Annotated in this window: 63 protein-coding genes, 7 tRNA genes and 1 riboswitch (1 of these 71 running past the window's edge); of the genes, 16 read left to right on the top strand and 54 right to left on the bottom strand. The window is 40.8% G+C overall.

Annotated features, from left to right (window positions below):
* Window positions 1-169, bottom strand: the beginning of a protein-coding gene (locus C9414_RS17590; protein WP_106025664.1) for a LysR family transcriptional regulator. It extends 713 nt beyond the left edge of the window; 169 of the gene's 882 nt are visible here — the first part of the coding sequence; it begins with the start codon at window positions 167-169; its stop codon lies off the left edge, out of view.
* 393 nt (window positions 170-562) lie between these two features.
* Here C9414_RS17590 and C9414_RS17585 point away from each other — a divergent pair, with 393 nt between their 5' ends.
* Together C9414_RS17585 and C9414_RS17580 are read left to right on the top strand one after the other, a co-directional pair.
* Window positions 563-1,618 (top strand): ornithine cyclodeaminase family protein, encoded by a 1,056-nt coding sequence (locus C9414_RS17585; RefSeq protein WP_107164186.1) that lies wholly within the window; start codon window positions 563-565, stop codon window positions 1,616-1,618.
* 101 nt (window positions 1,619-1,719) lie between these two features.
* Entirely contained in the window at window positions 1,720-2,853 is a 1,134-nt protein-coding gene (locus tag C9414_RS17580; RefSeq protein ID WP_107164185.1) for an aminotransferase, read from the top strand.
* Window positions 2,854-3,143: 290 nt separating this feature from the next.
* On the opposite strand, the gene C9414_RS17575 is transcribed toward C9414_RS17580, so the two are convergent.
* Both C9414_RS17575 and C9414_RS17570 read right to left on the bottom strand, forming a co-directional pair.
* Complete coding sequence (locus C9414_RS17575) at window positions 3,144-4,583, bottom strand: DHA2 family efflux MFS transporter permease subunit (RefSeq protein WP_047202478.1); 1,440 nt, start codon at window positions 4,581-4,583, stop codon at window positions 3,144-3,146.
* Between the two features lie 79 nt (window positions 4,584-4,662).
* Window positions 4,663-5,259, bottom strand: a complete 597-nt coding sequence (locus C9414_RS17570; RefSeq protein ID WP_224930346.1) for a TetR/AcrR family transcriptional regulator — start codon at window positions 5,257-5,259, stop codon at window positions 4,663-4,665.
* A gap of 247 nt (window positions 5,260-5,506) precedes the next feature.
* Between C9414_RS17570 and bglS the strand changes: the two genes are divergently transcribed.
* On the top strand, window positions 5,507-6,235 hold the full coding sequence (gene bglS / locus C9414_RS17565) for a beta-glucanase (protein ID WP_107164184.1): 729 nt from the start codon (window positions 5,507-5,509) through the stop codon (window positions 6,233-6,235).
* Between the two features lie 43 nt (window positions 6,236-6,278).
* Here the strand turns inward: bglS and C9414_RS17560 are convergent, their stop codons facing one another.
* Window positions 6,279-6,680 (bottom strand): MerR family transcriptional regulator, encoded by a 402-nt coding sequence (locus tag C9414_RS17560; protein ID WP_047202480.1) that lies wholly within the window; start codon window positions 6,678-6,680, stop codon window positions 6,279-6,281.
* A 208-nt stretch (window positions 6,681-6,888) separates the two neighbouring features.
* Here C9414_RS17560 and C9414_RS17555 point away from each other — a divergent pair, with 208 nt between their 5' ends.
* Together C9414_RS17555 and C9414_RS17550 are read left to right on the top strand one after the other, a co-directional pair.
* Window positions 6,889-7,938, top strand: coding sequence for an NAD(P)-dependent alcohol dehydrogenase (locus C9414_RS17555; RefSeq protein WP_107164183.1), 1,050 nt, complete (start codon window positions 6,889-6,891; stop codon window positions 7,936-7,938).
* Between the two features lie 228 nt (window positions 7,939-8,166).
* The gene (locus tag C9414_RS17550; protein ID WP_107164182.1) at window positions 8,167-8,628 is read left to right on the top strand and encodes a CarD family transcriptional regulator; all 462 of its coding nucleotides are present in this window, start codon (window positions 8,167-8,169) and stop codon (window positions 8,626-8,628) included.
* A 270-nt stretch (window positions 8,629-8,898) separates the two neighbouring features.
* On the opposite strand, the gene cspC is transcribed toward C9414_RS17550, so the two are convergent.
* Both cspC and C9414_RS17540 read right to left on the bottom strand, forming a co-directional pair.
* Window positions 8,899-9,102: a cold shock protein CspC gene (gene cspC, locus C9414_RS17545; RefSeq protein ID WP_008346765.1), complete on the bottom strand. Its 204-nt coding sequence runs from the start codon at window positions 9,100-9,102 to the stop codon at window positions 8,899-8,901.
* Between the two features lie 239 nt (window positions 9,103-9,341).
* Window positions 9,342-9,848: a GrpB family protein gene (locus C9414_RS17540; protein WP_107164181.1), complete on the bottom strand. Its 507-nt coding sequence runs from the start codon at window positions 9,846-9,848 to the stop codon at window positions 9,342-9,344.
* A 214-nt stretch (window positions 9,849-10,062) separates the two neighbouring features.
* Here C9414_RS17540 and C9414_RS17535 point away from each other — a divergent pair, with 214 nt between their 5' ends.
* Together C9414_RS17535 and C9414_RS17530 are read left to right on the top strand one after the other, a co-directional pair.
* Window positions 10,063-10,626, top strand: a complete 564-nt coding sequence (locus C9414_RS17535; RefSeq protein ID WP_107164180.1) for a GNAT family N-acetyltransferase — start codon at window positions 10,063-10,065, stop codon at window positions 10,624-10,626.
* Between the two features lie 560 nt (window positions 10,627-11,186).
* A complete protein-coding gene (locus tag C9414_RS17530) occupies window positions 11,187-12,011 on the top strand; it encodes a hypothetical protein (protein WP_107164179.1) in 825 nt (274 codons plus the stop codon).
* Window positions 12,012-12,179: 168 nt separating this feature from the next.
* Here the strand turns inward: C9414_RS17530 and C9414_RS17525 are convergent.
* From C9414_RS17525 to C9414_RS17465, 13 genes are all read right to left on the bottom strand, one after another.
* Window positions 12,180-12,263 (bottom strand) — tRNA-Leu (locus tag C9414_RS17525).
* Window positions 12,264-12,311: 48 nt separating this feature from the next.
* A tRNA-Leu gene (locus C9414_RS17520) sits at window positions 12,312-12,394 on the bottom strand.
* Between the two features lie 7 nt (window positions 12,395-12,401).
* Window positions 12,402-12,477 (bottom strand) — tRNA-Lys (locus C9414_RS17515).
* A gap of 31 nt (window positions 12,478-12,508) precedes the next feature.
* Window positions 12,509-12,583: transfer RNA gene (locus C9414_RS17510), tRNA-Gln, on the bottom strand.
* Window positions 12,584-12,603: 20 nt separating this feature from the next.
* Window positions 12,604-12,675, bottom strand: a tRNA-Glu gene (locus C9414_RS17505).
* A 9-nt stretch (window positions 12,676-12,684) separates the two neighbouring features.
* Window positions 12,685-12,775, bottom strand: a tRNA-Ser gene (locus C9414_RS17500).
* Between the two features lie 4 nt (window positions 12,776-12,779).
* Window positions 12,780-12,854: transfer RNA gene (locus C9414_RS17495), tRNA-Asn, on the bottom strand.
* Between the two features lie 223 nt (window positions 12,855-13,077).
* Window positions 13,078-14,925, bottom strand: coding sequence for a sigma-54-dependent Fis family transcriptional regulator (locus C9414_RS17490; RefSeq protein ID WP_107164178.1), 1,848 nt, complete (start codon window positions 14,923-14,925; stop codon window positions 13,078-13,080).
* A 105-nt stretch (window positions 14,926-15,030) separates the two neighbouring features.
* Window positions 15,031-16,410 (bottom strand): dihydrolipoyl dehydrogenase, encoded by a 1,380-nt coding sequence (gene lpdA, locus C9414_RS17485; protein WP_107164205.1) that lies wholly within the window; start codon window positions 16,408-16,410, stop codon window positions 15,031-15,033.
* 18 nt (window positions 16,411-16,428) lie between these two features.
* Window positions 16,429-17,568: a dihydrolipoamide acetyltransferase family protein gene (locus tag C9414_RS17480; protein ID WP_106025671.1), complete on the bottom strand. Its 1,140-nt coding sequence runs from the start codon at window positions 17,566-17,568 to the stop codon at window positions 16,429-16,431.
* A gap of 17 nt (window positions 17,569-17,585) precedes the next feature.
* On the bottom strand, window positions 17,586-18,623 hold the full coding sequence (locus tag C9414_RS17475) for an alpha-ketoacid dehydrogenase subunit beta (RefSeq protein ID WP_008346887.1): 1,038 nt from the start codon (window positions 18,621-18,623) through the stop codon (window positions 17,586-17,588).
* 20 nt (window positions 18,624-18,643) lie between these two features.
* Complete coding sequence (locus tag C9414_RS17470) at window positions 18,644-19,621, bottom strand: thiamine pyrophosphate-dependent dehydrogenase E1 component subunit alpha (RefSeq protein ID WP_107164177.1); 978 nt, start codon at window positions 19,619-19,621, stop codon at window positions 18,644-18,646.
* A 200-nt stretch (window positions 19,622-19,821) separates the two neighbouring features.
* Window positions 19,822-20,295: a SprT family protein gene (locus C9414_RS17465; protein ID WP_039176723.1), complete on the bottom strand. Its 474-nt coding sequence runs from the start codon at window positions 20,293-20,295 to the stop codon at window positions 19,822-19,824.
* Window positions 20,296-20,394: 99 nt separating this feature from the next.
* Here C9414_RS17465 and cmpA point away from each other — a divergent pair, with 99 nt between their 5' ends.
* On the top strand, window positions 20,395-20,529 hold the full coding sequence (gene cmpA, locus C9414_RS17460) for a cortex morphogenetic protein CmpA (RefSeq protein ID WP_008346893.1): 135 nt from the start codon (window positions 20,395-20,397) through the stop codon (window positions 20,527-20,529).
* A 19-nt stretch (window positions 20,530-20,548) separates the two neighbouring features.
* Here the strand turns inward: cmpA and C9414_RS17455 are convergent, their stop codons facing one another.
* From C9414_RS17455 to acpS, 14 genes are all read right to left on the bottom strand, one after another.
* Window positions 20,549-22,708 (bottom strand): Tex family protein, encoded by a 2,160-nt coding sequence (locus C9414_RS17455; protein ID WP_107164176.1) that lies wholly within the window; start codon window positions 22,706-22,708, stop codon window positions 20,549-20,551.
* 76 nt (window positions 22,709-22,784) lie between these two features.
* Window positions 22,785-23,384 (bottom strand): PP2C family serine/threonine-protein phosphatase, encoded by a 600-nt coding sequence (locus tag C9414_RS17450; protein ID WP_039176718.1) that lies wholly within the window; start codon window positions 23,382-23,384, stop codon window positions 22,785-22,787.
* Entirely contained in the window at window positions 23,384-24,172 is a 789-nt protein-coding gene (gene sigB / locus C9414_RS17445; RefSeq protein WP_024427378.1) for an RNA polymerase sigma factor SigB, read from the bottom strand. Before sigB ends, C9414_RS17450 begins: the two co-directional genes overlap by 1 nt.
* Window positions 24,138-24,626: an anti-sigma B factor RsbW gene (rsbW, locus tag C9414_RS17440; RefSeq protein WP_003214356.1), complete on the bottom strand. Its 489-nt coding sequence runs from the start codon at window positions 24,624-24,626 to the stop codon at window positions 24,138-24,140. Before rsbW ends, sigB begins: the two co-directional genes overlap by 35 nt.
* Window positions 24,623-24,952, bottom strand: coding sequence for an anti-sigma factor antagonist (locus C9414_RS17435; RefSeq protein WP_017358393.1), 330 nt, complete (start codon window positions 24,950-24,952; stop codon window positions 24,623-24,625). The genes rsbW and C9414_RS17435 overlap by 4 nt, the downstream gene beginning before the upstream one ends.
* Window positions 24,953-25,011: 59 nt before the next feature.
* A complete protein-coding gene (locus C9414_RS17430) occupies window positions 25,012-26,019 on the bottom strand; it encodes a PP2C family protein-serine/threonine phosphatase (protein ID WP_047202007.1) in 1,008 nt (335 codons plus the stop codon).
* Between the two features lie 10 nt (window positions 26,020-26,029).
* Window positions 26,030-26,431 carry an anti-sigma regulatory factor gene (locus C9414_RS17425; RefSeq protein WP_024425390.1) on the bottom strand — a complete coding sequence of 134 codons (402 nt, stop codon included), beginning with the start codon at window positions 26,429-26,431 and terminating at the stop codon, window positions 26,030-26,032.
* A gap of 2 nt (window positions 26,432-26,433) precedes the next feature.
* Window positions 26,434-26,802: an RsbT antagonist protein RsbS gene (gene rsbS / locus C9414_RS17420; protein WP_003214235.1), complete on the bottom strand. Its 369-nt coding sequence runs from the start codon at window positions 26,800-26,802 to the stop codon at window positions 26,434-26,436.
* Window positions 26,803-26,806: 4 nt separating this feature from the next.
* Entirely contained in the window at window positions 26,807-27,637 is an 831-nt protein-coding gene (locus C9414_RS17415) for an RsbT co-antagonist protein RsbRA (RefSeq protein WP_107164175.1), read from the bottom strand.
* 116 nt (window positions 27,638-27,753) lie between these two features.
* Entirely contained in the window at window positions 27,754-28,104 is a 351-nt protein-coding gene (gene ndoA / locus C9414_RS17410; RefSeq protein ID WP_024425388.1) for a type II toxin-antitoxin system endoribonuclease NdoA, read from the bottom strand.
* 4 nt (window positions 28,105-28,108) lie between these two features.
* Window positions 28,109-28,390, bottom strand: coding sequence for a hypothetical protein (locus C9414_RS17405; protein WP_003214273.1), 282 nt, complete (start codon window positions 28,388-28,390; stop codon window positions 28,109-28,111).
* 294 nt (window positions 28,391-28,684) lie between these two features.
* The gene (gene alr, locus C9414_RS17400; protein ID WP_107164174.1) at window positions 28,685-29,866 is read right to left on the bottom strand and encodes an alanine racemase; all 1,182 of its coding nucleotides are present in this window, start codon (window positions 29,864-29,866) and stop codon (window positions 28,685-28,687) included.
* A gap of 140 nt (window positions 29,867-30,006) precedes the next feature.
* Window positions 30,007-31,023, bottom strand: a complete 1,017-nt coding sequence (locus C9414_RS17395) for an outer membrane lipoprotein-sorting protein (protein ID WP_087975235.1) — start codon at window positions 31,021-31,023, stop codon at window positions 30,007-30,009.
* A gap of 160 nt (window positions 31,024-31,183) precedes the next feature.
* Window positions 31,184-31,549: a holo-ACP synthase gene (acpS, locus tag C9414_RS17390; RefSeq protein ID WP_047202005.1), complete on the bottom strand. Its 366-nt coding sequence runs from the start codon at window positions 31,547-31,549 to the stop codon at window positions 31,184-31,186.
* Between the two features lie 95 nt (window positions 31,550-31,644).
* On the opposite strand from acpS, the gene C9414_RS17385 reads away from it, so the two are divergent.
* Window positions 31,645-32,250, top strand: a complete 606-nt coding sequence (locus C9414_RS17385; RefSeq protein ID WP_041089200.1) for a rhomboid family intramembrane serine protease — start codon at window positions 31,645-31,647, stop codon at window positions 32,248-32,250.
* A 54-nt stretch (window positions 32,251-32,304) separates the two neighbouring features.
* Here the strand turns inward: C9414_RS17385 and C9414_RS17380 are convergent, their stop codons facing one another.
* The 7 genes from C9414_RS17380 to C9414_RS17350 all read right to left on the bottom strand — a co-directional run bounded on the left by C9414_RS17380 (window position 32,305) and on the right by C9414_RS17350 (window position 39,754).
* The gene (locus C9414_RS17380) at window positions 32,305-33,801 is read right to left on the bottom strand and encodes a PH domain-containing protein (RefSeq protein WP_107164173.1); all 1,497 of its coding nucleotides are present in this window, start codon (window positions 33,799-33,801) and stop codon (window positions 32,305-32,307) included.
* Window positions 33,791-34,270 (bottom strand): PH domain-containing protein, encoded by a 480-nt coding sequence (locus C9414_RS17375; protein WP_024425383.1) that lies wholly within the window; start codon window positions 34,268-34,270, stop codon window positions 33,791-33,793. Before C9414_RS17375 ends, C9414_RS17380 begins: the two co-directional genes overlap by 11 nt.
* A gap of 114 nt (window positions 34,271-34,384) precedes the next feature.
* Entirely contained in the window at window positions 34,385-35,884 is a 1,500-nt protein-coding gene (cshA, locus tag C9414_RS17370; protein ID WP_249117798.1) for a degradosome RNA helicase CshA, read from the bottom strand.
* Between the two features lie 165 nt (window positions 35,885-36,049).
* Entirely contained in the window at window positions 36,050-36,388 is a 339-nt protein-coding gene (locus tag C9414_RS17365; protein ID WP_107164171.1) for an avidin-fold protein, read from the bottom strand.
* Window positions 36,389-36,515: 127 nt separating this feature from the next.
* The gene (locus C9414_RS17360; RefSeq protein ID WP_099662927.1) at window positions 36,516-37,208 is read right to left on the bottom strand and encodes an alpha/beta hydrolase; all 693 of its coding nucleotides are present in this window, start codon (window positions 37,206-37,208) and stop codon (window positions 36,516-36,518) included.
* Between the two features lie 18 nt (window positions 37,209-37,226).
* Window positions 37,227-38,591: a UDP-N-acetylmuramoyl-tripeptide--D-alanyl-D-alanine ligase gene (locus C9414_RS17355; protein ID WP_107164170.1), complete on the bottom strand. Its 1,365-nt coding sequence runs from the start codon at window positions 38,589-38,591 to the stop codon at window positions 37,227-37,229.
* 80 nt (window positions 38,592-38,671) lie between these two features.
* Entirely contained in the window at window positions 38,672-39,754 is a 1,083-nt protein-coding gene (locus tag C9414_RS17350) for a D-alanine--D-alanine ligase (RefSeq protein ID WP_107164169.1), read from the bottom strand.
* Window positions 39,755-39,938: 184 nt separating this feature from the next.
* Between C9414_RS17350 and C9414_RS17345 the strand changes: the two genes are divergently transcribed.
* Window positions 39,939-40,259, top strand: coding sequence for a thioredoxin family protein (locus tag C9414_RS17345; RefSeq protein ID WP_012008983.1), 321 nt, complete (start codon window positions 39,939-39,941; stop codon window positions 40,257-40,259).
* Between the two features lie 308 nt (window positions 40,260-40,567).
* Entirely contained in the window at window positions 40,568-40,717 is a 150-nt protein-coding gene (gene fbpB / locus C9414_RS17335) for a Fur-regulated basic protein FbpB (protein WP_065215285.1), read from the top strand.
* A 97-nt stretch (window positions 40,718-40,814) separates the two neighbouring features.
* Here fbpB and C9414_RS17330 read toward each other — a convergent pair whose 3' ends face one another.
* The 8 genes from C9414_RS17330 to C9414_RS17295 all read right to left on the bottom strand — a co-directional run bounded on the left by C9414_RS17330 (window position 40,815) and on the right by C9414_RS17295 (window position 49,496).
* A complete protein-coding gene (locus C9414_RS17330; protein WP_008359528.1) occupies window positions 40,815-41,150 on the bottom strand; it encodes a hypothetical protein in 336 nt (111 codons plus the stop codon).
* A gap of 117 nt (window positions 41,151-41,267) precedes the next feature.
* On the bottom strand, window positions 41,268-42,035 hold the full coding sequence (locus tag C9414_RS17325; RefSeq protein ID WP_107164167.1) for an ABC transporter permease: 768 nt from the start codon (window positions 42,033-42,035) through the stop codon (window positions 41,268-41,270).
* Window positions 42,013-42,939 carry an ABC transporter ATP-binding protein gene (locus tag C9414_RS17320; RefSeq protein ID WP_107164166.1) on the bottom strand — a complete coding sequence of 309 codons (927 nt, stop codon included), beginning with the start codon at window positions 42,937-42,939 and terminating at the stop codon, window positions 42,013-42,015. The genes C9414_RS17325 and C9414_RS17320 overlap by 23 nt, the downstream gene beginning before the upstream one ends.
* Before the next feature lie 127 nt (window positions 42,940-43,066).
* A complete protein-coding gene (locus C9414_RS17315; RefSeq protein ID WP_047201995.1) occupies window positions 43,067-44,308 on the bottom strand; it encodes a dicarboxylate/amino acid:cation symporter in 1,242 nt (413 codons plus the stop codon).
* 76 nt (window positions 44,309-44,384) lie between these two features.
* Window positions 44,385-44,518, bottom strand: a riboswitch (cyclic di-AMP (ydaO/yuaA leader).
* Between the two features lie 63 nt (window positions 44,519-44,581).
* Window positions 44,582-45,604, bottom strand: a complete 1,023-nt coding sequence (locus C9414_RS17310) for an AI-2E family transporter (protein ID WP_039176691.1) — start codon at window positions 45,602-45,604, stop codon at window positions 44,582-44,584.
* A 199-nt stretch (window positions 45,605-45,803) separates the two neighbouring features.
* Window positions 45,804-47,072, bottom strand: a complete 1,269-nt coding sequence (gene dctP / locus C9414_RS17305; protein ID WP_039176689.1) for a C4-dicarboxylate transporter DctP — start codon at window positions 47,070-47,072, stop codon at window positions 45,804-45,806.
* 124 nt (window positions 47,073-47,196) lie between these two features.
* Window positions 47,197-47,880: a response regulator gene (locus C9414_RS17300; protein ID WP_107164165.1), complete on the bottom strand. Its 684-nt coding sequence runs from the start codon at window positions 47,878-47,880 to the stop codon at window positions 47,197-47,199.
* Window positions 47,877-49,496, bottom strand: coding sequence for an ATP-binding protein (locus C9414_RS17295; protein ID WP_483295694.1), 1,620 nt, complete (start codon window positions 49,494-49,496; stop codon window positions 47,877-47,879). The genes C9414_RS17300 and C9414_RS17295 overlap by 4 nt, the downstream gene beginning before the upstream one ends.
* Before the next feature lie 67 nt (window positions 49,497-49,563).
* Here C9414_RS17295 and C9414_RS17290 point away from each other — a divergent pair, with 67 nt between their 5' ends.
* Window positions 49,564-50,661, top strand: coding sequence for a TRAP transporter substrate-binding protein (locus tag C9414_RS17290; RefSeq protein WP_107164163.1), 1,098 nt, complete (start codon window positions 49,564-49,566; stop codon window positions 50,659-50,661).
* Window positions 50,662-50,687: 26 nt separating this feature from the next.
* Here the strand turns inward: C9414_RS17290 and C9414_RS17285 are convergent, their stop codons facing one another.
* The gene (locus C9414_RS17285; protein ID WP_041089179.1) at window positions 50,688-51,518 is read right to left on the bottom strand and encodes an EcsC family protein; all 831 of its coding nucleotides are present in this window, start codon (window positions 51,516-51,518) and stop codon (window positions 50,688-50,690) included.
* Between the two features lie 156 nt (window positions 51,519-51,674).
* Here C9414_RS17285 and C9414_RS17280 point away from each other — a divergent pair, with 156 nt between their 5' ends.
* The 4 genes from C9414_RS17280 (at window position 51,675) to C9414_RS17265 (ending at window position 54,439) form a co-directional block, all read left to right on the top strand.
* Complete coding sequence (locus C9414_RS17280) at window positions 51,675-51,935, top strand: GlsB/YeaQ/YmgE family stress response membrane protein (protein WP_039176683.1); 261 nt, start codon at window positions 51,675-51,677, stop codon at window positions 51,933-51,935.
* A 223-nt stretch (window positions 51,936-52,158) separates the two neighbouring features.
* Window positions 52,159-53,436: an Nramp family divalent metal transporter gene (locus tag C9414_RS17275; RefSeq protein WP_047201991.1), complete on the top strand. Its 1,278-nt coding sequence runs from the start codon at window positions 52,159-52,161 to the stop codon at window positions 53,434-53,436.
* A 71-nt stretch (window positions 53,437-53,507) separates the two neighbouring features.
* Window positions 53,508-54,077, top strand: coding sequence for a GNAT family N-acetyltransferase (locus tag C9414_RS17270; RefSeq protein WP_047201990.1), 570 nt, complete (start codon window positions 53,508-53,510; stop codon window positions 54,075-54,077).
* Between the two features lie 98 nt (window positions 54,078-54,175).
* Entirely contained in the window at window positions 54,176-54,439 is a 264-nt protein-coding gene (locus C9414_RS17265) for a hypothetical protein (RefSeq protein WP_047201989.1), read from the top strand.
* A gap of 41 nt (window positions 54,440-54,480) precedes the next feature.
* Here C9414_RS17265 and C9414_RS17260 read toward each other — a convergent pair whose 3' ends face one another.
* The 5 genes from C9414_RS17260 to C9414_RS20615 form a co-directional block, all read right to left on the bottom strand.
* Window positions 54,481-54,705: a hypothetical protein gene (locus tag C9414_RS17260; RefSeq protein ID WP_047201988.1), complete on the bottom strand. Its 225-nt coding sequence runs from the start codon at window positions 54,703-54,705 to the stop codon at window positions 54,481-54,483.
* Window positions 54,706-54,793: 88 nt separating this feature from the next.
* Entirely contained in the window at window positions 54,794-55,240 is a 447-nt protein-coding gene (locus tag C9414_RS17255) for a toxin-antitoxin system YwqK family antitoxin (RefSeq protein WP_047201987.1), read from the bottom strand.
* A gap of 294 nt (window positions 55,241-55,534) precedes the next feature.
* Window positions 55,535-56,044, bottom strand: a complete 510-nt coding sequence (locus tag C9414_RS17250; protein WP_107164162.1) for a hypothetical protein — start codon at window positions 56,042-56,044, stop codon at window positions 55,535-55,537.
* A gap of 292 nt (window positions 56,045-56,336) precedes the next feature.
* Window positions 56,337-56,882: a T6SS immunity protein Tdi1 domain-containing protein gene (locus tag C9414_RS17245; RefSeq protein ID WP_047201985.1), complete on the bottom strand. Its 546-nt coding sequence runs from the start codon at window positions 56,880-56,882 to the stop codon at window positions 56,337-56,339.
* 19 nt (window positions 56,883-56,901) lie between these two features.
* On the bottom strand, window positions 56,902-57,671 hold a 770-nt coding region (locus C9414_RS20615; protein ID WP_306460560.1), incomplete at its 5' end, for a polymorphic toxin type 15 domain-containing protein.

Raw genomic sequence — 57,671 nt, 5'->3', positions numbered from 1 at the left:
AAAACGTTTTTTTTCCAATACGGGTGAATAGAGAATGGTTTAGTTCCCTTTCTAATACTTGAATTTGCAAAGTAATAGTGGGTTGAGTATATTTTAAGATCTTTGCAGCTTTGGTCATATTCAATTCATTGGCTACTACTTGAAAAGTTTTTAGATTTCTGAGTTCCATTTAACCTTCATCTCACTATCTATGTTTTTTATAGCCTACAAAAGCTCCTAACCAAAAGTATATAAAATAATCATCTTTCACATAGGATATAAGGTTAACCATATAACCCCATAGACAAGATGCTCTGAAGAGAATAGCAATCAAATCATTATATCAAAAATTTTAACGGGAGAATCTAAAAGTTTGATACGAATCATTCATTTTTTATTGGTAACTATTGAATCGACTGATTTAAAACACCAATAAAAAACCAAATCATCTCCTTACTCTTAAGGTGATGATTTATCGCTAAAGTTTTCTAATGCATACTATTAAATTAATTAATTTTTAGCTTGTTTCATCCTGTGATAGATTGATAAAGAGCTTAACGAAGTAAGGGAAAGGGAGAATATTATGTACCCATTTAAAGTTTTAAATCATGAAGATATCAAATCTATTCTTGATATGAAAAATGTAATCGATATCGTAGAAAAAGCTTACGTCTTAAAAGAAAATAAAGAAGCTTCTTTATTTCCAATGGTGTTTCACGAGTTCGAACCTGGTAAAGCGGACATGGATATTAAATCAGGAGAAGTGTCAGGAGCAGGCATTTTCGGTTTAAAGCTTGTTTCCTGGTTCGAGGACAACCCTTCTAAAGGCCTTCCTGCTGTTGTTGGTACTGTCTTAGTTCTTGACAGCTGTACAGGCCTTCCAATCGGTATCTTGAGCGGTGAGTATATGACCATGATGCGCACCGGAGCAGCTGGTGGAATTGGAGCTAAATATTTAGCAAGAAAAGATTCAGAAGAATTGCTTATGGTAGGATCAGGTCATGTTGCGGCTTATCAAATCTTAGCTGTTTTAATGACAATGAACTATATCAAAAGAGTTCGAGTGTATAATGCTCATTCATTTGACCGAGCTGGTCAGTTTTGCGCAGACATCAAAGGCAAGTTAAAAGAGCTGTTAGCTCAAACTAAAGAACAAAACCCGGAAGTTTATGAAGAAATGCTTCAAAAGATAGAGATTGAGTATACGCCGGTTAATGATATTGAAACAGCTACGAGAAATGCAGATATTATTATTACAGCTACTCCAGCACGCCAACCAATTATTCTAAAAGAATGGGTAATGCCAGGTACTCATTTTTCATGTGTGGGTGCAGACATGGCAGGAAAACAGGAAATTGATGAAAATATTTTAACTGATGCTCGCATATTCGTTGATGACCTTGAACAGTCTGTTACGGTAGGAGAATTTGAAACTGCATTTAAAAAAGGCATCATCGCAAAAGATAGCATCATTTCGGAAATTGGAGGAGTGATTACAAATCAAGCACCAGGACGCATTTCTCCAGAAGATATCACTGTTTTTGACAGTACAGGCATCTCTCTTCAAGATCTATTGACAGCGAGCTATGTTCTAGAACAGGCAGAAGAAAAACAAATTGGGATGTCGACAAAGCTGTAACTGATCGATAGCCTTTTAAATAAGCAGATTTTAGAAAGTATTCTTTACCAAAAGACTACGTATCAAAAAAATAAGATCATACTTACAGAGGAGTTAATCGGATGAATATTAAAACATTTGCTGTAGAACATTGGATGAATTTATACGAGCAAGAGGCCGTTTATAATATCGCGGAAACATGTGTTGAATCTTTCACTGTAAATGAGTTGATTGGAATCGACGGCTCAAATCCGGCAGATTTTTTCAATGAAGTCGGAAAGAAAAAATTAACATACGGACATATTGAAGGATCTCCAGAGTTTAAAAGCTTAGTATCTGGCCTGTATGAGACAGTTGAAGCTGATAATGTACTTGTCATGAATGGAGCAATTGGTGCAAACTTCTTAGTGCTCTATTCTCTTATTGAGCCAGGAGATCATGTAATTGCTGTACACCCAACATACCAGCAGTTATATGATGTGCCTGCTTCATTTGGCGCGAATGTAGATCTGCTGCCATTGAGACCAGAAAATAACTTCCTGCCGGATCTAAACGAATTAAAGTCTCTGATTAACGAAAAAACAAAATTGATTATTATCAACAATCCGAATAATCCTTCAGGTGCTATTATTGAGAGAGAAATGCTTGAAGAAATTGTAGAAATTGCACGCTCATGTGATGCTTACTTGCTGTGCGACGAAGTATACAGAAACCTATTACAGGAAGATAACCTTGTTGTGCCATCTGTTGCTGATTTATATGAAAAAGGAATCAGTACATCAAGTATGTCAAAAGTATTTTCATTAGCCGGATTGCGCCTTGGGTGGATTGCAGGTCCAAGTGATGTGATCGCTGAATGCATAAAACACCGTGATTACACAACAATCAGCTGTGGTGTGCTTGACGATATGTTAGCCGTTCATGCTCTTAAAAACTACGACAAAGTCCTAGGGAGAAGCCGCAAAATTATCAAAGATAATCTGGCTATTTTAGATGAGTGGGTTCAAAATGAACCTTCAATCTCCTACGTAAAGCCACGTGCAGGCACAACATCTATGCTGAAATACGATTACCCTGTTTCATCAGAAGAATTTTGCGTTGACCTATTTAAAACGAATGGCACATTCTTAACGCCAGGTTCTTGCTTTGATATGGAAGGTTACGTTCGTATCGGTTACGCATGTTCAACAGATGTATTAAAAGCAGGTCTTGAGAAATTCTCTGAATATTTACGTACCCTAAAAGTAAATAGCTGATTAACAACCATTAAGATAGATATTTGGAATATCTGATCGTACAAAAAACCGAACTGCCAATAATGGTTAGTTCGGTTTTTTATAAAGTGAATAAGGGATATTTAAAACCCTTAAAAAAACATTGAAATAACTTATCAGATTATCTCACATCATTAATTTCAATAGTAACCATTATGTACGACTCTTTTTTTTCATTTATTTTCATATTTAATGACATTATTATTTGATGAAAGACTAATTTATTGAAAAAAAGCACTGCGGCGCTATGTCCTCAGTGCTTTTCATTTCTCTTATGATACTTGCTGTTCTACCTTCACTCGTTTAATGAAGAAAGCAATAATCAATCCAATGACGGTCATGATCACGGCAAAGATAAATGCATGCTGGACACCATTTGTAAAGGCGAGCAGCTGATTCACCGGATTTGCGGGATCAGATACATTTTCCATAAAGCTGCGAGTTCCTGATGAAAGGATCGAGATACCGATCGCAGTACCAATAGCTCCTGACACTTGCTGCAAAGTATTCATAATCGCTGTACCATGCGGATATAGCTCTGGCGGAAGCTGATTTAATCCATTGGTTTGAGCAGGCATCATGATCATCGCGATTCCGATCATTAAGGTAATATGAAGAGTTACAATAAATCCAATCGACGTATTCACACTTAGATTCGTAAAGCCAAACATCGTCGCTGCGACAATGACAAGACCTGGAATGACAAGCCATTTTGGACCAAACTTATCAAATAGACCACCCATGATTGGAGATAGCAGTCCGTTGATAATTCCACCTGGCAACAGCATTAAACCTGCTGTAAATGTAGAAAGCGCCAAGGACGTTTGCAGATACAATGGCAAAATCATCATAGCAGACAGCATCACCATCATACACACTAAAATCAGAAGTAACCCAATGACAAACATCGGATATTTAAACGGGCTTAAGTTCAGCATTGGTTCTTTCATGTTCAACTGTCTTAAAGAGAACACGAGAATCCCTATGACACCAACTACAATTGCAACGATGACATGCATACTGCTCCAGCCGCCGCCTTCACCGGCACTGCTAAAGCCATATACTATTCCACCGAAACCAATGGTTGAAAGCACAATCGATAAGATGTCGATTTTCGGTCTTGTTGGTTCTGTAATATTTTGCATAAAGATAAAACCAAAGACAAGTGCAGCCATTAATAAAGGAAGTGAAATCCAGAAAATCCAATGCCAAGTCAACGATTTCAAAATAAGACCAGAGACTGTCGGGCCGACAGCTGGTGCAAACATAATCACAAGACCAATAATCCCCATTGATCGGCCTCGTTTATGAGGCGGGATGATGACCAAAATCGTATTAAACATCAATGGCAGAAGCAATGCTGTACCGACTGCCTGCACGACACGTGCTACCATTAAAATACTAAAGACCGGCGCAACCGCCGCAATAAATGTTCCGATGATCGAAAAGACGAGCGACGTAATGAAAAGCTGTCTTGTTGTAAACCATTGAAGAATGAGTCCTGAAATCGGTACGAGAATACCAAGTGTTAATAAATATCCTGTTGTCAGCCACTGAGCAGTCGTCGCTTCAATTCCAAAGTCTAACGTTAAACTTCTCAGCGCCATGTTTAATGCCGTTTCACTGAACAGGCCAATAAATCCAGCTGTGATAAAAGAAATAATAATGGGCAGCGTTCGAATTTCAGAAGCTGCTGCTTTCTTTTTGTTCATATTAAGTTGGCTCCTTTTCTTTTTCAATTTAGATGAACCTTAGGAAGTCAGGGTGGTCAGAAATGAGCCACTTTAATGTCTATTGAAAGACGGATAAAATCTGTTTTTCTGCTGCAAATTGAGCAATTTTGTCGATCGAATAGCCAGATTCATGTATATAAAACATGAGCTCAGGCGTCATTGGAGAAGACATACATAACGTTGTCAGTTCTATATCCTGTATATTCGCTTCTCCCTTTTCTCTCGCTTCTTCAAGCAATTCACGAATGATTTGTCTGAGTGATTGACTGTAATGACTATCATACACTTTACTTGTCTGCTCTAAATTCCCAGAGATTGTGAGCATCCGAATCCAGTCTAAATGGTGACCGACGATCAGATGAATTTCTTCGAGAACATAGCGCAAACGTTCACGAACCGGCTGATCACTTATTTTGCTCAAGTAAAGATGCAAAGCTGGGATCAGCTGTTCAAATCTCTCCCCAAGGATAGAAAGGCACAAATCACTTTTATTGGCGTAGCGGCGGTATAGAGTGCCCTGTCCAACACCAGCTGTTTTCGCAATTTTATGCATGCTGACATTTTCTACACCAAATTCTTGAAACAAGGAGAATGCGATCTCTTCAATTTCCTCACCAATATCCTTTTCCACCATACACACCTTCTTTACCTTCATCCACATGACACTCATCTCTATGTGTTAAATCAAAACACTTTAGGTTTTTCTTAGGACAATTGTCCCGATATTATCTTACGGACAACTGTCCGCATTGTCAATCATTATTTTTTACTTATGATCTTTCTTTCAATTCTATTAAATGATGCACACTGTTTATCATTATTTAGACCGATTTTCCCTTTTGAAAGAATCATGTATGATCAATAAAGAAAGCGCTTCCATAAAAGGAGAGGAGAATGCGAATATGTACCGTATGAAACGAATGTTGTTGCTGGTTGTCACTGGATTAGTCTTGAGTTTGTCCACATTTACTGTGGGTGCCTCGGCACAAACGGGTGGATCGTTTTATGAACCTTTTAATAACTATAATACGGGGTTATGGCAAAAAGCCGATGGATACTCGAATGGAAACATGTTTAACTGTACGTGGCGTGCAAATAATGTGTCGATGACCTCAGCAGGTGAAATGCGTTTATCGCTCACAAGTCCCGCCTATAACAAGTTTGACTGCGGAGAAAACCGCTCCGTTCAAACGTACGGCTATGGGCTATACGAAGTCAACATGAAGCCAGCTAAAAATGTTGGGATCGTCTCTTCTTTCTTCACTTATACGGGACCGACTGATGGCACGCCTTGGGATGAGATTGACATTGAATTTCTAGGAAAAGATACGACAAAGGTACAGTTTAATTACTATACCAATGGTGTAGGAAATCATGAAAAGATCGTCAACCTTGGTTTCGATGCAGCAAACTCTTATCACACGTATGCATTTGACTGGCAGCCAAACTCCATCAAATGGTATGTCGATGGACAATTAAAGCATACCGCCACCACACAAATTCCTCAAACACCAGGGAAAATTATGATGAACCTGTGGAATGGTGCAGGTGTCGATGAATGGCTCGGCTCCTACAACGGTGTTACCCCGCTCCACGCACATTATAACTGGGTGCGTTACACAAAAAGATAACTCTATCAAAAAAACCTGTGACAAGTCACAGGTTTTTCTTCGTTTAATGAGAATGAGTTTTCAGCTGATGAGCGAGTTTTTTCTCATGATTGTGGATAATATCTTCATAACTTTCTATTTTGAAATCCAATCGTTTAATGGTCTCTTCAATTTCCTTTTGTTTTTGGACGAGTCTTTCTCGTTCATTGATCAAAATGTTTTTTCGCGAAGATAACGTATGATCATCATCCTCAAAAAATAAGGCTGTATATTCTCTAAGCGCATCAATCGAGAGCCCAGCATTTCTCATACACTTGATAAATTCAATCCATTGAAGATCATCCTCTGTATAATCACGAATTCCTTGATCGTCACGTTTGATTTCCCTAATCAAACCAATATTTTCGTAATATCTAAGTGTCGCAGTGGATAAATCGAGCTGTTTTGCTGCTTGTGCTATTTTCATTGTGCCCTCCCTCTTTCTCTTACCTTCCGTTCTCCCTTTCCTCATCATCTCCATTTTGAAAAAGAAAGCAAGATGCTTTTGGCTCAATTCTCGATTCAAGAATGTTGAATTCGTTATTACAGAAGGTTTCCTGTTGACTTATAGTTCACTTTAAGAAGTACAGTATAGAAGAAAGAATCGAATCTTATTTTTGAAAGGATGATCAAGAATGTGTCAGACGCACCAATCAAATGTTTTAAGTGTTCCACGCGCAAAAGCGAATTTTGAACGGACGACCATTGAACGAAGAGCGCTTCGTCCACATGATATTTTAATTGATATTCAATTTAGCGGGATCTGTCATTCAGATATCCACAGCGCTTTTGATGAATGGGGCGGCGGCATTTTCCCGATGGTTCCGGGTCATGAGATTGCTGGGGTCGTTGCAGCTGTAGGTGATGATGTGACGAAGTTTCAGATCGGAGACCGTGTAGGTGTTGGTTGTTTTGTGGATTCCTGCGGCATTTGTGAATATTGTCAAAATGGAGACGAGCAGTATTGCACAAAAGGGGTCGTCCAAACCTATAACAACCTTGACTATGACGGGAAACCGACTTATGGGGGCTATAGTCAAAAGATTGTCGTGACAGAGCGATTTGTCGTCAGCATTCCTGATCAACTACCTCTTGATGCCGCTAGTCCTCTTCTCTGTGCTGGCATTACCACTTATTCTCCATTAAAACACTGGAAGGCAGGTCCTGGAAAAAAGGTCGCCATTGTCGGAATGGGCGGACTCGGTCATGTCGCCATTCAATTCGCGAGTGCTCTGGGCGCTGATGTGACGGTATTGAGCCGCTCTTTGAATAAAAAAGAAGAAGCACTATCATTTGGCGCAAAAGACTATTTTGCTACAAGTGATCCTGAAACGTTTCAGACACTAGCCGGTCAGTATGACCTCATTCTCAATACGGTCTCTGCCAACATTAATGTGGATGCCTATCTGTCCTTACTCCGTGTAGATGGAACCTTGGTGAACGTCGGTGCACCGCCTAAGCCGGATCAATTCCACGTCTTTTCATTAATTTCCGGCCGTCGCAGCATTGCTGGTTCACTCGTTGGCGGCATCCAAGAAACACAAGAAATGCTCGATTTCGCAGCTGCTCACAACATCGCACCACAAATTGAAGTGATTAACGCGAATCAAGTTGATGAAGCGTATGAACGTGTGCTGAAAAGTGATGTGCGTTACCGGTTTGTGATTGATATTGCTACGTTGTGATTGATATTTGTTTTAAGAGACTAGCCTGATTGGCTGGTCTTTTGTTATGTTTCAACCTTTTCCTTTTACACAGGTGTACGCAATGGACATTTCACAGCAAAAATCCTCTGAAATTCGCACAAAAAATATTGACATAAAAATAAAAAACATGTTATTATTAAAAATTTGGTTATTACACCTTCATTTGTGATACCCTTATAGTAGATACAATTTATGGAGGTGGATGAAATGTTTCAAATTGGTGATAACATTGTTTATCCAATGCACGGAACAGGCATAATTGAAGCCATAGAAGAAAAGAAATTTTCTGCCGAGACAGAAGAGTATTATGTCATTAAGATGTCCGTCAGCCAGATGAAAGTGATGATTCCAACAAAGAAAATGTCTGGGTCAAATATAAGAGCAGTTACGAATATACTTGCCATCAAGAACATTATCCACATTTTTCAGAATGGAACCTCAGATTCATTATTGTCCTGGAAAGAAAGGTATAAAATCAATACAAACAAAATCAAAACAGGCGATATCCAAGAAGGCGCTGAAGTTGTACGTGACCTCTTGCGAATGAAAAAAGAAAAACCACTCAATTCAAGCGAAAAGAAAATGCTGGATGATGCTTATGAGTATTTGATTAGTGAACTGGAAGTCATCGAAGGAATTACCGAAAAACAGATTAAGAGCTTTTCTTAAAAATTTATACCACTTTTTTACTCCCACCTTCTCCCTCATTTGTTGAGCATTCTCTACGAATAGCTCCACGCCCTGTCACTTTGAAAAGAAAAAGAAATTATTTAGGAAAATTCCGCATATTGTCAATCCAGTATGTTATACTAAACTAACCTTTGAAGCATGAAATTTTGACGAATACCTTGTACCATCTCCCTACTTGTACGTTGAGTAGGGTTTTTTCATGCAAAAAAACAGGCTCTCCGTAGAGAACCTGTTTTAAAAGAATGAAGATTAAGCAATTTTTTGAACGTTAGCAGCTTGAGCTCCACGAGAACCTTGCTCTACGTCAAATGATACTTTTTGACCTTCGTCTAAAGATTTGAATCCGTCGCCTTGGATAGCTGAGAAATGTACGAATACATCGTCGCCTTCTTCACGTTCGATAAATCCAAAACCTTTTTCTGCGTTAAACCATTTTACTGTACCTTGTTCCATGATTGTTGCCTCCTCGTGCGTTTACCACACAATGTATTATACTATCCTTGCCCAAAGTACCCTCAAGACGAAAAGTCAATCTTCATACTATCCTTTACGCCGAACAAAAATAATTACTTTTCATTATAGCATGAATCGGTAATAATTGCAATTTGTTGATTAGAAAGAAGAAACTCTTCTTTGCATCGAGTCCCTTTGTGCATAAAATCGTTTTTTTCATCACTTACAGAGAGCTGTATCTAAATTCTTTCTAAAATCGACTTAACAAATTCTGTTTTTCCCTCTGCATATTTGTGTTTGTCATTTTTATTTACACTTGATAGGTTCAGTTTAAGCTGTTGGTACTCACTTCTTGCTAGTTTGTTACTTCTCAGGTAATCTCTAAAATTTATTTGTTCAAGTAGATATCTATTGCCCGTTTGATACATATGGATTTGGTGTGTACGTGGTTCTCCTTTGCTGAAATAGTGTCTTTCAGGCAACACATTGGTTCCTCTATATGAATAACCAAGCCCTTGCAAAGCTGTTACGCACTGTTCTCCGTCAACAAAATGATTGATTTCAATTGCAATATCAATAATTGGCTTTGCACTCAAACCATTTATTGCTGTACTTCCAATATGGTGTACATCCACTATGTATTGACCGATAACTTCTTCAATTTGTTTCTTCTCCATCTCAAATTCTTTGACCCATTCAGCAGACCAAGGGACTAAAAAAACTTCCCCTCTTGGTAATCCAAGCATTTAATCACCCCACTTTACGATTTCGTTGTTTAGTTGGAAATTTGAATACAACTAACAAGAGAACAATCTCAAACAAAAAGTCCACTTACTTAAGATTCTCCTTCATATTCTAAAGAATTGATCAAATATCTGCTACAATAAATTGACAACATATACATTGAACCGCATACTCTTCATACACACTAAAATATAAAATTCCGAGAGGAGAAATCAAATGAATCCTTTGTTGTTAGATATTCCTTTACAGTTAGAAACAGAAAGACTCATTCTTCGATCACCACACCAAACAGGAGACGGGAAAATTGTAAACCAAGCAATAAAGGATTCCTTTCCTGAATTAAAAGAGTGGTTGCCATTTGCTCAAGAACTTCCCACTGTTGAGGAAACAGAGATCAATTTAAGAAATGCTCATATCAATTTTTTAAAGAGGGAAAGTTTCCGTTTTCTTATTTTTGATAAAAACAGCAATAACTTCATTGGAACAACTAGCCTTCAGAGGATTGACTGGACCATTCCTAAATGTGAGATTGGGTACTGGGTAAATACAAAGTTTAGTGGAAATGGATATATGACAGAAGCAGTGGAGAAATTAGCTCACTTCGGATTAAACAATATCAAATTTAGAAGAATTGAAATAAGGTGTGAATCCACAAACCTCAAAAGTCGGGCTATCCCAGAAAAACTTGGCTTTGTATTCGAAGGCACTTTAAGAAATGATGATTTATCCGCAGATGGTAGCAAGCTGACTGACACTTGTTTTTATTCCATAATAAAATGACATTGTACGCTTAAAATAACGGATGCTATTAAAACAAAAAGGCATAACATATTTTATAAAAGTAAGTGGTCAGTTTTGGTTACAAAAAACAACAAGGGACTCACCCCCTTGATATCATTGATGCGGCCGAGAGGACTTGAACCTCTACGGGTTATTCATCCACTAGCCCTCACTCAGAAAAATTTGTAAAACACTTACGAAAAGTTGATTACAGTACAAATAAATAGGGCTATTTATACACACTATTACACTTTCCAAAGAATGTGGCCAATTCATGGACAGCTATAACAGATTGAAATATCTATTTCAATTTATTAAATACAAGTTCATGTTACAGGCCTGCCAAATGAATTCACATAATAAATTTCTATCGTGGGGTCTTTGTAAAAACACATTCGTTTCATAATGACCAACCATTCAACTTTATTAAAGGAACAGTAAAATTAATCATATACTTCTTTCATCATTAAAATTCCTTATCAATTTACAAATTAACATTCTTTTATATTTTTTGGGGAAATTGTATACTTAATTCATAAACTATTGAAAGGATGTATATTTTGTTTGATGCTGTTATTTTTGAAAGAGCTATATTGTTAATAGGTAGCGGAATAATACCTGTTGTTGGCTTGTTCTTATCTTTATCACAAAATCGTCTTAAAAGAGAAAAAGAGTTTCAAGACTCTCAACAACAAAACTATAATTTTATACAAAATGGCTATTATAATGAATTTAATGTAGCTATTCAACACAATCATGCTCAAGAACATTATTATTACCATCAACAAAAAAAAGAAGAATTTAAAGAAAAACAAGCAAAATTAAATTCTCGTGCAAATTTTATAGAGTCTATTATGACTAAAACATTTTTAGTTTTGATTATTATAGTAGCGTTAAATGAAATTTTTTCATCTTTTAAAAAATTCGAATTAAAAGATATTATTAATTATAGTTATATTTTTTGGGATTCTTTCCAAGTTGCAGGAACAATTGTTATTCACGCATCGTTCGGTTTAATTACAGCTGTTTTTCTAAGTTCTCTTTTAACAAAAAATGCTCTAATTCGAAATCTTTTTATAATCTTCTTTACAGCGATAGCAAATTTTAAAACTCTAAATTTTTGGAATAACAACCATATAAACATGAAAATAATTCAAGAAAATGCACAAAAAATTTCTGAACAAGTAACAGTGAATTCAACCATTGATCACTTTATGCCATTTCTTCTAATAATTCATGTTATTACTGCCGTTATCGTTACAACATACATCACTAAGATTCTTTATTTACCAGAAAATAAAAACCTATCAAGAACATTTTCTTTATCTTTAGCGTTTTATATCCTTTTTCCTTTCCTTTATGAACAAGTTCTTGCTTTGCTTTAAACAACTTAATTGAATAATACAAAGTAAAGTGAAACAGAAAAATAATAAAGTTCCTAATTATATAAAAATATCTGTTTTATACAAAAAAATCAACTTACTTAAAATAAGTGGATAGATTTATTTAGATATTATAAAAAAACCAAAGGTCTACAACCTTTGGTTTCTTGATGCGGCCGAGAGGACTTGAACCTCCACGGGTTATTCACCCACTAGGCCCTCAACCTAGCGCGTCTGCCATTCCGCCACGACCGCGTGTATGATGTGCTCATATATTCATAAGTGCACTGTTTGAAAAAACAATGCGGGTGAAGGGACTTGAACCCCCACGTCATAAAGACACTAGATCCTAAGTCTAGCGCGTCTGCCAATTCCGCCACACCCGCGTGACAATGGTGAGCCATGAAGGACTCGAACCTTCGACCCTCTGATTAAAAGTCAGATGCTCTACCAACTGAGCTAATGGCTCATCTGCTATGCAGAAAAACATATATAAAAAATGGCTGGGCTAGCTGGATTCGAACCAACGCATGACGGAGTCAAAGTCCGTTGCCTTACCGCTTGGCTATAGCCCAACGAATCAAAAAACAAAACATGACCCGTACGGGATTCGAACCCGTGTTACCGCCGTGAAAGGGCGGTGTCTTAACCGCTTGACCAACGGGCCATACAATAATGGCGGAGAAGGAGGGATTTGAACCCTCGCGCCGCTTACACGACCTACACCCTTAGCAGGGGCGCCTCTTCAGCCACTTGAGTACTTCTCCATTATGGCTCCGCAGGTAGGACTCGAACCTACGACCGATCGGTTAACAGCCGATAGCTCTACCACTGAGCTACTGCGGAATAATAAGACATGTTTCATTATATCTATGCCAGAAAAATGTGTCAAGAATTTTTAAGTGTTTCATTCCTGTCTCATTAGCGACGGCTTTTATAATTTAACATATACTAATATAACAGTCAAGCCTTTCTTCCTTCCTTTTTGTTTTCTGTTTAGACATGACAGAAAGACCCCGACCTCTAACTGAAAGACCAAGGTCTTCTTGCTGCTGTGATCCCTATGAGTTCATGACAGCTTATACTTCCGCATCCACTTGTAAAAGGTGCTTCTTGGCACCCCTGCCAGCCTCGCTGCTTCTGACACATGACCTTTTGTTTTGTGCAGTGCTTCTATCACTGTTTGCTTTTGAATGCGTTCCCTTAGCGTGAGTTCTTTTGAATTCTCGGTATACTCTGGTAGATGCAGCTTCTGCTTTTTCTGATCCATCGCCTCTAATACCGCCGCATATTGCGATTCACCAATCCATCCTCCTTTAGGAAACAGTACCCTTATATATTCAAACAGATTAAAAAGCTCTCGTATGTTTCCTGGCCAGTGGTACGCTTCTAGCTTACGAAAAAAAGATTCAGGAAATGTCGCATTCCATTGGTGTTTCTTTTGGTAATAGCGATAGAAATCAACAATATCTTCTTTTCTTTCTCTAAGCGGCGGGATGTTGATTGGATAGACATGAAGACGGTAATACAAATCTTCACGTATTTTTCCTTCTTTCAGCAGTTCGTTCATATTCCGGTGTGTCGCTGTTATGATTCTAATATCCAAAGGGATTTCGTGTGTCCCGCCGAGCGGTACGACTTTTCTTTCTTCAATGACCCTAAGAAGCGCCACTTGCATCGCATAAGGGATTTCGCCAATTTCGTCTAAAAAGAGCGTTCCTTTTTGCGCCTGTTCAAATTTCCCCTTTGCTCCATGACGTTTTGCCCCTGTAAAAGCTCCTTCAGCATAACCAAATAGTTCGCTTTCTAATAGGCTTTCTGGTATGGCTCCACAATTAACGGCAATAAACGGTCCTTTATGTCTTTCACTAGCTAAGTGAATTGCTCGAGCGGCCAGTTCTTTCCCTGTACCTGTTTCTCCCCAAATATATACATTTACATCTGTTTGTGCCGCTCGTTTCAATTCGCTGAGTGTCTGCTGAAATACTGTACTTGTTCCAGATTCCCCGGGAAATTGAGGAAAAGAAACGGTGATATGTCTCTTCTCTGCTTCTTCAAGAGAAAAAGCCATCCCAAGCAGCTTTCCGTCTTGTTCTGACTGAATGATCTGCTTGTCCCGTGTAACAAATGTCTCGTCCATAAGCAGTTTAACATCCATTCCGTACCAGTCTGAAAATCGATCTCTAATCGGTTTGCTTGCCGAAACAATCTGCTTTTTCTCATTACAGATAACATACGGCTCGTCCGCTTCCACCTGCTGGAGACAATGACTGACTAGCTCCATCTCTTTCCTTTTTTGCTGGACCTGAATTTCTCTCTCTATAGCATATGCAACTGTTGAAGCCATCCCAAGCATAAAAGGATGCCTTTGATCCGCCATACAGGAGATATCAATGACTCCTATGATCGTGCCGTCTGCATCACGAATAGGGGCCGCTGAACAACTCCAATGGTGGGAAGCGACTGAAAAATGCTCAGTTCCGTTGATCGCTACAGCTTCCCCAATGACCAGTGCCGTTCCAATAGCGTTCGTCCCCACATCGGCTTCGGTCCAGCGCGCGCCCTCCATAAAATTTATTTTTTTCGCTTCTACCAGCGTCCTTTGACTTCCTGTCAAACTCAGCACATAGCCATCTGCATCGATGAGTAAGGCCATCATGTCCGATTCTTTTAATTGCTGACTAATTTTATTTAAGTAAGGAAGAGCGGCATTTAGGAATAATGAGTACTTCTTTTTTTGAATACTGAATAATTCCTTTTCTAACAACGACTGTCCTTTATCTAAATACGGGTTCACATTTGCCTGTTTACATCTGTGCCATGACTCCATCACTCTCTTGTCCAGACGAGACCTATCAAGTAAACCTTCACGAACAAAGCGTTTCCAAGTATTTAAATAACAAGGCGTCGGATTCATTCCATCCTCTCCTCTGGGGGCTTTTTATCCATTATAGATAATTATAAAAGCGCTTTCAATTATTGACTGACCCAGGAAAATTCATTCGGATAAAATGTTTCTCTATCAGCAGTGCACCGCTCGTCCATTTGTTTGCAGCAAGGCTTCGTGTATCGCCTCAGAGAGTGTCGGATGTGCCGCAATAAACTGCTCTAATGTATCAGCTGTTAACTCTGTATGCATCATCACTGCCGCTTGTCCAATCAGTTCTGTGGCATTTGGCCCGATAATGGATACACCTAAAATTTCTTGATATTGCGGTTCGACAATGACCTTTACTTGACCTGCTGGCTGATTTAAAATGAGTGCTTTTCCATTAGCAGAAAAAGCGAATTTCCCTATCCGAATCTCCCCATATTGTTTTCTAGCACTCTCTTCATTTAAACCGACACTCGCGATTTCTGGAGACGTGTAGATGCACCTTGGAATCACTTGTTCATTGACCTTTACATCTTCACCTGATGCATGTGATGCCGCAATCGTTCCTTCATGAAAAGCAGCATGAGCAAGCTGAACACCGCCTGTCACATCACCGCATGCATAGATATGCGGGAGATTGGTTTGCATATGCTCATTGACGCAGATCCCGTTTCTATCAAATTCAATGCCGACCTGTTCAAGATTCAGCTCTCCTAGCCTCGGCTTTCTGCCAATGGCGACTAAACAATGATCGGCCTTGATGTCACAGCGCTCTCCATGTTCCTTCTCAACCACCACTTTTTTTGAGATTGCATCAAGCTGTTTGACTGCTGCTGATGTCAAAATCTCCACACCAGCTTTTTGAAGCTGATCGTGAAGACAGTTAGCGGTATCGTGATCTTCTTCAGGTAAAATGTGTGCTGCCTGTTCAACCATGACAACCTTTGATCCCATTCTGCTAAAGATGCTTGCAAACTCACAGCCGATCACCCCTCCGCCAATGATACAAAGCGAATCTGGTATTGAAGGGAGCGTCATGGCATCCTTACTATCAATGATCCACTCCCTGTCAAATGGGGCGAATGGTAAAGCAGCAGGTTCTGATCCTGAAGCAATAATGATTTGATTTGCTTGAATGATTTCAGATTTCCCTTCACTTTCTATCAATAACTCATGTGCCGAAAGAAATGATGCTTTCCCATTTAACACGGTGATTTTGTTTTTATTCATCAAATAACGAACACCATCAGTCAGCTGCTTGACGACTGACCGCTTTCGCTTTTGAACAGCTTCCCAATGAATGATAGGCTCCTTTTCTGAAAGCTCAATTCCAAAATGTTTTGCTGATTTCACATGCTCGTACATATCGGCGCTTTGCAAAAGGGCTTTCGTTGGAATACAGCCTTCATTCAGGCAGGTCCCTCCTAACAGGCCTTGGTCGATTAATACAACCTCTCTGCCAAAACGGGCGGCTGTTATTGCCGCCACATATCCTGCTGGCCCGCCTCCTATAATGACTAGCGTCATGGTCATTTCACCTTCTTCCTATAAAAGAATGGATACTGGTTTTTCTAAATAGGCTTTAACAGTTGATAAAAATTGTGATGCCGGCGCCCCGTCCAGCACGCGATGGTCAAATGTCAGACTGAGTGGCAGGATCGTCCCTTTACATAATTCATTCCCCTGATAAACAGGCATGTGATCCGCTTTTCCAACGCCAAGAATACCTGCTTCTGGCGGATTCAAAATCGGGGTAAAATGTTCCACACCATAAGCACCTAAGTTAGTGATTGTAAAGGTAGAGCCTTCAATTTCATCGTGGAGAAGTTTGCCTTCACGTGCTTTTTTGCCATACGATTTGATGCTCTTCGCCAGCTCAATAAGTGAAAGCTTTTCCGCATGCCGAATAACCGGCACTGCCAGCCCGTGATCTAAAGCAGCAGCGATTCCAAGATGTACATGCTCAAAAGTTTCGACTCTATCATGTTGATATTGACTGTTCATTGCAGGGTGCTTTTGCAGAGAAAGAATCACTGCTTTGGCTACAAAATCGGTCATGGTTAATTTCATATCGTGTTGTGCTCCAGCTGTTTCGTTCAACTCAGACTGTAAAGCTGTAAGTTTTGTCACATCCGCTTTCATCGTTATTGTTAATTGTGCACTTGTTTGCAGGCTTTCCATCATTCGCGAGGCAATGGTTTTCCGCATCATGCTGGCTGGCTGATGCTTTGTTGGTTCATTATGTTGTTTTTCTTTTTCTTTTTCATCAGGAAGTGCCCGAAGCACATCCGCTTTCGTGATTCTCCCATCTGGACCTGTTCCCACTAGTGTATGAATATCCAAATTAGCACTTTGAGCAATCTTACGTGCAACAGGGGAGATTTTTATTCTCTCTTTCTTTTGTTTTGGCGGCAGGTCTTTTTCTTTCTTTTCCTCGACCTGTTCATTTCCTTCACCGATATAGCAGATGACCGTGCCAGGCGGTACACCTTCTCCCTCAGACACTTTTATATCCAATATGGTTCCTTCTGCAGGTGATTCGATCTCCATTTCAATTTTTTCAGAGTTGATGCTTGCAATGCTTTCTCCTTTATTCACGGTCTCTCCGATCTCTTTATTCCAGACAGATACCGTTCCTTCTTTCATTGACATGCCCAATTTCGGCATCACAACCTCGACAGCCATCTCCCTCTCTCCTTTCTTTAGTTCAAGATCTTGTCATGACTTTTTCCAACCATCTCTAAGACAGTGTTCACAACCTTATCAGGTGTCGGCAAATAGATATCTTCAAGCGGTGGTGAAAATGGGACCGGTGTATGAGGAGCCGTCACTTTTTTGATTGGTGCGTCGAGTAAATCGAATCCTTTATCCGCAACCAGAGAAGAAATATCTGCGGCAATTCCGCATCTTGGATTTGCTTCATCCACAATGACAAGCCGATTTGTTTTCTCTACTGAAGTCAGAATGGCCTCTTCATCGAGCGGCGACAAGCTTCTAGGATCAATCACCTCTGCTTCAATTCCTTGCGCAGCTAATTGCTCTGCTGCTTCGAGTGCTGTATGAACTTGTTTGCCTACTGCAAAAATGGTCACATCTGAGCCTTCTCTTTTCACATCTGCTTTGCCAAGCGGCAACGTGTAATATCGCTCCGGAACATCTCCTGTGATATTGTAAAGCGTTTTGTCTTCAAAAAAGATGACAGGGTCCTGATCCTCGATGGCTGCCAGCAGCAATCCTTTGGCATCGTATGGTGAAGAAGGCACCACCACTTTCAATCCAGGGATGCTTGTAAATAGCGCATACAAGCTTTGCGAATGCTGAGCAGCTGCTCTAAAACCCGCTCCATGTGTCGTTCTGATCGTGATTGGCACCTCTGCTTTTCCGCCAAACATGTATCGAAATTTAGCCCCTTGATTCAGCACTTGATCCAGACAAGTGCCGATAAAATCATTAAACATGAGTTCTGCAATTGGCCTTAGCCCTGTGGAAGCAGCTGCCATGGCCGCACCTACATAGCCAGCTTCACTAATCGGTGTGTCAAGGACTCGCTCACGTCCAAACTCCTGAACGATTCCTTTCGTTACACCGAGCACACCGCCCCATGCTTCATCATCCTGTAAGTGATCTACATGAGCGCCTCCAGCAACATCTTCCCCCATTAAAATGACATCCTCGTCTCTTCTCATGGCAAGTTTAATCGCTTCATTCAATGCACTAGACATGCTGATTTCTCTTGTCATTTTCCTCTCCTCCTTCTGATTTATTGATACGAAACATACACGTCGGTCAATAATTCGGTCTGATCTGGATATTCACTTTCTTCACTGAATTGAACGGCTTCATCTATCGCTTCTGTTACAGTCGTTTCAATATTTGATAGCTCTCCATTCGTCAGCAGCTGCTGCTTGATCAATTCATTTTTAAAAAGAGTGATCGCATCTCTCTCTTCTTGATGTTCTATTTTTTCTTGATTGGTTTTGTAACGCTGGGCATCTCCTTCGAAATGGCCATAATTCCGATATGTCATACATTCAATCAATGTCGGACCTTCTCCATTTTTCGCTCGTTCAATTGCTTGTTCTGCGGCTTGATAAACGGCCATCACATCTTTTCCATCTACTTGAATCCCAGGAATGTCATAACCGGCCGCTCGATCGACGATTGATTTGCAGCTTGAAGCATAGGAAAATGGTGTCGCTTCTCCGTACCCATTGTTTTCTGCGATGAAAATGACGGGCAGTTTCCAGATGGCCGCGAGATTGATTCCTTCGTGGAAAGTCCCTTGATTGTTTGCACCATCTCCAAAAAAGCAAACGCTTACATTTTCTGTCTTTTTATATTTGGCTGTGAGGGCTGCCCCGCACGCAAGAGGAAAGCCGCCTCCAACAATTCCGTTGGCACCAAGCATTCCTTTATCAAAATCTGCAATGTGCATGGATCCGCCTTTGCCTTTACAAAGACCTGTGGCTTTTCCATAGATTTCTGCCATCATTCCTTTTAGATCACAGCCCTTCGCTATACAATGGCCGTGGCCGCGGTGGGTACTTGTAATACTGTCTTTTTCATTCAGATGTGCACAGACTCCTACGGCAACAGCTTCTTCGCCAGCATAAAGATGGACAAACCCTGGCAAGATTCCTTTTGTAAAAAGCGCGTGTACTCGATCTTCAAATTGGCGGATTTCCTGCATTTTTTGATACATCCATATGGCTTTTTCTTTAGTCAATGCCTTTTCCATTTGGTAAAACCTCCTATCCTTTTTTGCTTGCACTTCTATACAAGCAAAAATCGTGCCAACATGAAGATACTTGAACACTTTGGCTTTGACCGAATCACACCGATGAAAAAAGAGACAAAATGAGACATGCGTCTCTTTTTGTCTCCATATGTCCACACATCTAATCGAATAAAAAAAGCACCCCCTTAGAGGAATGCTTATCACAATGAATCGGTTGTGCTCTGCCACTTTAATTTCCCTTTGCAGACGCCGCATACATAACGAGAGGTATCAAACCGTCTTTTTCTGATAAAAGACCGGCCGCATCCTGTGCAAATGTATTCATGGCGTTTCCCCGCACGTCGCTTCTTTTGTAAGGTCTTAAGCGGTGTACAAAAACGCGGGGCTTCTACTTGTTTTAATAACTCTTTAAAATCACGGTCGCGATGCTGATAGCCTTTTCCCTCAAGATGCAGATGATAATGACACAGCTCATGCTTGATGATCCCAATTAATTCTTCTCGACCATGCTCCTCTAGGTATCGGCGGTTCAGTTCGATATTGTGTGTACCAAGTAAATATCGCCCGCCTGTCGTTTTTAACCGGTCATTAAAAACAGCCTGATGGCGGAATGTCTTGCCAAAGAACTGCTGGGAAATGTGCTCTGTTAACTGCTGTAACTCTCTCTCGTTCAATCAAGATCGTTCCTTTCTATAAAAACCTCGAACGGGACAATTTCCCCTATGCATACATTGAAGATACACCCACTGTTTCGATCAAAGGAGGAATGGGCGATGCCCAACTGGCTGAAAAATCAGATGCAGAAGGCATTTTATGAGAAAAATCATTATCAAATCAAATTGCTGAATCAATGCTGGTACTTCTATAGAAAAAAACATTCAGTCACATCAAGGCACACCCCATCCTAAGGTGCGCCTCGTTTTTTGTTTACTCTGGTTTCAACATGGAGAGGGCGACGCGGCCTTTTGCCTGGTCAACGGAGTCCACCCAGACGGTCACAATGTCACCAACTGATACAACGTCAAGCGGATGCTTCACAAAACGATTGCTTAGTTTGGAAATATGCACAAGCCCATCCTGCTTTACGCCAATATCAACGAATGCGCCGAAGTCTACGACGTTTCTTACCGTACCTTGCAGCTCCATTCCTTGCTTCAAGTCTTCCAATTTCAATACATCTGTTTTGAGCAGCGGTTTTGGTACTTCATCCCGCGGATCACGCTCAGGTCTTGTAAGCTGATCGATGATATCTTGAAGTGTAATTGTCCCAATATCTAGCTGTTCTGCTGCTTCGTCCAGTTTCACTTCAGCAATTTTCTCTTTTAACTGCTCTGTGCCAAGATCGTCTGGCGTCATGTTGATCATGCGTAAAAACTGTTTTGTTTCTTTATAGCTCTCTGGGTGAATGCCTGTACGGTCAAGCGGATCTTGTCCGTCTGTAATACGCAAGAAACCGATACACTGCTCATATGTTTTAGCACCGAGCCTTGGAATATCCTTCAATTCTTTTCTGCTTGTGAATCTCCCAATCTCTTCGCGTCTTTTGATGATATTCCCAGCGACGGCTTTTGAAAGGCCTGATACATATTGCAGCAGCGCCTGTGAGGCGGTATTGACGTTTACACCAACTTGGTTGACGACTGTCTCAACGACAAAGGTTAACGAGCTGTTTAATTGCTTCTGGCTGACGTCATGCTGGTATTGGCCCACACCAACAGACTTCGGATCAATTTTCACGAGCTCTGCTAAAGGATCTTGTAATCTTCTAGCGATTGAGATGGCGCTTCGTTCTTCGACTTGCAGATCTGGAAACTCTTCTCGCGCAAGTGCAGATGCGGAGTATACACTTGCTCCTGCTTCATTCACGATTAAATAGGACACCGGTTGATCCAGCTCTTGAATCAAGTCTGCAATGAATTGTTCGGTCTCTCTTGAGGCTGTTCCGTTTCCAATCGCAATGACTTCAATGTTCGATGATTGAATGATCTCTTTGACTTTTTGTTTCGCTTCCGCTTTTTTCTGCACGGGCGGATGCGGGTAAATAACGCCAATATGATGGACTTTGCCCGTATCATCCACGACGGCTAATTTACAGCCTGTCCGAAATGCGGGATCGACTCCAAGTACACGCTTCCCTTTCATCGGCGGTTGAAGCAGCAGTTTTCTTAAGTTTTCAGCAAAAATATGAATCGCTTGTTCCTCTGCCTTTTCTGTCAGCTCTTTTCGTATTTCTCGTTCGATGGAAGGCTGTATGAGGCGTTTATAGGCATCATCTATTGCCGCTTCAATAAACGGTCTCGCCGTCGTCTGTTTGCCTTTTAGAACTTGTTTGTCGAGATAGAAGCGAATATTTTCAGCAGGTGGTTCGATGGCTGCCTTTAAAATGCCTTCTTTCTCTCCGCGGTTGACCGCTAATATACGGTGCGGGACAATCTTTTTGATTGGCTCTTGATAATCGTAATACATTTCATAGACGTTTTTCTCATCGCTTTCGACGTCTTTTCCTGATGTGACCAGACTGCCCTTTTGGTACGTTTCACTACGAATCCATTTTCGCATATCGGGATCATCTGCCAGCTGTTCAGCAATGATGTGCTGCGCACCCTCAAGTGCCTCTTCTACATTCGTCACTTCTTTTTCTTCATTCATAAAAGCAGCTGCCTTCTTCTCGATCTGATCGCTTGGCAGCGTGAGTAAATATTCCGCTAGCGGCTCCAGCCCTTTTGCTTTGGCTACATTCGCCTTTGTTTTGCGCTTTTGTTTGAATGGCCGGTATAAATCTTCGACCTCTTGCAGTTTATGAGCTTGTTCAATTTTCTGTTTTAATTCATCGGTTAGTTTGTCTTGTTCAGCAATTAAGCGAATGACTTCTTCTTTTCGATTCATGACATTTTGGATATATGTATAGCGCTCTGAAATGGTTTGGATTTGCACCTCATCCAGTGAGCCTGTCTGCTCTTTCCGATAACGGGCAATAAACGGGACGGTGTTGCCATCCTCTAAAAGCTTGATCACACTTTCAATTTGTTTCGTTGAAAGCTTTAATTCTGTCGCAATTTGTTTCAATAAAAAGTCAGATGTCTTCATACTTTGCATCCTCTCACTGTGTCTTCTCTTTTAGTGTATCAAAAAAACCGGCAAAACAGAAAAAAGGTCAGCTATTTTACGTGAGCTGACCAAGTACATAGGTGAGATCGTCCTTTTTGTCTTGTGTGTATGTTTCAAGCTGTTTGGCGATGTCTTCAACTGAATGTCCATGCTTTAAACACATGCGCATGTTTGGCACATTCAGTCCGTCTGAATACATAATGAATATCGATCCTTTTTCGTAGGAATAGGTGTATGTTTTATATTTTCTAGGTTTGCCTGATAAGTATCCTGATGTCGGAAGTGGATAAATATAGTCGCCAGAAGGTGCATTCAAGATAAAACGAATATTACCAACCGAACAATAGGTAAATTGCTGCTGGGAAAAATTCACCTTTAAGATCGCAGCTGTGGCACCGCGTTTATTTTTCATGGCCTGATTGCATCTGTCGATGAGGGTCGCCACATCCTCATGTCCATATTCTTCGACAATTTCGCTGACTAAAGAAGATGATTCATTGGCGTACTGGCCGCTGCCTAATCCGTCTGCTACAGCACAAATTAGTTCTTCATCATCTGCTTTAATAAAAAAACTGTCCCCGCAGCATGGTTTTCCTTCTTTATTCGATTGATAGATAATGGCGTTTACATGCTCATGCTGTTCAATCTGTTTCATTACCCTAGCTCCATAGACGCATCTTCTGATAATGCATCTCGCAGTTTTTTCACTGCCTTCCGCTGCAGTCTCGATACATGCATTTGGGATATGCCAAGTAAATCGCCTGTCTCTTTCTGACTCTTATTTTGCAAGTAAGTCAGATTGATAATCTCTTTTTCTCTATCCGACAGCACATGAAGCACACTCTCAAGCATCATTTTTTGGTTCACACGTTCGTAGCCTTCTTCCTGTGAGCCGACAACGTCTAAAATCGTCACAGTACTTCCTTCAGAATCAGCCTCTACGCCTTGGTCAACAGACAGTGCTTGATAGCTTTTGCCCATCTCCATGGTTTCAAGTACTTCTTCTTCTGTTACATCTAGGTATTCTGCAATTTCTTGGACTTTAGGTGATTTCTGTGTCTCTGTTGTCAAATGATCGACTGCCATTTTGATTCTTGGTCCAAGCTCTTTGATCCGCCTTGGTACATGGACACTCCATGTCTTATCTCGTAAAAAGCGTTTGATTTCCCCGATGATGGTTGGAATAGCAAAGGCTTCAAATGATTTACCAACGAGCGGGTCGTATCGTTTAATGGCGCCAAGTAAACCAATCATTCCAACTTGTCTGAGGTCCTCATGAAAGCTTTTTCCTTTAGAATATTTTTTCGCCAGCATATCAACCAAGTTTGTATAGCATTCGACCAGCGTGAGCTGCGCCTGCTCGTCTTGATTGGTTTGATAGCTTTGGATGAGGCGATCTACTTCATCTTTAGTTAGTTTCATAGTTTTGGATGGTTGTGTCATGGTCAACTCGCTCCCTGTTTAAAAACTTTGTCATCGCCACGGTAACTCCGGAGTTTGCTTGCACCTCGACTTCATCCATCAATGTTTGCATTAAGTATAAACCAAGACCTCCTTCTGCCAATTGATCCACCGTATGAGCAGATGTGTACGGTCCCAAGTCTTCCTGTTTTTGCTTAAAGTCAAAGCTACCGCCTTTGTCAGCGACAATGATTTCTAGACGATCCTCGTAGACAAGAAAGCGAACAGCTACCTCTCCATCTTCGCCGTTTTCACCTTTGTAGGCATGCTGAACTGCATTTGTGCAGGCCTCACTGACGGCAATCTTTAAGTCTTCAATCTCTTCATAGGCATAGCCCATTCGGCTCGCTACACCTGAAAGAGTCAAACGAATGATGCCTACATATTCTGGTTTTGCCGGTATTTTCATCTCGATTAGATCTACTGATTCGTTCATTGTACCCCACCCTCTGACTTTGCAGAAATGTCAATGATGTCCTTTAATCCAGTGATTTCAAACAACCTTACAAGCCGTTCTGACAAGTTCTCAAGCTTTAATGTTCCACCTGCTTTTTGAGCCGCTTTAAACAGCCCAACGAATACACCTAAACCTGTACTATCCATATACGTAACGTCCTTTAGACAGATTTCAAGATGCTCTCCCGCCTCTGCTTTAGGCATGAGCGTTTCTCTTAGCTGAGGAGCGGAGTACACATCGATTTCTCCGCTGACACTGATTTTCGTTTTTTGATCTATTTGATGCTCTTTTACAGACATATTCATTATGCATTCACCTCGAAATTCTTGTTTCCTAAAGTTTTATATACCCGCATGTTCACTTTCTAAACCTTTCTTTTGAGAACAAGTAATGTAAAGTCATCGTGCAGCTGAAAATCCTGCAGTTTGAGTAAGCTGGCGTAGATGGCATCCACCATTTCTTGAGCTGAGTAGGATAGGTGCTCTGATATGAGTGCTTTGATGTCCTCCCGCTCTAGGAAACCCTCCTCTGACTTGGATTCTGTGACCCCATCAGAGAATAAGATCACCATGTCTCCTATGTCTAAATGCTTCTCATACTGTCTGTAATCAAAGTCTGGTGCAATCCCAAGGACAAGCCCTTTCGCTTCTAAATCGTAAAATTTGTCCTCTTTTTTGCAATAGAAAAAGCCCGGCTCATGACCAGCCGATGCATATTTAAACTCATGCGTTTCTTTATTATAGCTGCCATAGAACATTGTGATAAACATACTTGGATCTACGTTTTGCTCGACAACACGATTCAGGGTTTTCAGCACCTTTGTTGGGCCGCTCCCTGACTCTGGTAAGGAATCCATCGCATATTTAATCATCGACATACAGAGCGCAGCCGGGATTCCCTTTCCAATGACATCTGCGATCGCGATATTGATTGTATCGTGATCCGTTACAAAGTGGTAATAATCTCCACTCATCTGTTTTGCCGGTACACTAATCGCACCAATATCAAAGGTATCTCCTTCTGGAATTTTCGTTTCCAGAAGGGTTTGCTGAACATTTGCAGCAATTTCGATTTCAGATTTTATTTCTTGCTGGATGCCTCTGAGTGTTAAATGTTCTTGGTAGGCAAGTCCGTACCCAATCATGACTTCAATTAAGAAGTCTAGTGAATGAAAAACATCTTCCGGCAAATCAGGGTAAAGCTCCTGAATCACTTTTCGGTGAACACTCACTATTTCTTCAGGAGGTATTTGATGCTCAATGGTTTTACGGCTAAATTTTTGAGCTTGATAAAGCGATGTTTCAGTTAAATCACTGATATAACGACTGAGCAGCTGATGGTACCGCTGCTCCATTACCTCCTTAAAATCCATGGTTTCCCTCCTAGCGAAGCCACTTAACAGCTTGTATCTCCGTTCCTTGTTCTGGTGCAGAGTCTAATTTAAATTCATCCATCAGTCTTCTGACACCCGGAAGACCTGCTCCGAGTCCGCCTGATGTTGAAAATCCGTCTTCCATTACTTTACGTATATCCATGATACCCGGCCCCTCATCGGCTGCGATGACTTTGAGTCCACGCTTTCCGCGCTCCATCACTTCGTCTATACAAATCTGACCTTTACCAGCGTATAAATAGATGTTTCGAGCTAATTCTGAAATGGCCGTCGTAATTCTTGCTTGGTCAACTGTTCCAAATCCAAGTTCTTTTGCAACATTGCGCCCCAATTGTCTTGCTGCGACTATGTCCCATTCCGTCAATATTCTTACACAGGATTGGTCTTTCATATCTATTCCCCCAATTCCCGCTTCAGTGTCTCAAGCCCTTGTTCAAGATCTAGTGCTGTCTGAATTTCTTCAAGCGATATTCCAAGTTCAATCAGCGTCACAGCGACTGCCGGCTGTATTCCTGTTAATACAACTTTTGCCCCCATGAGCTTGGACATCGTGATGACATCGCCTAATACCTTTGCAATAAAGGAATCAATCATGTCGACGGATGTGAGGTCAATGACAACACCGTTTGCTCCTGTTTCATGAATTTTATTCAGCAAGTCTTCTTGAAAGTGGAGAGCCGTCTGATCATCAAGCTCCCACTGTATTGAAATCAGAAGACAGTTATATAGTTTTAAGATTGGAATCTTCGGGTGATTTCTCACTAGGTTATCCCTCCAATGAAACAATTTTTCGATTTGTCATTTCCAAAGCAGTTTGAATTCCTTTTTGAAGGGTATTCTTTGTTGTAACTTGCGATAAATCAATTCCAAGGTTCACAATGGTTTGGGCTATTTCTGGGCGAATACCGACAAGCAAACACTTCGCACCTACTAATCTCACAGCCTCAGACGCTTGAATGATATGGTGGGCTACCATTGTGTCAACGACAGGGACACCTGTAATATCAATTAAGACGACCTGTGAGCGATGTTTGACGACACCATTGAGAAGATTCTCCATAATTTTTTTCGCACGATCTGTATCAATTGTTCCAACAAGCGGCATGACGGTGATGTGCTCAAATACAGGGATCAGCGGGGCTGAAAGTTCCTGCAGCGCAATTTTTTGAAGGTTGACTGTTTTCTCCCATGAGATGGAATACTGGTTTAAGATCTCGTTATGAATTGGTGTGATGAATTGGTCGATTTGCCAGATGAGGTCATGACTTTCTTCTGTTGTATCTTTGTCATCGTTCATTTTTTGATATAAATGTGTACGGATTTCAGTTAGACCATTTGCCAGTAACTTAAGTGATATACCCATTTGAACAATGTTTAAAGCAAGAGTTTGCACTTTTTCTTCAAAATCCTCATTATACCCCTCTGAAAGAGATGTAATGATCAGTTGAACATATTCCGAACAGATGGTTTCATACATTTTGTCGTTCAGCATCATGTCCGTTTCTTTTTCTCCGAGTCGTCTAAAAATGTCCGTCCACTCTTTTTGTAATTCCTCTTGATACTCCCTTGCGAAAGCTAACACGATATGATTCGACATGTTTTACCCCCTACGTACATAAACAGCACTTCTTTTATTCTTTCTTCATTATAACGTTAATAAAAATTGAACACAAAAAAAAGTTGCTCTCAAGAGAGCAACCAAATCTCACCATATTAAAAATCAATAAGAGCCAAACTAACTTGTAAGGCTTCATCAACCTTCTCCATCATCTCATCATCAAGATGTGTGATTTTATCTGTCAATCTTTGTTTATCGATTGTACGAATCTGCTCCAAGAGAATGACAGAATCTCGTTCAAAGCCGTAGCGCTTTGCATCAATTTCGACGTGAGTCGGTAATTTCGCTTTTTGTATTTGGGCTGTTATGGCTGCAACGATAGCAGTCGGGCTGAAGCGATTTCCAATGTCATTTTGAATCACCAATACTGGGCGAACCCCGCCCTGCTCGGAGCCAACAACAGGAGATAAATCAGCAAAGTAAACATCACCGCGTTTAACAATCAAATGTTTAACCCCCGCTGACTAATCGCTCAACTGTATTCTCAGCCTCAAATTCTGCGTATTGTGCCTCTGAAGAGATATTCAGATTAATTTTCGCCATCTCCATGTAGCCGCGTCTCATCGATTCACGATTTTGTCGAATATTACGTTCACGAATATACGTTTTTGTCGCTCGGTAGATCAATTCATTTCTTGTTACCTTATCCTGCTCTGCTACTCGTTCGATTTCAGACATCAAAGCCTCCGGTAGTCGAATCTTCATTTCGTTTGTTGCGCTGGATTCAGACAAAAAACATACACCTCCACAAAACTTACGGATACCGTTTCGATCCATTCCAAGACTAATCATACCATTATTCAATGCGCAAGCAAAGCTGTTTTTTCATGATTTCTTATTAGAACATGAAGCGGCTGTTCACCCGTAAATCAAAGATGATAATGGAGTTCCTCTTTCACATTATACGCTTTTTTCCGAAAATCATACGGTATTTCCAAAATCTCTAAAAAAGGGAGAATGTTTACGCCTTCTTTGTAGAATAAAAAGGAACGATGTCAGTTTGACGATCGTTCCTGTGAAAGCTGTTTAGAAAAAGCTTGGCCCGCCTTGAAGCAGCGGATTCCGCACATGTACCCTTTTGCCGTCCTCTATATATACTCTTGGAACGCGGTGTCCAATGGAGCATGTGACTTCATAGTTAATGGTTTCAAGCCTTTTTGCAATTTCATCGACTGATACCATTTCTTCACCTTGTCCACCAATCAAAACGACTGGCTCCCCTACTGGAAGGTTCTCTTTCAGTTCAACCATGAATTGATCCATACATACCCTTCCGGCAATCTTCCGGCGCTTTCCGCCAACAAGTACTTCCGTACCTGCCAGCTTCCGAATCCACCCGTCTGCATAGCCGACTGGTACCGTACCGATCCACGTATCTTGATTAGCTGTATACGTCGCCCCATAGCTGACACTCTCACCCTTTTGAATGAGCTTTACATGGGCAAGCTTTGTATGAAGCGACATGGCTTCTTCCAGCTTGAAAGGAAGTTCACCTTTGATTTCCTCTGACGGTGACAGCCCGTACATACTGATGCCGAAGCGAACCATATTAAACAACACTTCTTTAAACCTTAATCCTGCTGCACTATTGGCACAATGAACAAGCAGTTTTTCCGTATGAAGCGGCTGAAGCAAGGTTTGAAAGGTGTCGACCTGCCGATCAAAATAGTTCTCATCCTTTTCATCCGCGGTCGCAAAGTGAGTAAATACTCCTTCCAGCTGTAAATAAGAATGCTCTCTGACAAGCTTCTTTACTTCATTCACTTGCTCTAACGTTTTCACACCTAAACGGTTCATTCCGCTGTCTATTTTCAAATGAAAACGAATGGGTTGTCCCATCTGTCCTTTCACCATATCGACGACTTCCCTCAGCCATCTGGTGGAGTAAGCGGTCATAATTACATTGTATCGAACAGCGGTTTTGACATACTCCGGCGGTACTGCGCCGAGTATAAGAATCGGTGCTTTGATACCTTTATTTCTTAAAGAAATGGCCTCATCTAAAAAGGCTACAGCTAACAAGTCTGCACCTGCTTTGAGGGCAGCTCTTGCCACTTCTATATCTCCATGTCCATATGCATTGGCTTTCACAACAGCCATCAGTTGAACATTTTGACCGATATGATCTTTCATATGTGAAACATTGTGCTTGATTGCTGTTAAATTAATTTCTGCCCATGTGTCTCTATAAAAGGCATTTGTGTCCATCAGTCACACTTCCCTATTGAATGATTCAATCCCCTCATATGATACTAAAAATCAAGAATAATGTGAAACAAATCAAAGAAAATCAGCCCTTGCACAGGGCTGATGCTTTATTTATTAGGCTTTCGGCCTGAGAACCTCATTTATTTAGCTGACTGGCCTTCTACACTCTTTGCGACCATCAACAGCTCTTCTTTCGATAGATCACTTGAGGAAATTAAGTAGTCAACTCCGTCAGATGTCCATGAGAGGGATTGATCTGTCAGAACCCCTACTGTCATACCAAGATCGACCGGCTCGCCGTTCATCGTGACAGGCGTAGATGCTTCAGCTACTCTCGCTTTTTCTTGGATGAGTGTGAAGGATTTCTTGCCGCCGTACGTAATCACATAACGCTTCCCAGCATCTGTCGTCATTTCTTTCTCTTCCATCTTCTTCACGCCTTCTGGCATATCAACTGGTGTTTTCACCGCAAAGCTGTCAGATGGGTCTGCACTTGTGGCAACATCCATTTGAGAGAGCGTCATGTTTTTCTTCTCATCAAATGCATCTTTGTCAAAGGATTTATTGAATTCAAAGTGAGAGAATTCCACTTTCACCATTGGCTTTTTGTCGCTATCCAGCACTTTTACACTGGCAGGCGCCATTGTTTTCTTATGAAAGGTAATCTCTTGGGTAGGCAGCATTTGATTGTGCTGATAATTGGTCTTCGTTTCGAATACATACTTTGACTCTTTCGCTTTGAACTGAGCTGCACTGTCATTCTTAATGTCCTTCACGAGTGATTCGAATAAATAGACTTGACTGCTATTATTCGGCCAATCGCTATGGAAACGGAAGCTCTTGTTCAATGAAGGTGTCAGCACAAACACACCATTGCCGTTTCTTAAAATGACTTGACTCTGATCCTTTTTCGGATTTTCTAAATAGACACGGTAAAGCTCCGGCTTTTTGTACCAAATTTCTACCTGGTACTCCTGCGGGTCATTTCCTGTCTCAATGGTCATTTTTGCTTTGGCTTTGTATGATGTCATTTCCTCTGCCTTTTTGTTTAAATCTCCAACGATATCCTGCTGAGATTTTTGACCGCATGCGGAGAGAATCAGTACAAAAAGGATTCCCGTTACAAGCAAAACAAAGCTTTTTCTCACCCTTTTCAACCCCTTCGTTAATTGTGTTAAAAGGAAGAAACCGCTTGTTTGACTTTAACAGTACGCCTCAAAAGTTAACTGCGTACCGCGAACCATCAAAGCCTGTTAGCAACTCGCCCTTCCTTATCGCACTACCCAATATATGAAGGGGGGACAAACAATATGCAGACTAGCTTGACAACCTTTCAATTAAAACTTGTGCAGCAGCATATTCCTTTGTATGAGTAATGGACACATGAACCTGATCTCCCTCCGCTTTCTCGCTTTTGATGAAGGGTTTTCCATTATCGTCTTTTTGAATGTCTATGTCATGAAAGCTTAAATGCTGACCGATTCCGGTTCCGTATGCTTTAGCGAAAGCTTCCTTTGCCGCAAAACGTCCTGCCAAAAATTCCAGCTGTCTTTTTTCACTGAGTGTACGAAAGACATCCTGTTCACTTAAAGTCAAAATGCGTTCTGGTAAACGGGGCTGTCTGCTGAGCACTCGCGATAGCCGGTCAATCTCTACAATATCAATGCCTATTCCTTTGATCATGAGGTACCTCCTATGATACTCGTACTAATTTGAGTGTTCGCTTCATAAACGTGTTACTATAAACTTACCAATATCTAGTCAAAAAGGGGTTTGTTATGTTTATTCGAACGGAGAGCTTTCAACAATTTATTAGATCGTATCCAATCGTAACAGCGATCCTTGCTTTACAAATCGGCCTGTGGCTTATATTTGCGATTCCTATCCCTATTATACAGCTTGGACAAGATCATCTCGTCGGTTTCAACTATGGTGTAGCGGCTGGGGAATGGTGGCGGCTCGTCACACCTATTTTTCTCCACGGAAGTCTCACGCATATTTTATTTAATTCTATGTCCCTTTTCTTATTCGCCCCAGCGCTTGAACATTTGCTCGGGAAGGTTCGATTTTTAATCATTTATCTTGGTGCAGGGTTCATTGGCAATCTCGGGACCTATTGGGTGGAGCCTTTAGAGTATGTACACGTTGGCGCTTCTGGTGCGATCTTTGGTTTATTTGGGGTGTATCTATACCTTGTCCTATTTAAACCGCACATGATGGACCGCGGCAATTCACAAGTGATTTTAACGATTCTGGCTGTTTCTGTCATCATGACCTTCGTCAATTCGAACATCAATATCATGGCTCACTTATTTGGATTGATCGGCGGTATGATTCTAGCACCTATTACGCTGTTCTTCCATTCGAAAAAAAGACGCTATTAACCTCATAAAAAATGTCGATCCCTCCTTGAGCTGGAGCTGATCGACATTTTTCGTTTAAGACGATTGATTTTTTTCATACGAATACCAATCAAATACACGTGCAGCATCTTCTTCCTCAAGGTGATGCACACCAAAGGAATCAAGCAGCGCAGAGGATTTCACAAAGGTGTGAATACTTGCGACCCGGCCTTTTTTTTGGAAAAAAGATTGCGTCATCGTATAGTTTTGCATTCGTTTTCTCAAGACAATGCCAGTGGTCTTGCCAATACCTCTTGATGTCAGTTGAATCAATGAATCTTTGATTGTATATCCTGATTGTTTATAAGCTAAATAGCCAAAGAATAGAGCAAGTGGTAACGGAATGAGTCCTAAATACCCCCATGGTGGAAAGCGCACCGACAGGATAACACCTACAAGTAACGGCACAAAGCCATATGAGATCAGGTAGCGTTTGAGTGAACGCTTTGGCACCTTTTTCAGCTCAGTTTCTGGTGCTACATGATAATGATCCGTGAATTGGGACAGCAATTCATTTATTTTTTTCTTCCGAATGAGCGGAAATAAGACGGAAGAGGTTTCTTTCTCTGTAATCGAACCTCCTGCACTAACAAGCATCACTGTCGCAAAGCCAAAAGGCTCACGGATAATATTCTCTTTGATCTTCACTGCTTGAATTCTCGCAAGTGGAATGGTCATTTGATGTCTCTCGATGAGTCCTCTTGTAATGATGATGTCATTCCCTTTTCGCTTTGCAGCAAAATTCGCATACTGAAGCGCTGTTACCCCAACACTCAGGATCCACGCGATCAATACGGCAAGAAATATCAAAATCGCATAAATTTCAACGCTCGCATGACTTAAAAAAGAGAACTTCTTGAAGAACCCGTCCAAAGGGAGAATTTCATCTATTTGCGTGTAGATGGCAAGACACCCAGATATAATGACCCCGATACCGCTTGAAGTGGTCGCAGCCAAAAGTAATTCTGGCACACCCATACCGTAGGAGACATTGATTTCTTCCTGCACAGGTTTCTGAGCAGTCAAATGGCCATGCAGATCTCCTGCTTCATCCGTCATTTCTTCTTCCTGCAAGCGTTTCTTCCGGTTGAAAATCGACCGCTTTAATTGTTCTGCTTCTGCTTTAGTAATAGCGGTAAGGCTCACTTCTGGACCATCCGTTCCGCCTGCCGTTTCGATTTGGACCCGCACTAAACCAAAAATCCGCTGGAAAATGCCTTCACTTGTATTGACTGTTTGAATTCGTTCTAATGAGATATATTTTTTCTTTTTCGTGATTACGCCCGATTCCACACGAAATTCATCATCTTCCATCCGGTAGGTGAATCGTCTCCATTCTAAAATGGTATAAACGGCTTTCCATAAAAGAAGCACACCAAGAATGATAAATGCATAAAAGCGAATGCTTGAATTCGAGTTCACAAAAATCAACACGAAAAAAGGGATAATGAAGTTTTTAATCATGGACACAGCATCTGATATAAAATCAATGAACATCGAGATGGGATGTACACGTTTTGGTTCAGACATCATCTTCCGTCACCCTTGCTAAACGAGATATGTAATCACGAAGCTCATCTGCCTCTTCTAATTCTAACGCCGGTATATCATGAACTGTGGCAGCAGTCGAAATTTGAACAGAGGCTAAACGGTAGCGCCTTAAAAGCGGTCCTTGAGATGTATCAACATGCTGAACACGAACCATAGGCACAATGACACGTGTGACACGAATGAGTCCATGCTGTATTTCAATTTCATTTTCGAATACTTCGTAGCGCCAGATGTGATGGCGGATTTTTGGTATGAGCCAAATGCCAAAAATGACCTGTAAGACCCATAAACCAGAAAGAATCGCTCCAATCCAATATGGCCATTGAAAATAGTAGCTAGCAACAAATACCCCAATGATGATGAGTAAGAATATCAATGAGATAATTCCATTTTGAAGACGCCATACCTTTAAACCATTTAAACTAATTTGACGTTGCGGCTGTTTTCTCACATTCTTCCCCCATTCTCTTACTTTTCTATCAATATATTACGTAACAAAGCCTAAAAAGTTTCAATTTTAGCCTGTTAAAAAAAGCGAACCCTGCAAAGGATTCGCTCTTTTATATTAGTTGTTATAAGATTTCTTTTGACGACGATCGTTAGAAGAACGATTGCGGTCATTTGAAGAACGCTTTTTATCACCATAAGATGAACGGCTGTTCTTGCTTTTTCCACGGTAGCCTCCGCCACCGCCGCCGTCTCTACGTTTAGAAGAGCTGCGGTTGTTACGATTGCGTTTTGAAATCATTGGTGCTTCATCTGTCAAACGAACAGGCGTTGCATCCGGCTCTTTTGTCATCATTTTGATAGCAGCCGCAACCACTGTGACAGAATCATGATCTTCCAGCAATTCAGCAGCAGCTGTCATGTAGAAGTTCAAGTTGTTTTCACTGATGATCGTGCGTAGACGGTCAACTGTTACTTGCTGTTGTCCTTCAATTGCCTCATCTAGTGTAGGTTCTTTCATACGATCCATTTTACGTTTAGTCGTTTGCTCAATCGCACGAAGCATATCTTTTTCACGTGGTGTGATGAATGTCATCGCCATACCTGTACGTCCAGCACGTCCAGTACGTCCAATACGGTGTACGTAGCTTTCTGGATCTTGCGGCACGTCGAAGTTATACACGTGTGTGACGCCTGAGATATCAAGTCCACGTGCTGCAACGTCTGTTGCGACAAGCACATCGATTGAACCTTCTTTGAATTTACGAAGCGCAACCATACGTTTTGCTTGAGTCAGGTCACCATGAATTCCTTCAGCTGTATAACCTCTAAGGTTAAGTGCTTCAGTCAATTCGTCAACACGGCGTTTCGTACGGCCGAAGACAATTGAAAGCTCAGGTGATTGAATGTCAAGAAGACGAGTCAATGTATCAAACTTCTTACGCTCGTGGATATCCAAGTAGAACTGTTGGATGTTAGAGACTGTCATTTCTTTCGCTTTAACTTTTACGTGTTCTGGGTTTGTCATGAAACGCTCTGCAATGCGCTTAATTGGTGCAGGCATTGTCGCAGAGAATAAAAGTGTTTGGTGTTCACTTGGTACATTTGAAAGGATCGCTTCAATGTCTTCGATGAAACCCATGTTTAGCATTTCGTCTGCTTCATCTAGCACAACTGTTTCAACATTTTGAAGACGCATTGTACGACGGTTAATGTGATCGAGTAAACGTCCTGGAGTCCCTACGATGATATGAGGATTTTTCTTGAGCGAACGGATTTGACGGCCGATATCTTGTCCACCGTAAATCGGAAGTACGCGTGCACGCTTGTCTTGGCCAATTTTGTATAGCTCTTCAGATACTTGAATCGCTAATTCTCTTGTTGGCGCAATGATAATCGCTTGGATATTTGGAGACGCTGGGTCGATTTTTTCTACAAGAGGAATACCAAATGCTGCAGTTTTTCCTGTTCCTGTTTGTGCTTGTCCGATGACATCTTTATTTTGAAGACCGAGAGGAATCGTTTCTGCTTGAATCGGTGTTGCTTCTTCAAATCCCATGCGGTTAATAGCCTTCATGAGACTTTCGCTTAATTGAAAATCTTGAAACGTTATAGTCAATTTATTCAAACTCCTTCTAATTGCTGTTTCAGTAATCTCGTGAATGATCATTAAAAACTGCCCTTTTCTGAAAGGACAGGTCCATTATATACAAAGCCCGAATTACCCTACCTTATATCTTACCATTACACTATTTGTTTTTCAACAAGACAGAAATGGATATATCTACTGCTCGACAATGACAGATTCACCTTCACTTTGGTCTCCGTCCATCCATTTCCACTTTTCAAACAGTTGAATTTTTCCGTTATCCAGCTGCTTTGGAGTGGAATCGCAAGCCCCGCTTCTCATGCTGCCGTCCTTGCTTACATGGTGGTATCTAAAATGAAGTGTTCCATCCTCATTCACAGTTCCTACAAGTACACCAGATACAATACTGCCGCCTTGATATGTGCCCGTTAATATATTCCCGTCCTGATGATATTGAAATATGGTTCCTGCTGATACTTCTCCGTTACTCGAATTAGACTGCGGGATAAAGGTTTTTCCGTCATATTGAAACAACCGAATCAACCACCTTTTCTTTCCTATTGTACCATAGGCCTGTCACTCATTCGACAAAAATGATGCAAATTTTAACAAGTGGGATTCAATTTATATTAGTTTAGCCACATTTTAGCTTTTCTATATATTAAATTGCTTTTTTTAGAAAATGTTCTACTTTCTCAAACAATTGCTGGGCACACGGCTCATGACAAACATGATGTTTACAATCCGGCAAATAAAACATTTCTTTCTGGCGAGACGGGACTTTATGATAAATAAATTCTGCACTTGAAGCAGGCACAATCCCGTCGCTTTCACCTTGAACAATTAACACAGGCAGATGAAGCTTCTCAAGCGAATTCTTCGTTTGCTTTACCAGCTTCATAAATTCTATCGCAGCTGATAGCGGCGTGCTTGTGAGCTTATGGCGATATCGATCATATAAAGGGTTTGTATCAACGATCCCTGACAGGGACTCCTTTACCATCTGCCGTGTGTCTTGCATCATTTGTTTTGGGTTCACATATTTGGCCGCAGCACTTAAAAGGACAAGGCGGGCAACTGGGTACTTCGCTGCTAAGTAAGAAGCAATCATTCCGCCCATAGAAAAGCCGACCAAATACACGGTGTCACAAGTCCGATAAAGAGATAGAAGTTCGAGTTCAGCTGTCGCTATCCATTCTTGATAAAGAATGCCTTTTAACTGAAGCTCATCCCCATGCCCCGGAAGCGTGACAGACTGCACATGCCAATCTGCCGCCTGTTTTAAATATTGGGCCAGCGGTTCTACTTCATAAGGGGCACCAGTAAAACCGTGAATACATAAACAGCCAATCATTCTGTCACCTTCTCACTTTTATAGTGCAGTAATGACTTCTTCCAATCGCATACCGCGTGAGGCTTTGACAAGCACAACATCGTCAGGACCTGCCACTTCAGCTAGTTTTTTCTTTAGATCCTCTTTGTCCATAAAGGAAAATACGTGCTCAGCCCCGAATGATTTTTTCGCTCCTTCAGCAATGAATGCACCTAGGCGGCCATACGTCATGACATGATCAATAAATTCTGGCTTAATGTAACGGCCAAGTTCATAATGATACGTTTCTTCTTCGCTGCCCATTTCGAGCATATCTCCAAGTACAAGAATACGATTGGCAAAGCCGTCCATATCCCCCACAAGATCAATGGCCGCTTTCATAGAAGTAGGACTTGCATTATACGCATCATTGATGACAGTGATTCCTTTGTCTGTTTTAAACAGCTCAAGACGCATCCCTGTCAACTTCGTTTGCATCAGTCCTTGGGCAATTTGTCTTTCATTCAGTCCAAAATGCTGGCCTATTGCAATAGCAGCAAGTGCATTCTTCACATTATGTTTCCCTAATACAGGAATGAGAAAACCCTGGGCATACCCTTCTACTTGAAATTCTGTTCCTTCTGCAAGCTGGTTGATGTGCGTTACCTTGATATCACAGTCCTCTGCTTCTCCAAAGGTTTTTACACGTTGAGAAAGTGAACTTGCTCTTTCTCGAAGCAAAGGCTCATCACCTAGGTAATAAAAGATGCCGTCTTCTTTTAAGCCTTTTACGATCTCATATTTTGCATCGGCAATGGCTTCTCTTGATCCTAAATCTTGCATATGAGATTCTCCGATATTTGTGATGACTGCTGCATCCGGCTCAGCGAGGTCTGATAAAAATTCGATTTCGCCTTTTGCACTCATCCCCATCTCCAAAACCGCAATATCGGTTCCTTCTGGCATTGCGAGAATGGTGAGCGGAAGACCGATATGATTATTAAAGTTACCGTCTGTTTTATGAACTTGATACGCTGTTTGCAGGACGGAATGAATCATGTCTTTCGTTGTGGTTTTCCCATTACTTCCTGTAATACCGACAACACGAGGGTTTTCTTCTTTTAAATATGATTTCGCCAGTTGTTGAAGCGCAGCTAGTGTATCCTCTACAAGAATAACAGGAACGCCTTCTGGCGGATTGGCTTCTTTTTGATTCCAAAGAACAGCTGCTGCTCCAAGCTCTACTGCTTTCGAAGCAAATGTGTGACCGTTAAAATGTTCTCCAATAAGCGGGATAAACAGTGCGCCGTCTGATACTTTTCGTGTATCTGTTGTCACTCCGTGAATCTGCTCTTCGCCAAAAGCTTGATTAGATAGGGTTCCACCAGCCATTTGGGCGATTTGTTTCACTGTACGTTTGATCATGATTTTTCGCCTCTCTTTCTCATTTCACGTTTGAAGGAAAAGAGACACTACCTAAGGATAGTGTCTGCTTGCTACTCACATTAAAAAGTTGTTTTAATGGTTTGTTTTTCTTGATGGCGTTCAATTGCAAGTGACACCAGCTTTTCAATCAACTCTGGATATTCTACACCAGTGTGCTTCCAAAGTAATGGGAACATACTAAAAGGTGTGAATCCAGGCATTGTATTCACTTCATTGATCAACACTTCACCTTTTTCTGTAAGGAAGAAGTCTGCACGTACGAGACCAGATCCATCAAGGGCTTTAAATGCCTTAATCGCCATGTCATGAATCGTCTTATATTCATCCTCTGACACACTAGCAGGAATGATCAAATCTGTATCGCCATCTTCATATTTTGCTTTGTAATCATAAAAATCTGTTTTAGGTGCAATCTCACCAACGACAGAGCATTTTGGCTCATCATTGCCTAATACACCAATCTCAATTTCTCTTCCAACAACGCCTTCTTCTACGACCACACGACGATCATATTGGAAAGCGAGGTCGAATGCAGTCTGCAGCTCTTCTTTGCTGCGGCATTTGCTAATTCCAACACTTGATCCCATGTTGGCAGGTTTCACAAAACATGGATAGCCAAGTACTTGTTCCACCTGTTCTAAGCTTTCTGTTGTCGCTTTCTCAAAGTCTTTTTTATTGAAGGAAAGGTGCTTTGCTTGTGCAAGTCCTGCTTGTGCAAAAACATCTTTCATCATGACTTTATCCATACCCGCAGCAGACGCGAGAACGCCGTTGCCGACATACGGGATATTTAACAGTTCAAGTAATCCTTGCATTGTGCCATCTTCTCCATTTGGTCCGTGCAGCAACGGGAAGACAACATCAATTTTCTCATCAGCCATTGCAGGCTGTGGAAACATGCTTTCATTTAAAGAAGTTGGTAAAAACGTCTTTGCGTTCTGTTCAAATTGAAGCATTTTAACGTTTGATACTGGTTCAGTGAGTTTTTCTCCTCTTAACCATTCACCCTCTTCTGTAATATAAATTGGATGTATATCGAACTTCTCAGTGTTAAGTGCTTTTGTAACTGCAAGAGCTGTTTGCAGTGATACATTATGTTCGGCTGACTTTCCGCCGTAAATCAATCCTAAACTTATTTTCAATGGATACTCCCCCCACTAAAATTCATCTTTACTATCTTATCACTTTCAAGCAAAAATGCTCTAATTAATTTTTGTTGTTACGTAATTGAAATGATTTGTAAAGGTTGTAAGCGCCTCCCGAGCATTTGTATGTCATTCGCCTTTATTTTATATTAAAATGACATTGAAAAGGAGTTGTGACAAATTGAAAAAAATCACAAGTACTGAACAATTCAATGAAATAATTCAATCAGACAAAGAAGTCATCGTTAAATTCTTTGCAACATGGTGTCCTGACTGCACAAGAATGGACATGTTCATTCCAGACATCCTAGAAGCTTATGCTCACCATGAATGGTTTGAAATAAATAAAGATGATTTCCCTGAATTAGCGGAAACGTATCAGGTAATGGGTATTCCAAGCTTGTTAATTTTCAAAAATGGTGAAAAAACAGGTCATTTACACAGTGCAAACGCAAAATCGCCTGAAGAAGTGACAGAGTTTCTTCAAGAGCACGTTTCTTAATTGAAGGACATCAGCAAACTTTTGCTGATGTCTTTTTTCTTTTTAAATCTCTTCATAAGACGAGCTGCGCAGCCAAAACGTTTCAAATTGATGTTTTCCTTTACGACAAGTCATGACAAAATTATTTCCTGGGAAAGAATGCAGCGTCGATACAGCTTGGAATATGTCGGTTACGTGAATTTTCTGAATTGAATCTTTACTTCTGACATTTGTCTTTGTATAATGGAGTTGCTAATTGAAAATGATTATCAATTTCATCTATGTGAAATCCTATAGACGGCCATTCTAATAAAGGAGCGATGAGTCACATGTCTAAGAAGAAGATCAAAACCTATCAGCAATTGATTGAAGAGAACAAAAAGGCGATTATGCGCGATCCTCAAATGATGGAAAGTATATACGAAACCATCGACAAAAAACACCAGAAGCAGCTTGCGGCTGCTGGGCGTGAATCATAACTACAAGAGGAGCAGTCATCACTGGCTGCTCTTTTGTCTGCTTCAATAAAATAAAAAAGCCGATAAAATCTGTTATTCGATTTTATCGGCTTTTGTTTTAATGTGATTTCGCTACACGGTCCTGCTTCATTCCTAAATAAATGAGCATATATGTGAGATAACCCATTGTCATCGTTAAACCACCGAAGAAAAATTGAGAAAAGACTGGTTCCTCAAATGTTGTGACGGCAGCAAGAATGATCCAGCTCGCATATAAATAAACCATGAACCATTTCATGTTTCTTTTAAGTGTATACAGAAAGAAAAGACCCGCTAACGAAAAGATCCCTAGCGCTAGTCTGAAATAAACAAGATGATCAAACTGGAAGGCAAAAGACACAAACGAAAACGACAGCAGCAACAAAATTGGTAAAGCCGTAATGAAATTTTTCACGATAGTGCCACCTCCATGACTCCTTCTTATTATAAGACAAAATCAGCCGGTTATCGTGAAATACAGACTCATTTTCACAAAGATGTCACGAATTTTTCTTGTTATTTGACACAATTTTTACACATTTACATCACGTTTCCAAAAAAGAATCCAAGCCGATCCAACAAAGAAAACAAAATGTGCCCCTACTATAAATAGAGAAAACAAAAGGCTCATTCCTTGAAAAGGCGGCGGTCCTTGAAAGCTGTACTGAGTAAAGTCCGTATTCGCAAAAAGGAGGATTTTGCCCCACTGATTTTCTAAGAGCGACATGATCGGTACAAGTGATTTGGCCGCATATAAAACAAAAAACGAGGTCACAAGTGCAACAAGACTGTTTCTAAACAAACTGGAACACATAAAAGCAAAGCTTGCCATCATGACCACTTCCACCCACTGAGATCCAATGACGGCAAACGTATGCTGAAATAATTGCCCCGTTCTTTCATCAAAATCAGTACCGAAGAAAATAAGACCAAATAGAAAAGCTAACACATAATAAAAAACAAACAAATAAATGACTGTCAGCAGAAGTGTGATGTATTTTGACAGAAAAATGTGCAGTCTTGTTTTTGGCCTGATCAATAAAAACTTGATCGTCCTTTTCTGAAACTCTGTTGAGATCAAGGTTGCGCCAATAACGACAGCAAGCACCTGTAAAATAAACACGACATTCGTGGAATAAGCAAAATAGTTTGCGACTGTGTCTTGTCCACCAAAGCTTGATATGACTCGTTTCAAGGTGAGAGCCATTGCTAGTTGAAATACAACGATCAACCCAAGAGCAATGAATGTGATTTTTTTCCTCATAATTTTCTTATGCTCATTCTTGATGAGGTTCAGCATCTGTCTTCCCGCCTTCCGTCCATTTCATAAACGCCTCTTCAATTGATTGCTTTTGAGGCGTCATTTCAAGTACATCAAATCCCGCCAGCACAAGCTGTTTGTTCAGTTCTGGCACACGTTCTTTGTTCAGTTGAAGCAGTACGCGCGCTCCTTCTCGTTCATATGTATACTCCTGTGCGTCAAGCCATGAAACCGCCTTTTCTATTGGCTGAATATTCATCAGCACCTGCTCTTTCCCTTCCATATCACGGAGATGAGTGCTAGCTTTGATCTGTCCCTTTTGAATGATGATCATGCGGTCACATAGCTCCTCTACCTCATGCAATAAATGCGTCGCAAATAACACCGATGTTCCTTCTTCCTTTACAAGCATTTGCAAGTGCTCCCTGAATTCCTTCATGCCTGCAGGGTCTAGTCCATTTGTCGGTTCGTCTAAAATGAGCAGGTTTGGCCGATGCAAAATAGCTTGTGCAATCCCAAGCCTTTGTTTCATCCCTAGCGAATACGTCTTGACCTTCTGATGAATAGCATCCTCTAGGCGAACTCTTTCCACTACTTCCTGAATGCGTTCCTCCGTCACCCCGTCGTGCATCGCTGCATACATTTCAAGGTTTTCAAAGCCTGTTAAATACGAATAAAATTCTGGGTTTTCTATGATCGCACCAACAGATGACATCGCCTGGAGAAAATCCTCATCTTGTGAATATCCATTGATCATGATGCGGCCATTGTTTTTTTTCATCAAACCAACGATCAATCGAATCAAGGTTGTTTTTCCAGACCCGTTGGGACCAAGTAATCCGACAATTTCTCCCCACCCAATGTCTATAGAAATATCCTGCAAGATCATTTTCCGGCCAATTTGTTTATCGACTTTCTCTACTTTTAAAACAGCAGACTGCAAAGTGGTTCCTCCTTCTGATGTAAAGCCTATGGCGGCAGTTACGACCGCTCATCCTGTAAAAAGTATATCACGCGAGACAAACCAATCCATGAAAAAAAGGACTGATCCAGTCAGCCCTTCTTGCTTATTACAGTGATAAGTTAGGTGTCGGCGCTTCTTTTTCATGTTTCTTTTCGGTTTCAGAAACAATTACCGCACATGCTGCGTCACCTGTAATATTCACTACGGTCCTCGCCATATCTAATAAGCGGTCTATGCCAAGGATCAGCGCTATTCCCTCAACAGGAAGGTTCACGGAATTTAAAACCATGGCCAGCATGATGAGCCCTACCCCTGGCACGCCTGCTGTACCGATACTTGCTAATACAGCCGTTAACACAACAGTCAGCATTTGAACAAACGTCAGTTCAACCCCATATACTTGAGCGATAAAAATGGTCGCAACACCTTGCATAATGGCCGTGCCATCCATATTGATGGTTGCACCCAGCGGCTGCACAAAGCTTGAAATCGGCTCTGGTACCTTTAAACGCTTTTGCGCTGTTTCCATTGATACCGGCAGCACTGCGTTACTGCTTGATGTACTAAATGCAACAACCATCGCCGGAGAAAATCCTTTAAAGAATTCCATCGGATTTCGTTTAGCTAAGATCGCAACGGTTGATCCATATGTCAGGAAAAAATGCAGGATGAGCGCAATTAACACGACCGAGAAGTAAAGTCCCATCGCTTTCATGGCATCCAGCCCCTGACTGCCGATTGCGGTTGCAATCAAACCGAATGTCCCGTACGGTGCAAATTTCATCACAACACCGACAAGATACATCATTAATTCATTTCCTTGTTCAAACAGCTTTAGCAAGCCTTCTGTTTTTTTACCGAGCATGGCGATGCCAAGACCTAAAAATACACAGAAGACGATAATTTGAAGCATATCTCCTTCAACTAACGATTGGACTGGATTGGTTGGAATAATGTTGAGTAGTGTTTCTGCCATTGATGGGGCTTCCTCTGCGGAATAATCAGCTGCTTTTGTATCAAAATTGCCGAAAGCCCCCGGCTTGATTAATACAGCTAATGAAATGCCAATGATGATGGCAAAAGTCGTAGTGAGCAGGAAGTAAGTAATGGTTTTTGCGCCGATTCTGCCTAGCTTTTTCGGATCACCAAGGCCTGCTACACCAAGCGTGATCGAAAAGAATACAATGGGCACAACAAGCATTTTAATCAGGTTTAAGAAGATTTGACCTAGAGGTGTAAATAAATAAGGATTTAACACTTTGAATACATTTGGAGCAAAAAGGTTAAGCAGCAATCCTGTGATGGCACCTACAAACAAGGCAATAATAATTTTCGTCGCCAGCTTCAATAAAATCTCCCCTTCCTCGTCAAAAAGCCCACGAGAGAGTCTTCTCGTGGGCCTGCGTGTCCATACGTGTACCACTGTCTACTCTCTTCACGCTGATGAGGTTAGCTGACGGGTTAGGACGAAGAGATGTCCTTTTTTCTCAGATAAGAAAAATTCACCCCAAAAACTTGGGTCCCCCATTCCTTTAGAAGGATTAAGCGTGTGGTAATATGATATTTTCATACCATTTATACCTTATTTTTTGAAAATTGTAAACAGGTTCATATGAACTTTTTAATTACTTTCTTCCCTATTTGTGACCTCAAGAATGTCTAAAATAAACACAAAGATTGGGATACCGATAATAAGTCCCCAAATGCCAATATAGTGTTCAGAGAAGATCAGCACAATAAACGTGAAGAAAATAGGGAGTTCTGTTTTAGCTGACATGAGCTTCGGATTTAAGAAATAAGCTTCAATGGCATGGATAATCACGATCACCAGCACAATATAGAGGACATACATTCCGCCTCCAAGTGTATACGCAATGATGCTGAGTGGAATAAGAGAGATAACCACACCCGCTACTGGGATTAAGCCTAGCAAAAAGACCATGACCGCTAAGCCAAATAATTGCGGGAAACCCATAATGCCCAGCGCAATGGTCGTTAGCACACAATTAACGGTTGCAATAATAAACTGTGCTTCGAGTACTTTTCCAAACGTACGGGAAAATTTACGTCCAAAGAAGGCAATTTCATGATAGAACACGGAGATTTTACTCGTTTTGAACTTGTTCATAAATTGAATGAGGCGTTCCTTTTCGAACAGGAAGAACATGCTTAATATTAAGGACATAATGACCTGGATACTGAACGTGCTGAAATCTGTTAAGTATGTATAGAGGAAATTAAACCCTTTCTCAAAGAAAGCTGATATTTTGAAATCACCAAATACGTTCGTGATGACGTCAAAGAAGGGTAAATCTTGTGGATGATCTGCAATTTTCTTTCCTAAATGGAATAACTGCTCCACCTGTTTGGCGATGATTGGTACAAAAACGAAACCGCCAAATGTCAAACCACCAGCCAGAAGAATATACAAGATAGTAATGACCGATTTCTGTCCTATTTTCAGGAAGCGATTTAAAAAGCCTCTAATGACCTCTTCTAACCGATTCATCAAAAAGGTGAAAATGAAGGTCAGAAGAATTAAATTCATCATTCCTCTTAATAGATATAATGCTGTGGCTAATACTACAAATACTAAAAACCGTTTAACACCGGGTTTTTCGAACAATTTTAAAAATGCCGCCATTACGTTACACACCTGCCAGGACTAAAGTCTATTTTTCATCGTATCTGATATACATTATATCGGATCTTTCTGTAAATTATATAATAAAAGGTCAACGAGGTCCTACGATTCGTAGTCATTTTATTGATTTTTCTTTTTACACAAGAAAAAAACCGAACCTATGTAGAACATAAGGTTTCGGTTTTTGGTTGTTTTTATACTAAACAGCCTGCTTCATATTCCGCATTTCCTGAAGTGCTGTTTTGCTCTTCGATTCGTCAAATTCACCTTCACTCTTCGCGACAACAATTGTTGCGATTCCATTACCAATGAGGTTTGTGATGGCTCTTCCTTCGCTCATGAAGCGGTCAACCCCAAGCAGCAGTGCAAGCCCCTCTAACGGAATGACCTGAAGTGCTGCAAGTGTAGAGGCAAGCACGATAAATCCGCTTCCTGTCACCCCAGCAGCTCCCTTTGATGTCAGCATCAGAACAAGGATAATCGTGATCTGCTGACCGATGGACAGGTCTACACCAAACACTTGCGCCAAGAAAACGACGGCCATCGATAAATAGATTGAAGTTCCGTCTAGATTAAAGGAATAACCTGTTGGAATAACAAGACCAACAACAGACTTAGAGCAACCGTAGCGTTCCATTTTATCCATCATTCTTGGCAGCACAGATTCTGAAGAGCTTGTGCCAAGAACAATCAAAATTTCATCCTTGATGAATCGCAGATAACTGAACAGACTAAAACCATACATTCTACAAATGATATTCAGCACAACAAAGATGAATATGAACATCGTCATATAAACGGAGAGCATCAGACTCGCGAGCGGTTTAATCGATGCCAGCCCAAAGTGTCCGATCGTATAGGCCATTGCCCCAAATGCACCGAGCGGCGCAGCACGCATGATATATCCAATGATTTTAAAGAAAACGAGTGACAGCTTATCAAGCCATTCGATGATGCCTTTCCCCTTCTCACCAAGAGCAGCGAGCGCAACACCGAATAAAATAGAGAAGAATAAGACCTGTAAAATATCACCCTTTGCGAAAGCATCAACCATGTTAGATGGCACAATGTGTGTGACAAATTCCATCCAGTCAATACCCTGTCCCCCATTTTGGGTATACTGCGAGACATCCCCTTTTTCAAGCTTGCTATAGTCAAGACCTGCACCTGGCTTCATGATATTCACAACAAAAAGACCGATGACCAGAGCAAGTGTCGTGACGACTTCAAAATAAATAAATGCTTTTCCCCCAACTTTTCCAACCTTTTTCATATCCCCCATCTTGGCAATACCAAGAACAATGGTTAAGAAAATAATTGGTGCAATAACCATTTTAACGGCATTGATAAAGGTATCACCAAGTGGCTTCATTTCTTTTCCGACGTTTGGCCATACCATCCCGACAATGATCCCGATGATGACAGCTGCAATCACCTGAAATGTCAGGTTCTTCAAAAGCCTTTTCATAAAAAATCAACTCCCTCACCCTTTGATGTAAACGCTTAACTATTATCTGTAGGTAAATGATAGCGATTTCATCAAAGGCTGTGAAGCTTATGGACATATCGTACATTTTGGTCTTTTTGGTCTCTTAGTCAGAATGTACGATATATTTATTCACAGGCCGTCCTACCCCGCCATATTGCATATCTAATTTCAACTCGCCTTCTTTTACGAGGAAGTCTAAATACCGGCGTGCCGTGACACGGGCAATGCCAAGTGCATTGGCAACTTCCTCCGCAGATTGCGCGCCTTCCTGCAAGCCCATATACGCTTTAATTTCGTTCATCGTATGCACATTCAGCCCTTTAGGAAGCCAAGTATCTTCCTGCTTAACAGCAGGCTTTCGTATGATATCATCGAGCATCTCCTGAGAAAATTCTGAGGCGGTTCGTATTTTTGATTTAAACGCCTTATAGCTTTCAAGGGATTCTTTCATTCGTTCAAATTTGAATGGTTTAATAATATAATCCCGCGCACCATTTTGAAGCATGATGCCGATGGTCTCTTTGTCCTTCGCTGCTGAAATCACAATCACATCCACCTGCATCTTCTGTTTTCTGATGTCTTGCAGCGTTTTGACGCCATCCTTTTTTGGCATATACACATCAAGTACCACGAGATCTGGACGAATCTCTTTAATCAGCTGGATGCCCTGCTCCCCATTTCCAGCGACAGCTGCCACTTGAAAGCCAGGAACACTCATAATGAACTCTTTATTCACTTCTTGCACCATTGGGTCATCTTCAATTAACAGCACCTTAATCTGAGTCATCTGTCTCTCTCCTCTATGGTCATTGGGAATTCGATTGAGAAGGTGGTACCACTGCCGATGCTTGATGTGACTTCTACATTTCCCATCCCTTTGTCAATAATCGTTTTTACAATATACAGGCCATAGCCTGTTCCGCCCTCTTTGCCGTGTGTGAAGCCTTTATCGAAAATATAAGGAATTAGTTCCTCTTCGATTCCGGAGCCATTGTCTTCAATTAAAATCACGAGGACATCCTCCGTTTGATCGATGCTAATGGAAATGACTTTTGTGTATCTTTCTACAGTATCATACGAAGCAAAGGCGTTCTCAATGAGATTTCCGAGCAGCTTTGTCATATCATGCTGATCAAGCCGCTCAGGGAAATGACGGAGACTGCTATGTTCATCTACTTCGACCTTGATGCCAAGCTCCTTGCCCCTTCTGATTTTACTCATCAATAATCCTGCGACAGCATCATGCTGAATGACGCGATGAAGAAAGTCCGTCACATGTTCCTGCTCCTCTGTCGTTTGAAAGGCTAGATCGAGCGCCTGATCGGCTTTACCAAGCTGAATCAGCCCGGCAATCGTATGAAGCTTATTCATATGCTCATGGTTTTGCACCCGCAAACCGTCCACAAAGTTTTTAACCCCTGTGAGCTCCTCTGCCAATTTTGCCGCTTCCGTCCGGTCCTGAAAAATGGCGACCGCTCCGATGATCTTCTTTTTCATCACAATCGGAATCCGGCTGCTCATGATCCGCTTTCCGCTCATATGAATTTCTTCATTGTAGACGGGTTCTGCGCGATCGATGATCTCAGGAAGTCGTGTATCAGAGAGCACACCCCAAATATTCTGGCCCACGACATCACCTGTCACGCCAAAAATCTGCTTCGCCTTCTCATTAAAAATGGTGATCATGTGCTGATTATCAATGGCGATGACCCCTTCATTAATAGAGTGAAAGGTTGCAGTGCGTTCCTCTAGCATTCTAACAATCTCATGCGGCTCCAGCTTAAACATTTGCTGTTTAATATGGCGGGCGAGCAAAAATGAACCCACAAGCCCAAAGCTGAGCGTCAGCAGGAGAATCATGAGGATATCCCGCTTCATTTCTCCTAATATATCTGCCATACTTGGCAGGGTTCTTCCTACAAGCACAACCCCTGTTTGATTAAATTGATCATCCTTCACTGGATAAAAAGCTCTGATGGCTGTTCCAAGCTCTCCCTCTGCTTCTGAGAAATAAATATGCTCTGCAAAAGCCGGCTCTTCATCTGTTCCTTCTGAGCGCTGGCCAATCCTTGTTTTTACTGGATGCGTTAATCTCACATGATCCATATCCATCACGACAATGTAGTCAGCGTCTTGAATAATCCGAATTTCTTCGATTGCATGCTGTAATCGATCACGTTCCTTTGTCTGATCAGCTAACGCCTGCTTCACCTCATTCATTTCTGCCACGGTTCTCGCCGTGTTCATGAGTCTTTTTCGAAGCTCCCGTTCCTCTGTTTGCTGAATTCCCCCAACAAGGACAATCCCTCCGATTAAAAGGGCGAAAATGACAACGAAATATGTGAGGATGGTAAGCTTCCATCTAATAGATAATTGTTGTAATTTCAATCGATTTCTCATCATTTTTTCACCTGTATCTTTACGAATTCTTCCTCTGTCAAGTATGCTTGACATAAGGGGGATCTGACGCATGAAGAATTTACTCGCTTATACGCTATTACTCATGATCGGTTTTGTAACCGCTTTATACTTTGGCTTTTATCATATGATGCCAAAATCAGCGACAACCTTTGATGATGAACAGACCGGACTGAAGGACCAGCTTGTGTTCAAATTCAGTCATGTCGTGGCAGACAATACACCTAAAGGACTTGCTGCAAAGAAATTTGCTGAGCTTGTGCACGAAAAATCGGATGGAAAGATTAGCATTCAAATTTTCTCCAACGGGAGCCTTTATTCTGATATTGAAGAAATTAATGCACTCAAAGAGAATCAAGTTCAATTTATCGCTCCGTCTACCTCGAAGCTCGGCATGCTGTCCCCTGAGTGGCTGGCACTTGATCTTCCCTTTGCTTTTTCAAATTACAACGCGGTTCAAGAAGGCCTGCACGGTGCAATTGGCCAAAGGTTGTTTGGCACGCTGCAAAAAGATGGATTAAAGGGAATGGCTTATTGGACAAATGGCTTTAAGCAAATTACCTCAAATAAAGGGCCCATCAAACAGCCTAGTGATTTAAAAAACCAGTCTCTTCGCATTATGCAAAGCGACATGATTGAAAAACAATTCAAGCTTCTTGGTGCAAAGCCCTATCAGGAATCATTTAATTCAACGTTTCAGCTATTAGAAACCAAAAAAGTAGACGGTGAAGAAAATACCATTTCAAATATTTATTCAAAAAAATTCTATCATATACAAGACTATATGACGATCAGCAATCACGGGTATTTAGGCTATGTGGTCTTAACAGATCAATCTTTCTTTGACCGCCAGACACCCGAAACGAAACAAATTTTACTTGAAGCCATGGAAGAAACAACAGCTTGGAATGAAAAGCATGCAGAACAGATGAACAAAGATCAGCTGGAGGACATTAAACATGAATCGCCGATTGCCATTCATGAATTGACGCCAGCTGAAAGACAAAAATGGATGAAAGCCCTTGATCCTTTGTATGACGAAGCCGAAAAAACGATTGGCTCCACCCTCATCAAACAGATCCGCGAACTTCGTGCACGTTATGAACACTCACCTATTCATGCTTTTCAGGAAGAGGATGAGAGCAAATAAAAAAATCCCTTTGATAAGGGATTTTTTTATGCGCCGGACTCACTCTGTTCTTGCTCGGTGAGCTCTTCTAATCTTGTTAAAATTCTTCGCTTTCGGTATTGCATCATGCCTGTTTCGGCAATTCCTTTTAATTGTGAGCGGTTCGAAACGGCACCAAACAAAATCCCAGCTATGGGCACAAGCTGAAACAGCTTCTTCCAGCCAAACGAATCCCGGTAATTATAGACGACCTCACGCCACCCTTGGATTTGGGAAATCATGTTTTCATGCTTCCCTTCAGATGCATGATAGCTTTTCAGCTCTTTTAGAATCGATTTCTTTCCAACGACATCTGCAGAGTTCAACTGCAAGCATTTAATGATGAAGACCCGCTCCTCTTTGTTTTTAGGATCATAACCATAGGTGACGGCAATATCCTGTAATGTTTTCAGAGAGAGACCGAGTACCGCAGGAATATCAGCGGCTAGTGTAAACATTCCGCCAACACCAGTTGTCGCCCCTTGTACCGTCGCGAGATTTGTTCTGTTTTTCCCCATATGCTCACTAATGGCATCCATCATTTCAATCGGAGCCTTTCCAATATCCTCTATGCGCTGAATGGATTCATCCGCACACTTCTTTTGAAATTGATGAATGATGCCTTTTTCCGACGTCAAATAGGCACCACCGGATTGAATGTAATGGCCCATTTCGTCTAGCAGTACACCGATTTTTTTCTGAATAAAAGCAGGCGTCAGCTTGTCCAGCATTTGAAATGGAAGACGGCTGAGTTTCTCCCAAAACCATACCTTTTGCTGGTCTTTCTCCCACTTTTCAATCTCCTTTAATTGTGCCTTTAGCCATTCTCTTTCCTCCATGTCATATGCCTCCTTAGATGCCGCTGAAGTATTTGTCTGTTATTATACACAATCCTTGTCCATCATACGTATAGAACATTGAAGCGGTTCCGAAAGGTTTTAATCTTTTTCAAAACGGTTATTGCTTAATAAACAAACAAAAGAGGAGTGATCAACATGTTAGGATTTCTAATTTCATTGGTTGTGGCGATTGTCATCGGTCTCATTGGGAGTGCACTCGCTGGAGGCAGTGTACCAGGAGGATGGATCGGTTCAATGATTGCCGGACTTGTAGGCGCTTGGATTGGTCATGGATTACTTGGAACGTGGGGTCCTAGTCTGGCAGGCTTTGCGATCATTCCAGCGATCTTAGGAGCAGCAATCTTTGTCATTATTTTAAGCCTGATCTTCCGCAGCGTAGGATCAAGGGTATCTTAAAAAAACGAATAGCAGAGGAAGCAGTAGGGACACCGTCTAAGGGACGGTGTTTTTTATGTTGGTGCGTTGACAAGGTATCTATTTTTTTCACTTACATATGATAAACAAACCTATTAGTTCAGATAGTTGACTTTTCATGAAGATGGGCATATGATGATTAAAAATTGCATGAAGGAAACTTTTTGTGCCCAAGCAAAACTTTGTAGAATCTAGGTGATGACATATGACAAACAAATACATCGAGGCACAAGCACACATGTCAGCGGCAGCTGAGCGTGCACTTGAAGGAAAGGTCAAAGGATTTAGAAGGCTTCTGCCTTTTCTAGGCCCTGCTTTTATCGCTGCCATTGCATATATTGATCCAGGGAATTTTGCCACCAACATTGCCGCTGGCTCCAAATATGGATATCTCCTCTTATGGGTCATTCTCATATCAAATCTTATGGCTTTGCTCATCCAATCCTTGTCCGCAAAGCTTGGAATAGCGACAGGTAAAAACTTACCTGAAATCGCACGTGAAGAGTTTCCAAAACCGGTCTCCATCGGTTTATGGATTCAGGGCGAACTCGTCATTATTGCCACAGATTTAGCTGAGTTTATTGGAGCAGCACTTGGTTTATACTTGCTCTTTCGGATTCCTTTGCTTGAAGCATCTATTATTGCAGCCATTGGATCATTTGCGATTTTAGAATTGCAAAGACGGGGATATCGCGCATTAGAAGCCGGCATTACCGGCATGCTGTTCGTTGTCGTGATCGCTTTCGCTGTGCAAACCTTTGTCGCCAAGCCTGATATGGCAAGTGTCGCAGGCGGGCTTTTCATTCCAAAATTTGATGGCACAGATAGTGTACTGCTTGCAGCTGGAATTTTAGGTGCCACTGTGATGCCGCACGCGATCTATTTACATTCAGCATTAACCCAAAGAAGAGTCGTCGGCAGAACAGAAAAGGAGAAAAAACAGATTTTTCGCTTTGAGTTTTTCGATATCCTTATTGCGATGTTAGTTGCTGGAGCCATCAATGCCAGTATGTTGATTGTGGCAGCCGCTCTATTTTATAAAAATGGTCTCTTTGTTGAAGATCTGGATGTTGCGTTCCAGCATTTTGGCACACTTGCAGGTCCTGTATCAGCTATCTTATTTGGTGTAGGCCTGCTTGTAGCCGGACTATCCAGCTCTTCTGTCGGTACATTGTCAGGCGATATCATTATGCAGGGTTTTATTCAATACCGCATTCCACTGTATGTCCGCCGGCTGATTACCATGATTCCTCCTATTGTGATCATTGCATCTGGGGTGAATCCGACATCCGCACTTGTGATGAGCCAAGTGGTCTTATCATTTGGTATTGCCTTTGCTTTAATTCCGCTCATTTTATTTACAAGTAAAAAAAGGATTATGGGCGAATTGACGAATGCCCGCTGGGTGACAGGAATATCTTGGGTGATAGCAGCTCTTGTTGTCGCACTCAATCTCTTTTTAATTGTGGATACGTTTATGTAAAAGACAGTCGTGATGCTGTCTTTTTCTTTCCATATGGTTATGGTAAAATTCCCCTGAGAGGATGTGGGCACATGTTTTTTTATCAGGATCAAGAGATAGCCATGCGGCTGCTTGAGCCAAGAGACGCAAGAAGTCTATATTTGCTCATCCAGCGGTCAAGAAAGCATTTACGTGAATGGATGCTTTGGGTGGATTCAACGAAAACAGAGGAAGACAGCATGGCGTTCATTCAAGGCGCAATGCAGCAAGCCATGCAGAACAACGGTTTTCAAGCGGGCATCTGGTCACATGGAGAACTTGTCGGGATCATCGGCACCCACCAAATTCATTGGATCGACAGGACTGTTTCAATTGGCTATTGGCTCGGAGAAGGCTATCAAGGAAAAGGCCTCATGACAAAAGCATGCAAGGCAGTCATTCAATATTTATTTGAAGAATGTGGACTGCACCGCATTGAAATCAGGGCTGCTGTCGATAACCAAAAGAGCAGACGCATCGCAGAGCGATTATCCTTTTCGCTTGAAGGCATTTTGAGAGAATGTGAATGGCTGGGCGACCGCTTTACGGATCATTGTGTATACGCCCTGTTGCAGCCTGAATATATGAAAGAAAAAGCGCATTATATGAATCAATCCACTTAATTGTGTCGATTGCATGAATTATTTTACAAAGTGAAGCTTTGTGGTATCCGTTGCGATCAGCATCTGATAAAATAGAAGGAAAAATCGAGGTATGAAGTATGTCTCTTATTATTTTATTTTACTTATGGATAGTCCCTTTATTATTTGGTATTTTCTTCTCATTCTTAACAAAGAAAGTCACCTACAAACGCCGCTTTGTCCCATCATATAGCATGGCAGGACTCAGCATCGTTTTTCTCATTCTGGCACTTGTCTTTTCAGCCAGCCATTTTCTATTCATTTGCGGTATGTTCCTATTTGCCACAACCCTTGTCGGCACAAGCATCCCTTTATTTTTAGCCTTTACAAAAACACCATCATAAACAAAAACCACCTTTTTGCAATGGAAAAGGTGGTTTCTTTTTTATTGATTTGGCATTCTGTAAGTCACGGTGGCATCTTGATTGGCTTCAATTGTTTTCACAATGTCTTGTAGGATCTCTGCTGCACGATCGTTTGAGTCATACTTGCCGAGAGTCTTTACCCAAGTATCGCTTCCTGCGATCATCCCTTCAATCTTTTTGCCGGTTACTGAGACTTCGTGGACATGAACGAAACTTTGCTGGTTTTGTGTGAAAATCCATAGCATGGTTTTAACTCCTTTACGATTTGAAATGTTTTTATCTGCTTTCTTCTCATTTTAAGCTTCTTTAACTGAAAATTCATTTGAACATTGATTAATCATTGAACTTTTCAGCATAAATGAAATCTGATTCACTAGGTTCTTCCTTAAGCTCTTTCACATTACCTTCTTTATCATATTTTATATAAGTCAGCTCTCGACCAGCAATACACTCACATTCATACTTTATATTTCCATTCTCAAAAAACTCGACTTGATATCCATCCACAGCGTTCTTCCTCATATACCCTATTTTTTTCACAAAGCCATTTGGATAAAATTCCACATACTTCCCCTGTTTAATACCTTTCTCTACATAGAAATAACTTTCAAGATTTCCGTTTTCATACCTATCATAGGCTAGTCCAGTAAAGAGTTGTTCTTCCCCTCCTGAAGTATATTCCACAATTGCTAGTTCGTAGGGTCCCCCATACTCTAGAGATTTTTCAAACTCAGTACCACTTTCTATAACTATCTTCTTTGACAATATATCATTTAACATATAAAAACCCTTTCAGTTTTCTAACTTTCAGCAAAATGAAAATCTAGGTTAACTAAAATGAAATCTCCTTACCCACTGCTCAAGAAATCATTTCTAACACTTTCTTTTGCATTCAAAATTTGCGTCTGTTTCAAAAAGGATTCACTTTGAAAAATGTTCTGTCATTGAACTTAACTATGTTATTTACTGTATCACCAGAATCAATAGCAGAGGGTTTTAAATCCACTTTTCCCCTGAAACACAAAAACCTCGAAAGTTTTTTAGCCATCAAGGTTTTTTGTATTTCATAATTCGCTAATTCAATGCATCTTCTAATGTTTTCTTTTCATGTTCTAACATACCACTTATGATAATGCCACATACTACCTCATCTTTGTCTAAAGCAAATCCTACTGTATCGTTTTGTAAAACAGACACTGTATCATTTTCTGAAAATGAAATTAAAACCTTATCTAACCCTATATATACGTCTAATTTACCTTTCTCATCTATATAGGTCTTATCATTATGTTCTTCTACTTGAAAATTTGGTACTCCTTTAATCACATTTATATTTTCCTTATCCAATTCAATATTTTCCATTTTGTGTACATTTTCACTTAATGTTAGTGTAATTGAACGAAGGCTACCTGTATATTTCCCTATACCTATTTCAATTAAAGATTTCTTGAAATCTCCAGTTCGCCAATATATCGTTGGCTCTTTTGATATATTCCAACTACCAAATTCTATATTAATCGGTGTATAAAGATCATATTCAATATTTATAGACTGACTGTCTTTGTATTCTGTTACTTTTAACATCACCATGTCTCCTTCTAAGGCATATACACAGCATGCTTTATTACAGGTAGTAATCCGTCTCCGCGGGGTTTACTAAATATTAATTCCCAATTTCCTATCTTCATAATTTCTTCGTATTTAAATCCTTGCTTAGCTAACACCCTCACTTGTCCCGCTTATTAATTCCATGATAGTACAACCATCATGAATCAGCCAATATCGTCAAGTTTTAAATTGCTTATAGAAATAAAAAACTCCTGTTGCCTAAGGCAATCAAGTGCTTATAGTTAATTTTGTAACATAATCTTGAACTTTACTCAATTGGCCCCATAAATTCAGTAATAATAAGAATATGTTCCTTCAATTTGACTTTTTTTAGATTCTCTACTTTTTCTGCTCCGCCTAAACTTAATAGAGGGGTGTATCCAAAGCACTCGTCATACCCAGGGGCACTGTATTTACTAATCGCTTCAGGATAAGGCTGCCACATTAATTCATCGTTCATGAATTCATTATCTTTTAAGTCATCAAAAAAGAATTCAAATCCTGATGAAACAACATGGACATATCCTTTTCTAAAGTTTAATAAATTTAGATACTTATCTTTTTCCCATACTATAATATCACCCATTGCAGTAGTAAAAATAGGAATCGCCTGCTGATACCTTAGATAACTTCTCTCTAAAATATCTAAATAATCGTCTGGATTAATAACTTTTAAAAAGTTATTTACGAAACTACCAAAACCAAATTTTTTCCACGTTTCTATTAATTCTTCAGGAATTTTATTCTTATATTTTAAAATAACATCTTTATCAACTGTGTCATATTTTATATAGTCACTAAATATAGTTTCCAATTAAAATACCCTCCTTTAATTATTGAGTTAATTTCACATTTAAGTAAGTATTCTTTAACTGCTCTGGTGACATATTCTTAGCAATTCCCCTAATTTGCTCATCAGCAACATCAATTCTATATTTCCATTGTGAACCTATCGAGGAGTTTACTTTTTTGTCCCCTAAACCTCCAATAATGTCTGCTCTTCCTCCAGCTATTTGATCTGGATTATGCAGTGCTGCTTTTGTTTCCAGCCATTCCGTTGCTTGCTTTGTCGCAGTTGCTCTGGAAAGTCCTTGTTTTCGTAGTTCAGCAATTTTATCTTTAAGTGCTTCTTGTCTAGCCATTTTTTGAGCTGCATTTCCTTCTATCGCTCTTCCTTCAGCAATATATCTATCTCTATTTTTCAGATACTCGTCAACCGTTAACTCATTCATACCTTTTTCTTGGTCTTTTAATTGTCTTGCGAACTCTTCAGAATCATGCTTAACATTTCTTTTAAAATTAACTTCAATTTCTTTTATTCTAGGTGCATTTTCTAAATGCTTTACATTACCCGAACTCTTAACTCCCATCTTACCATGAAACCCTTTCACCCCGAACGGCAAAAGCATCCCCAGAGCCGCGTTCATACTTGCTTCCTGCTGTTCTTTTGAGATCTTGTTTCCAAACATGTCTCGGCCTGTGATTGCTTCGCTGAAGCCGTTGGTGGCGGTGAGGCCATATAATCCTTTTTGAGATGTCTTTAGGGCATCAAAGGATTTTTGTGATGTCTTGTAGATGTCGACTGCTCTGACTGCAGCTGATG

It is taken from the genome of Bacillus sp. Nf3 (assembly GCF_003028545.1).
GTDB lineage: Bacteria > Bacillota > Bacilli > Bacillales > Bacillaceae > Bacillus > Bacillus safensis.
This window is presented reverse-complemented; position numbering and strand designations above follow the sequence as displayed.

Coding starts and splice junctions, on each gene's coding strand:
- C9414_RS17270 (WP_047201990.1), top strand. CDS start 53,508: ATGTTTTTTTATCAGGATCAAGAGATAGCCATGCGGCTGCTTGAGCCA.
- C9414_RS17450 (WP_039176718.1), bottom strand. CDS start 23,384: ATGAAACAGATTGAACAGCATGAGCATGTAAACGCCATTATCTATCAA.
- rsbW (WP_003214356.1), bottom strand. CDS start 24,626: ATGAACGAATCAGTAGATCTAATCGAGATGAAAATACCGGCAAAACCA.
- C9414_RS17355 (WP_107164170.1), bottom strand. CDS start 38,591: ATGATCAAACGTACAGTGAAACAAATCGCCCAAATGGCTGGTGGAACC.
- sigB (WP_024427378.1), bottom strand. CDS start 24,172: ATGACACAACCATCCAAAACTATGAAACTAACTAAAGATGAAGTAGAT.
- C9414_RS17480 (WP_106025671.1), bottom strand. CDS start 17,568: ATGGCTGTCGAGGTTGTGATGCCGAAATTGGGCATGTCAATGAAAGAA.
- C9414_RS17425 (WP_024425390.1), bottom strand. CDS start 26,431: ATGAAAGACCAATCCTGTGTAAGAATATTGACGGAATGGGACATAGTC.
- dctP (WP_039176689.1), bottom strand. CDS start 47,072: ATGAAAAGGCTTTTGAAGAACCTGACATTTCAGGTGATTGCAGCTGTC.
- C9414_RS17570 (WP_224930346.1), bottom strand. CDS start 5,259: ATGAAGGTAAAGAAGGTGTGTATGGTGGAAAAGGATATTGGTGAGGAA.
- C9414_RS17435 (WP_017358393.1), bottom strand. CDS start 24,952: ATGAATATGTCTGTAAAAGAGCATCAAATAGATCAAAAAACGAAAATC.
- fbpB (WP_065215285.1), top strand. CDS start 40,568: ATGTCTAAGAAGAAGATCAAAACCTATCAGCAATTGATTGAAGAGAAC.
- C9414_RS17550 (WP_107164182.1), top strand. CDS start 8,167: ATGTTTCAAATTGGTGATAACATTGTTTATCCAATGCACGGAACAGGC.
- C9414_RS17255 (WP_047201987.1), bottom strand. CDS start 55,240: ATGTTAAATGATATATTGTCAAAGAAGATAGTTATAGAAAGTGGTACT.
- C9414_RS17475 (WP_008346887.1), bottom strand. CDS start 18,623: ATGACAAGAGAAATCAGCATGTCTAGTGCATTGAATGAAGCGATTAAA.
- C9414_RS17540 (WP_107164181.1), bottom strand. CDS start 9,848: ATGCTTGGATTACCAAGAGGGGAAGTTTTTTTAGTCCCTTGGTCTGCT.
- C9414_RS17280 (WP_039176683.1), top strand. CDS start 51,675: ATGTTAGGATTTCTAATTTCATTGGTTGTGGCGATTGTCATCGGTCTC.
- C9414_RS17470 (WP_107164177.1), bottom strand. CDS start 19,621: ATGGAAAAGGCATTGACTAAAGAAAAAGCCATATGGATGTATCAAAAA.
- C9414_RS17325 (WP_107164167.1), bottom strand. CDS start 42,035: ATGCTGAACCTCATCAAGAATGAGCATAAGAAAATTATGAGGAAAAAA.
- C9414_RS17385 (WP_041089200.1), top strand. CDS start 31,645: ATGTTTATTCGAACGGAGAGCTTTCAACAATTTATTAGATCGTATCCA.
- alr (WP_107164174.1), bottom strand. CDS start 29,866: ATGGACACAAATGCCTTTTATAGAGACACATGGGCAGAAATTAATTTA.
- C9414_RS17580 (WP_107164185.1), top strand. CDS start 1,720: ATGAATATTAAAACATTTGCTGTAGAACATTGGATGAATTTATACGAG.
- C9414_RS17430 (WP_047202007.1), bottom strand. CDS start 26,019: ATGGATTTTAAGGAGGTAATGGAGCAGCGGTACCATCAGCTGCTCAGT.
- C9414_RS17490 (WP_107164178.1), bottom strand. CDS start 14,925: ATGAATCCGACGCCTTGTTATTTAAATACTTGGAAACGCTTTGTTCGT.
- C9414_RS17585 (WP_107164186.1), top strand. CDS start 563: ATGTACCCATTTAAAGTTTTAAATCATGAAGATATCAAATCTATTCTT.
- C9414_RS17415 (WP_107164175.1), bottom strand. CDS start 27,637: ATGTCGAATCATATCGTGTTAGCTTTCGCAAGGGAGTATCAAGAGGAA.
- C9414_RS17290 (WP_107164163.1), top strand. CDS start 49,564: ATGAAGAATTTACTCGCTTATACGCTATTACTCATGATCGGTTTTGTA.
- C9414_RS17310 (WP_039176691.1), bottom strand. CDS start 45,604: ATGGCGGCATTTTTAAAATTGTTCGAAAAACCCGGTGTTAAACGGTTT.
- C9414_RS17380 (WP_107164173.1), bottom strand. CDS start 33,801: ATGATGTCTGAACCAAAACGTGTACATCCCATCTCGATGTTCATTGAT.
- C9414_RS17260 (WP_047201988.1), bottom strand. CDS start 54,705: ATGCTATGGATTTTCACACAAAACCAGCAAAGTTTCGTTCATGTCCAC.
- C9414_RS17560 (WP_047202480.1), bottom strand. CDS start 6,680: ATGAAAATAGCACAAGCAGCAAAACAGCTCGATTTATCCACTGCGACA.
- bglS (WP_107164184.1), top strand. CDS start 5,507: ATGTACCGTATGAAACGAATGTTGTTGCTGGTTGTCACTGGATTAGTC.
- C9414_RS17265 (WP_047201989.1), top strand. CDS start 54,176: ATGTCTCTTATTATTTTATTTTACTTATGGATAGTCCCTTTATTATTT.
- acpS (WP_047202005.1), bottom strand. CDS start 31,549: ATGATCAAAGGAATAGGCATTGATATTGTAGAGATTGACCGGCTATCG.
- C9414_RS17535 (WP_107164180.1), top strand. CDS start 10,063: ATGAATCCTTTGTTGTTAGATATTCCTTTACAGTTAGAAACAGAAAGA.
- C9414_RS17555 (WP_107164183.1), top strand. CDS start 6,889: ATGTGTCAGACGCACCAATCAAATGTTTTAAGTGTTCCACGCGCAAAA.
- C9414_RS17285 (WP_041089179.1), bottom strand. CDS start 51,518: ATGGAGGAAAGAGAATGGCTAAAGGCACAATTAAAGGAGATTGAAAAG.
- C9414_RS17300 (WP_107164165.1), bottom strand. CDS start 47,880: ATGACTCAGATTAAGGTGCTGTTAATTGAAGATGACCCAATGGTGCAA.
- C9414_RS17295 (WP_483295694.1), bottom strand. CDS start 49,496: ATGATGAGAAATCGATTGAAATTACAACAATTATCTATTAGATGGAAG.
- lpdA (WP_107164205.1), bottom strand. CDS start 16,410: ATGACGCTAGTCATTATAGGAGGCGGGCCAGCAGGATATGTGGCGGCA.
- C9414_RS17455 (WP_107164176.1), bottom strand. CDS start 22,708: ATGAAGACATCTGACTTTTTATTGAAACAAATTGCGACAGAATTAAAG.
- C9414_RS17360 (WP_099662927.1), bottom strand. CDS start 37,208: ATGATTGGCTGTTTATGTATTCACGGTTTTACTGGTGCCCCTTATGAA.
- C9414_RS17575 (WP_047202478.1), bottom strand. CDS start 4,583: ATGAACAAAAAGAAAGCAGCAGCTTCTGAAATTCGAACGCTGCCCATT.
- cmpA (WP_008346893.1), top strand. CDS start 20,395: ATGCCCAACTGGCTGAAAAATCAGATGCAGAAGGCATTTTATGAGAAA.
- C9414_RS17250 (WP_107164162.1), bottom strand. CDS start 56,044: ATGTTAAAAGTAACAGAATACAAAGACAGTCAGTCTATAAATATTGAA.
- C9414_RS17275 (WP_047201991.1), top strand. CDS start 52,159: ATGACAAACAAATACATCGAGGCACAAGCACACATGTCAGCGGCAGCT.
- cspC (WP_008346765.1), bottom strand. CDS start 9,102: ATGGAACAAGGTACAGTAAAATGGTTTAACGCAGAAAAAGGTTTTGGA.